Source organism: Mycobacterium sp. NGS63 (assembly GCF_059812295.1).
The window spans coordinates 221,010-276,171 of the sequence record NZ_JCALCJ010000004.1 but is presented as its reverse complement, the minus strand read 5'-3'; the positions used below and the strand labels follow the sequence as shown (position 1 = coordinate 276,171).

Annotated in this window: 63 protein-coding genes (2 of these 63 only partly in view); 17 read left to right on the top strand and 46 right to left on the bottom strand. The window is 63.5% G+C overall.

The annotated features are described in order from the left end of the window. From AC5Y4Z_RS11860 to AC5Y4Z_RS11840, 5 genes are all read right to left on the bottom strand, one after another. Positions 1-286, bottom strand: the 5' portion of a protein-coding gene (locus AC5Y4Z_RS11860; RefSeq protein ID WP_499964776.1) for an MlaE family ABC transporter permease. Its footprint begins 524 nt before the window's first position; only the first 286 of its 810 coding nucleotides appear in the window; it begins with the start codon at positions 284-286; the stop codon falls past the left edge of the window. A 375-nt stretch (positions 287-661) separates the two neighbouring features. Continuing rightward, entirely contained in the window at positions 662-1,519 is an 858-nt protein-coding gene (locus tag AC5Y4Z_RS11855; RefSeq protein ID WP_499963868.1) for a TIGR03619 family F420-dependent LLM class oxidoreductase, read from the bottom strand. Then, entirely contained in the window at positions 1,516-2,346 is an 831-nt protein-coding gene (locus tag AC5Y4Z_RS11850) for a TauD/TfdA dioxygenase family protein (RefSeq protein WP_499963866.1), read from the bottom strand. The genes AC5Y4Z_RS11855 and AC5Y4Z_RS11850 overlap by 4 nt, the downstream gene beginning before the upstream one ends. Before the next feature lie 5 nt (positions 2,347-2,351). Next, positions 2,352-2,675, bottom strand: coding sequence for a hypothetical protein (locus AC5Y4Z_RS11845; RefSeq protein WP_499963864.1), 324 nt, complete (start codon positions 2,673-2,675; stop codon positions 2,352-2,354). Next, a complete protein-coding gene (locus AC5Y4Z_RS11840; RefSeq protein WP_499963863.1) occupies positions 2,672-3,955 on the bottom strand; it encodes an aromatic ring-hydroxylating oxygenase subunit alpha in 1,284 nt (427 codons plus the stop codon). Before AC5Y4Z_RS11840 ends, AC5Y4Z_RS11845 begins: the two co-directional genes overlap by 4 nt. A gap of 123 nt (positions 3,956-4,078) precedes the next feature. Here AC5Y4Z_RS11840 and AC5Y4Z_RS11835 point away from each other — a divergent pair, with 123 nt between their 5' ends. After that, positions 4,079-4,999, top strand: a complete 921-nt coding sequence (locus AC5Y4Z_RS11835; protein WP_499963862.1) for a LysR family transcriptional regulator — start codon at positions 4,079-4,081, stop codon at positions 4,997-4,999. Positions 5,000-5,281: 282 nt separating this feature from the next. Here the strand turns inward: AC5Y4Z_RS11835 and AC5Y4Z_RS11830 are convergent, their stop codons facing one another. The 5 genes from AC5Y4Z_RS11830 to AC5Y4Z_RS11810 all read right to left on the bottom strand — a co-directional run bounded on the left by AC5Y4Z_RS11830 (position 5,282) and on the right by AC5Y4Z_RS11810 (position 10,350). Next, entirely contained in the window at positions 5,282-6,463 is a 1,182-nt protein-coding gene (locus AC5Y4Z_RS11830; RefSeq protein WP_499963860.1) for a cytochrome P450, read from the bottom strand. Positions 6,464-6,575: 112 nt separating this feature from the next. Next, complete coding sequence (locus tag AC5Y4Z_RS11825; RefSeq protein ID WP_499963858.1) at positions 6,576-6,809, bottom strand: ferredoxin; 234 nt, start codon at positions 6,807-6,809, stop codon at positions 6,576-6,578. Positions 6,810-6,950: 141 nt separating this feature from the next. Further along, positions 6,951-7,769 (bottom strand): fumarylacetoacetate hydrolase family protein, encoded by an 819-nt coding sequence (locus AC5Y4Z_RS11820; protein WP_499963857.1) that lies wholly within the window; start codon positions 7,767-7,769, stop codon positions 6,951-6,953. Between the two features lie 3 nt (positions 7,770-7,772). Then, complete coding sequence (locus AC5Y4Z_RS11815) at positions 7,773-8,702, bottom strand: VOC family protein (protein ID WP_499963855.1); 930 nt, start codon at positions 8,700-8,702, stop codon at positions 7,773-7,775. Between the two features lie 19 nt (positions 8,703-8,721). Next, the gene (locus AC5Y4Z_RS11810; RefSeq protein WP_499963853.1) at positions 8,722-10,350 is read right to left on the bottom strand and encodes a bifunctional 3-(3-hydroxy-phenyl)propionate/3-hydroxycinnamic acid hydroxylase; all 1,629 of its coding nucleotides are present in this window, start codon (positions 10,348-10,350) and stop codon (positions 8,722-8,724) included. A gap of 121 nt (positions 10,351-10,471) precedes the next feature. Between AC5Y4Z_RS11810 and AC5Y4Z_RS11805 the strand changes: the two genes are divergently transcribed. Together AC5Y4Z_RS11805 and AC5Y4Z_RS11800 are read left to right on the top strand one after the other, a co-directional pair. Next, complete coding sequence (locus tag AC5Y4Z_RS11805; RefSeq protein WP_499963851.1) at positions 10,472-11,263, top strand: IclR family transcriptional regulator; 792 nt, start codon at positions 10,472-10,474, stop codon at positions 11,261-11,263. 1 nt (position 11,264) lies between these two features. Next, the gene (locus AC5Y4Z_RS11800; protein WP_499963849.1) at positions 11,265-11,957 is read left to right on the top strand and encodes a class II aldolase/adducin family protein; all 693 of its coding nucleotides are present in this window, start codon (positions 11,265-11,267) and stop codon (positions 11,955-11,957) included. 27 nt (positions 11,958-11,984) lie between these two features. Here the strand turns inward: AC5Y4Z_RS11800 and AC5Y4Z_RS11795 are convergent, their stop codons facing one another. From AC5Y4Z_RS11795 to AC5Y4Z_RS11740, 12 genes are read right to left on the bottom strand one after another with little or no spacing between them, the layout of a single operon-like run. Further along, entirely contained in the window at positions 11,985-12,368 is a 384-nt protein-coding gene (locus tag AC5Y4Z_RS11795; protein ID WP_499963847.1) for a DUF732 domain-containing protein, read from the bottom strand. A gap of 21 nt (positions 12,369-12,389) precedes the next feature. Further along, positions 12,390-13,043 (bottom strand): CAP domain-containing protein, encoded by a 654-nt coding sequence (locus AC5Y4Z_RS11790; RefSeq protein WP_499963845.1) that lies wholly within the window; start codon positions 13,041-13,043, stop codon positions 12,390-12,392. A gap of 58 nt (positions 13,044-13,101) precedes the next feature. Beyond that, positions 13,102-13,716: an Rv1363c family protein gene (locus tag AC5Y4Z_RS11785; RefSeq protein WP_499963843.1), complete on the bottom strand. Its 615-nt coding sequence runs from the start codon at positions 13,714-13,716 to the stop codon at positions 13,102-13,104. After that, complete coding sequence (locus AC5Y4Z_RS11780; protein ID WP_499963841.1) at positions 13,713-14,300, bottom strand: Rv1363c family protein; 588 nt, start codon at positions 14,298-14,300, stop codon at positions 13,713-13,715. Before AC5Y4Z_RS11780 ends, AC5Y4Z_RS11785 begins: the two co-directional genes overlap by 4 nt. After that, on the bottom strand, positions 14,264-15,727 hold the full coding sequence (locus AC5Y4Z_RS11775; RefSeq protein ID WP_499963839.1) for an MCE family protein: 1,464 nt from the start codon (positions 15,725-15,727) through the stop codon (positions 14,264-14,266). The genes AC5Y4Z_RS11780 and AC5Y4Z_RS11775 overlap by 37 nt, the downstream gene beginning before the upstream one ends. Before the next feature lies 1 nt (position 15,728). Further along, positions 15,729-16,865, bottom strand: a complete 1,137-nt coding sequence (locus tag AC5Y4Z_RS11770) for an MCE family protein (RefSeq protein WP_499963837.1) — start codon at positions 16,863-16,865, stop codon at positions 15,729-15,731. Beyond that, positions 16,862-18,142 (bottom strand): MCE family protein, encoded by a 1,281-nt coding sequence (locus AC5Y4Z_RS11765; RefSeq protein ID WP_499963835.1) that lies wholly within the window; start codon positions 18,140-18,142, stop codon positions 16,862-16,864. The genes AC5Y4Z_RS11770 and AC5Y4Z_RS11765 overlap by 4 nt, the downstream gene beginning before the upstream one ends. Continuing rightward, positions 18,139-19,488, bottom strand: a complete 1,350-nt coding sequence (locus AC5Y4Z_RS11760; RefSeq protein ID WP_499963833.1) for an MCE family protein — start codon at positions 19,486-19,488, stop codon at positions 18,139-18,141. The genes AC5Y4Z_RS11765 and AC5Y4Z_RS11760 overlap by 4 nt, the downstream gene beginning before the upstream one ends. Further along, positions 19,485-20,513, bottom strand: a complete 1,029-nt coding sequence (locus tag AC5Y4Z_RS11755) for a virulence factor Mce family protein (protein WP_499963831.1) — start codon at positions 20,511-20,513, stop codon at positions 19,485-19,487. The genes AC5Y4Z_RS11760 and AC5Y4Z_RS11755 overlap by 4 nt, the downstream gene beginning before the upstream one ends. Positions 20,514-20,540: 27 nt before the next feature. Beyond that, positions 20,541-21,881 (bottom strand): MCE family protein, encoded by a 1,341-nt coding sequence (locus AC5Y4Z_RS11750; protein ID WP_499963829.1) that lies wholly within the window; start codon positions 21,879-21,881, stop codon positions 20,541-20,543. 2 nt (positions 21,882-21,883) lie between these two features. Further along, the gene (locus AC5Y4Z_RS11745; protein ID WP_499963827.1) at positions 21,884-22,732 is read right to left on the bottom strand and encodes an ABC transporter permease; all 849 of its coding nucleotides are present in this window, start codon (positions 22,730-22,732) and stop codon (positions 21,884-21,886) included. Then, the gene (locus tag AC5Y4Z_RS11740; RefSeq protein ID WP_067161330.1) at positions 22,729-23,496 is read right to left on the bottom strand and encodes an MlaE family ABC transporter permease; all 768 of its coding nucleotides are present in this window, start codon (positions 23,494-23,496) and stop codon (positions 22,729-22,731) included. Before AC5Y4Z_RS11740 ends, AC5Y4Z_RS11745 begins: the two co-directional genes overlap by 4 nt. A 291-nt stretch (positions 23,497-23,787) precedes the next feature. Here AC5Y4Z_RS11740 and AC5Y4Z_RS11735 point away from each other — a divergent pair, with 291 nt between their 5' ends. From AC5Y4Z_RS11735 to AC5Y4Z_RS11725, 3 genes are all read left to right on the top strand, one after another. Then, positions 23,788-24,558: a FadR/GntR family transcriptional regulator gene (locus tag AC5Y4Z_RS11735; protein ID WP_499964774.1), complete on the top strand. Its 771-nt coding sequence runs from the start codon at positions 23,788-23,790 to the stop codon at positions 24,556-24,558. A gap of 241 nt (positions 24,559-24,799) precedes the next feature. Then, entirely contained in the window at positions 24,800-26,005 is a 1,206-nt protein-coding gene (locus AC5Y4Z_RS11730; protein ID WP_499963825.1) for a cytochrome P450, read from the top strand. Beyond that, on the top strand, positions 26,002-26,208 hold the full coding sequence (locus AC5Y4Z_RS11725) for a ferredoxin (RefSeq protein ID WP_499963824.1): 207 nt from the start codon (positions 26,002-26,004) through the stop codon (positions 26,206-26,208). Before AC5Y4Z_RS11730 ends, AC5Y4Z_RS11725 begins: the two co-directional genes overlap by 4 nt. Positions 26,209-26,233: 25 nt before the next feature. On the opposite strand, the gene AC5Y4Z_RS11720 is transcribed toward AC5Y4Z_RS11725, so the two are convergent. From AC5Y4Z_RS11720 to AC5Y4Z_RS11615, 22 genes are all read right to left on the bottom strand, one after another. Further along, complete coding sequence (locus AC5Y4Z_RS11720) at positions 26,234-26,581, bottom strand: Dabb family protein (protein ID WP_499963822.1); 348 nt, start codon at positions 26,579-26,581, stop codon at positions 26,234-26,236. A gap of 23 nt (positions 26,582-26,604) precedes the next feature. Beyond that, on the bottom strand, positions 26,605-27,525 hold the full coding sequence (locus AC5Y4Z_RS11715; RefSeq protein ID WP_499963820.1) for a VOC family protein: 921 nt from the start codon (positions 27,523-27,525) through the stop codon (positions 26,605-26,607). Positions 27,526-27,563: 38 nt separating this feature from the next. Continuing rightward, positions 27,564-28,424 carry a fumarylacetoacetate hydrolase family protein gene (locus AC5Y4Z_RS11710; protein WP_499963818.1) on the bottom strand — a complete coding sequence of 287 codons (861 nt, stop codon included), beginning with the start codon at positions 28,422-28,424 and terminating at the stop codon, positions 27,564-27,566. Positions 28,425-28,457: 33 nt separating this feature from the next. Continuing rightward, a complete protein-coding gene (locus AC5Y4Z_RS11705; RefSeq protein ID WP_499963816.1) occupies positions 28,458-29,672 on the bottom strand; it encodes an acyl-CoA dehydrogenase family protein in 1,215 nt (404 codons plus the stop codon). A 32-nt stretch (positions 29,673-29,704) separates the two neighbouring features. Beyond that, positions 29,705-30,454 (bottom strand): flavin reductase family protein, encoded by a 750-nt coding sequence (locus tag AC5Y4Z_RS11700; protein WP_499963814.1) that lies wholly within the window; start codon positions 30,452-30,454, stop codon positions 29,705-29,707. 2 nt (positions 30,455-30,456) lie between these two features. Further along, positions 30,457-30,939 (bottom strand): hypothetical protein, encoded by a 483-nt coding sequence (locus tag AC5Y4Z_RS11695; RefSeq protein WP_499963812.1) that lies wholly within the window; start codon positions 30,937-30,939, stop codon positions 30,457-30,459. Positions 30,940-30,968: 29 nt separating this feature from the next. Then, positions 30,969-31,352: a hypothetical protein gene (locus AC5Y4Z_RS11690; protein ID WP_499963810.1), complete on the bottom strand. Its 384-nt coding sequence runs from the start codon at positions 31,350-31,352 to the stop codon at positions 30,969-30,971. Positions 31,353-31,394: 42 nt separating this feature from the next. Next, on the bottom strand, positions 31,395-31,817 hold the full coding sequence (locus AC5Y4Z_RS11685; RefSeq protein WP_499963808.1) for a hypothetical protein: 423 nt from the start codon (positions 31,815-31,817) through the stop codon (positions 31,395-31,397). Positions 31,818-31,904: 87 nt separating this feature from the next. After that, on the bottom strand, positions 31,905-32,501 hold the full coding sequence (locus tag AC5Y4Z_RS11680; protein ID WP_499963806.1) for a hypothetical protein: 597 nt from the start codon (positions 32,499-32,501) through the stop codon (positions 31,905-31,907). 66 nt (positions 32,502-32,567) lie between these two features. Further along, a complete protein-coding gene (locus tag AC5Y4Z_RS11675) occupies positions 32,568-33,329 on the bottom strand; it encodes a hypothetical protein (RefSeq protein ID WP_499963804.1) in 762 nt (253 codons plus the stop codon). A 48-nt stretch (positions 33,330-33,377) separates the two neighbouring features. After that, the gene (locus AC5Y4Z_RS11670) at positions 33,378-34,406 is read right to left on the bottom strand and encodes an MlaD family protein (protein ID WP_499963802.1); all 1,029 of its coding nucleotides are present in this window, start codon (positions 34,404-34,406) and stop codon (positions 33,378-33,380) included. Continuing rightward, a complete protein-coding gene (locus AC5Y4Z_RS11665; protein WP_499964772.1) occupies positions 34,403-35,395 on the bottom strand; it encodes an MlaD family protein in 993 nt (330 codons plus the stop codon). Before AC5Y4Z_RS11665 ends, AC5Y4Z_RS11670 begins: the two co-directional genes overlap by 4 nt. Continuing rightward, positions 35,395-36,465: an MlaD family protein gene (locus tag AC5Y4Z_RS11660; protein WP_499963800.1), complete on the bottom strand. Its 1,071-nt coding sequence runs from the start codon at positions 36,463-36,465 to the stop codon at positions 35,395-35,397. Before AC5Y4Z_RS11660 ends, AC5Y4Z_RS11665 begins: the two co-directional genes overlap by 1 nt. 23 nt (positions 36,466-36,488) lie before the next feature. Then, positions 36,489-37,457, bottom strand: coding sequence for an MlaD family protein (locus AC5Y4Z_RS11655; RefSeq protein ID WP_499963798.1), 969 nt, complete (start codon positions 37,455-37,457; stop codon positions 36,489-36,491). After that, positions 37,445-38,446 (bottom strand): MlaD family protein, encoded by a 1,002-nt coding sequence (locus AC5Y4Z_RS11650; protein WP_499963796.1) that lies wholly within the window; start codon positions 38,444-38,446, stop codon positions 37,445-37,447. The genes AC5Y4Z_RS11655 and AC5Y4Z_RS11650 overlap by 13 nt, the downstream gene beginning before the upstream one ends. Further along, complete coding sequence (locus AC5Y4Z_RS11645) at positions 38,443-39,423, bottom strand: MlaD family protein (protein WP_499963794.1); 981 nt, start codon at positions 39,421-39,423, stop codon at positions 38,443-38,445. Before AC5Y4Z_RS11645 ends, AC5Y4Z_RS11650 begins: the two co-directional genes overlap by 4 nt. A 47-nt stretch (positions 39,424-39,470) precedes the next feature. Further along, positions 39,471-40,277: an ABC transporter permease gene (locus AC5Y4Z_RS11640; protein WP_499963792.1), complete on the bottom strand. Its 807-nt coding sequence runs from the start codon at positions 40,275-40,277 to the stop codon at positions 39,471-39,473. A gap of 41 nt (positions 40,278-40,318) precedes the next feature. Further along, positions 40,319-41,236: an ABC transporter permease gene (locus AC5Y4Z_RS11635; RefSeq protein WP_499963790.1), complete on the bottom strand. Its 918-nt coding sequence runs from the start codon at positions 41,234-41,236 to the stop codon at positions 40,319-40,321. Between the two features lie 155 nt (positions 41,237-41,391). Further along, the gene (locus AC5Y4Z_RS11630) at positions 41,392-41,832 is read right to left on the bottom strand and encodes an anthrone oxygenase family protein (RefSeq protein ID WP_499964770.1); all 441 of its coding nucleotides are present in this window, start codon (positions 41,830-41,832) and stop codon (positions 41,392-41,394) included. 5 nt (positions 41,833-41,837) lie between these two features. Beyond that, positions 41,838-42,425, bottom strand: coding sequence for a pyridoxamine 5'-phosphate oxidase family protein (locus AC5Y4Z_RS11625; RefSeq protein WP_499963788.1), 588 nt, complete (start codon positions 42,423-42,425; stop codon positions 41,838-41,840). Further along, on the bottom strand, positions 42,412-43,041 hold the full coding sequence (locus AC5Y4Z_RS11620; protein WP_499963786.1) for a TetR/AcrR family transcriptional regulator: 630 nt from the start codon (positions 43,039-43,041) through the stop codon (positions 42,412-42,414). Before AC5Y4Z_RS11620 ends, AC5Y4Z_RS11625 begins: the two co-directional genes overlap by 14 nt. A gap of 108 nt (positions 43,042-43,149) precedes the next feature. Continuing rightward, positions 43,150-43,908 carry a FadR/GntR family transcriptional regulator gene (locus AC5Y4Z_RS11615; protein WP_499963784.1) on the bottom strand — a complete coding sequence of 253 codons (759 nt, stop codon included), beginning with the start codon at positions 43,906-43,908 and terminating at the stop codon, positions 43,150-43,152. 79 nt (positions 43,909-43,987) lie between these two features. Between AC5Y4Z_RS11615 and AC5Y4Z_RS11610 the strand changes: the two genes are divergently transcribed. Genes AC5Y4Z_RS11610 through AC5Y4Z_RS11560 form a run of 11 tightly spaced genes read left to right on the top strand, consistent with a single transcriptional unit; the run spans position 43,988 to position 52,496 of the window. Next, a complete protein-coding gene (locus AC5Y4Z_RS11610) occupies positions 43,988-45,031 on the top strand; it encodes an ornithine cyclodeaminase family protein (protein WP_499963782.1) in 1,044 nt (347 codons plus the stop codon). Further along, positions 45,031-46,116 (top strand): cupin domain-containing protein, encoded by a 1,086-nt coding sequence (locus AC5Y4Z_RS11605; RefSeq protein ID WP_499963780.1) that lies wholly within the window; start codon positions 45,031-45,033, stop codon positions 46,114-46,116. Before AC5Y4Z_RS11610 ends, AC5Y4Z_RS11605 begins: the two co-directional genes overlap by 1 nt. Continuing rightward, positions 46,113-47,012 carry a 4-hydroxy-tetrahydrodipicolinate synthase gene (dapA, locus tag AC5Y4Z_RS11600; protein WP_499963778.1) on the top strand — a complete coding sequence of 300 codons (900 nt, stop codon included), beginning with the start codon at positions 46,113-46,115 and terminating at the stop codon, positions 47,010-47,012. Before AC5Y4Z_RS11605 ends, dapA begins: the two co-directional genes overlap by 4 nt. Positions 47,013-47,042: 30 nt before the next feature. Further along, a complete protein-coding gene (locus AC5Y4Z_RS11595; protein WP_499963776.1) occupies positions 47,043-47,795 on the top strand; it encodes a hypothetical protein in 753 nt (250 codons plus the stop codon). Positions 47,796-47,797: 2 nt separating this feature from the next. Continuing rightward, the gene (locus AC5Y4Z_RS11590; RefSeq protein ID WP_499963774.1) at positions 47,798-48,361 is read left to right on the top strand and encodes a cupin domain-containing protein; all 564 of its coding nucleotides are present in this window, start codon (positions 47,798-47,800) and stop codon (positions 48,359-48,361) included. 37 nt (positions 48,362-48,398) lie between these two features. Next, entirely contained in the window at positions 48,399-48,680 is a 282-nt protein-coding gene (locus AC5Y4Z_RS11585) for a hypothetical protein (RefSeq protein WP_499963772.1), read from the top strand. A 59-nt stretch (positions 48,681-48,739) separates the two neighbouring features. Then, the gene (locus tag AC5Y4Z_RS11580; protein WP_499963770.1) at positions 48,740-49,699 is read left to right on the top strand and encodes a TAXI family TRAP transporter solute-binding subunit; all 960 of its coding nucleotides are present in this window, start codon (positions 48,740-48,742) and stop codon (positions 49,697-49,699) included. 43 nt (positions 49,700-49,742) lie between these two features. Further along, entirely contained in the window at positions 49,743-50,492 is a 750-nt protein-coding gene (locus AC5Y4Z_RS11575) for a dienelactone hydrolase family protein (RefSeq protein WP_499963768.1), read from the top strand. Positions 50,493-50,524: 32 nt separating this feature from the next. Beyond that, positions 50,525-51,529, top strand: a complete 1,005-nt coding sequence (locus AC5Y4Z_RS11570) for an NAD(P)/FAD-dependent oxidoreductase (protein ID WP_499963766.1) — start codon at positions 50,525-50,527, stop codon at positions 51,527-51,529. 4 nt (positions 51,530-51,533) lie between these two features. Continuing rightward, on the top strand, positions 51,534-51,875 hold the full coding sequence (locus tag AC5Y4Z_RS11565; protein WP_499963764.1) for a ferredoxin family protein: 342 nt from the start codon (positions 51,534-51,536) through the stop codon (positions 51,873-51,875). A 12-nt stretch (positions 51,876-51,887) separates the two neighbouring features. After that, positions 51,888-52,496, top strand: coding sequence for a carboxymuconolactone decarboxylase family protein (locus tag AC5Y4Z_RS11560; RefSeq protein WP_499963762.1), 609 nt, complete (start codon positions 51,888-51,890; stop codon positions 52,494-52,496). 640 nt (positions 52,497-53,136) lie between these two features. Here AC5Y4Z_RS11560 and AC5Y4Z_RS11555 read toward each other — a convergent pair. After that, positions 53,137-53,568, bottom strand: coding sequence for a hypothetical protein (locus AC5Y4Z_RS11555; protein WP_499963760.1), 432 nt, complete (start codon positions 53,566-53,568; stop codon positions 53,137-53,139). Between the two features lie 2 nt (positions 53,569-53,570). Further along, positions 53,571-55,162, bottom strand: partial view of a WXG100 family type VII secretion target gene (locus AC5Y4Z_RS11550; protein ID WP_499963758.1) — the 3' portion only. Its footprint extends 262 nt past the window's final position; only the last 1,592 of its 1,854 coding nucleotides appear in the window; its start codon lies off the right edge, out of view — the gene reads right to left on this strand; it ends in the stop codon at positions 53,571-53,573.

The window sequence follows — 55,162 nt, the reverse complement described above, 5'->3', positions numbered from 1 at the left end:
CGCCGGCCGCACCCGAGATCGACGAGGCTCCGACCTGCTGGATGAAGTTGCCGACCTGCACCGCCACGATGACCCCGAACGGGATGGACACCAGCAGCGCGGGAATGGCCGTGACGCTGATGATGAACCAGGCCTGGTTGATGGTGTCCCGCCACGGATGGCGCAGCCGGATCAGATCGGTGATCAGGTAGACGAAGGACTGCACGGCCAGCTCGAAGAAGCGGCCCAGGGTCTTCAGCGAGGAATCCGTTTGGTTGGCGAGGTAGCGGAAGGGTTTGCCCAGGATCGTGGCGACCCGACGCCCGAGCGATGCGTCCGTGGGCCGGTGATCGTCGCCCTCGTCGGGGGTCACCACGGGGTCCGGCGGGTGCTCGACGGGCGCGGGGGTGCTCACCTCGATCGCGACATCGGACTCGATGGCAACGACATCGACCGCGGTCAGTTCGTTGCCGTCTGTCTCAATCGCCGGTTCAGCCGCTGTCGCGTCGTGTACACCTGCGGTCAACGGCGGGTTCCTCCTTAACCGCTGTCACGGCGCCCCACCGAAGCCCATGCGCGTTGGTTGACACGCGTTCAACAGCACCGAGTACGTGCGTTCTACCAGCGTGAAGGCCCATTTGTCCGGGAAAGCAGGCGAGTGTGATCTACGCCACATTCCGTATTAGAACGTCGTGGTGTGCAACTCGGCGAGGGCGTGGATTTGCTCGAGGTAGTGCTCGAGCGAGTGATGGACGAACCTCGCCGACACCGTGGTGGTACCGGCCGCCGCGAGGCTGTGCAGCGTGTCCTCGGCCAGCGCGGGCTGGCCCACGGGGTCCAGCGGTTGTTCGGCGGGCAGGACGACCTCGAACCCGGCGGGCAGCTCCCATGCCCGCAACCACTCGGCGGCGGTGGCGATGGACACGTTGAAGGGACACCACCCGTCGGCGAGCGTGACGGCACGGCGCAACGATCGCCTGGTGCGGCCACCGACCCAAATCGGCAGGCGGGGTTGCAGCGCACAGGGGTCGACGGTGAGCCCGCCGAACGAGTAGTACTCGCCCTGGTAGCTCGGCTCGTTGCTGGACAGTGCCGCCCGCAGCGCCTTCAGGGCGTCGTCGCCGCGCGCGCCACGGTCGTCGAACGGGGCGCCCAGCAGGTCGAACTCCTCCTTCAGGCTGCCGACGCCGACGCCGAGGATCACCCTGCCACCGCTGACGTGATCCAAAGTGCCGTAACGCTTTACGATCTCGAGTGGATGGTGATAGCCGAGCACCAGGGTCATCGTGACGAGCCGGATCTGTTGGGTGCGCGCCGAGACGTAGCCGAACGTGGCAAGCGGGTCCCAGTAGCGGGAGCCGCGCCGCGCGGCCTCGCCCGAGGGGATGCCGATGTGCTCGCTGCAGGTCAGATGGTGATAGCCCAGCCTGTCCGCGGTCTCGGCGGCGCGGCCGATGTCTTCGATCGTGGCGGTCTTCTCCCACGTCAATGCCGCGCCGGCGACGTTGGTGACGACCGGCGTCGCGATGCCCAGTTTCAATTCAGCGGCTCTTCTCCGGCGAGCACCGTGCGGTGCATGAGACGGCCGCTGTCGGCGGCATACGGCAGCGCCCGGTGCATGGTGCCGGTGTTGTCCCAGATGAGCAGGTCGCCGAGCTGCCACTCGTGCCGGTAGACATAGTGCGGCTGGGTGGCCCAGTCCCGAAGGCGCGCCAGCAGCGCCCGGCTTTCCTCGACCGGTAGGCCGATCACGTAGTCCGCGGTGGCGCCGAGAAGCAGCGACTTGCGCCCGGACTGGTGCGTCCACACCATCGGGCACGACTTGGTCGGCGACTTCTGCCAGAACGCGATCTCGTCGTAGCTCATCTCCGGTCGCACGTAGTACTGGGAGCGCTCGGCGCTGTGCACCACGCGGAGCTCGGCGATGGCTTCCTTGTCGGCATTCGGCAGATCGTCGTAGGCCGCGTAGGTGTTGCAGAACTCGGTCTGGCCGCCGGAGTCCGACAGCTTCATGGCACGCAGCAGGGTCGCGAGATTGGGGTAGGGCTGCAGCGAGCCGTCGAAATGCCAGAACATCGAGCCTTTCAGGTACTCGGCTCGCTGGTTCACGCTCGTGTCGAGCGAGATCTTGTAGATGCCGCCCTCCCCCTCGTTCTGCACAATGCTGCCAAGGGTTTTCGCGATGGCGACCTGCTGCTCGTCGGTGATCTGCAGGCCGCGGAAGAAGACCACCCCGCGCTGCTCCAGCGTGGCGCGGATGGTCTCGGCTTCGCGACCGCTGAGCAGGGTGTCCAGGTCGGTTCTGATTTCGCTGCCGATTGCTGGTGTGCAGTCGACGATTTCGAGTTGTCGCGATCGAGTTCCCATGCGTGTCAGCTCATCCGGGTCAGAATGGTGTGCGCCGAGTGCTTGACCCGCGGCTGCCGCCACAGTTCGACCGCCAGCGAGACCGTGATCAACGAGTACAGCAGGTTGCGCAGGTTCGCGACATCGTCGGGCAACGGTTCGGCATAGTCGAACTTGTCGATGTAGGCGACCGCTTCCTCGGCGTGGGGGAACACCTCGTCGTAGAAGGCCTGTATCTCGGCCATGGAGCTGTTAACTCGCTTCACGTAGCGTTCGTGGCCGTCCTCGATCGCCCACTCGTCCACCAGGTGCTCGAGCTGCGAAAACTCCGCCGGCAGAAGCGCGTTCATTTCCGCGCCTTCGCTTGCTCGCCCGCCTCGACGTAGTCGCCCACCACCTTGTGCAGGTGACGCAGCAGGATCTCCTCGTCGTTCATCGTGAAATGCGTCAGTGCCCCGCTGTTGAGCATCGCCTGCAAGCCTTCGGACGGACTGGCGTCCTCCAGGATGATGTCATTGAGGAAGGTCACCGTGAGCTCTTGCCCCAGGCGTTCTTTGTGCGTTTTGGGTGGCTGATAGAACATCTCGACTTCGAAGATGTGCGAGTGCGGGCCCGTGGGCCAATGCGTGTGCGTGCTGAAACCGGACGAACCGAAGATCAGCACGAAGTTGGGAAAGAACTGGAACGAGTCGAAGCCGTATTTCTCCGACCGGGTGGGGTTGAGCCCCGGCGGCATCGGCCCGCGATCGGTGCGCTTATTCCACGGGCCGGCCGCGCTCGCCTCCATCACGCATTCGATGGGCTTGGAATACGGCGTCTTTTGCGAGGGCTCGCCGGAGAAGGAGAACATCCGGTGCGGGCCCGCAAGCTGGTAGGACAGCGCGTCGGTATACGGGTTCGGCTGGTTGAACGCGTCGCGAGCCTCGGCCGTGACCGCGCCGAACGAGGACGCGTGCAGGTAGGGGCCGTGATAGCTCTCGGCGAAACTGTCGACGAAAATCTTCCAGTTGCACTGCAATTCGGTCTTGAACCGGTAAACCTGGTGCGGTCCCGCGAAGGGGTAGCCCTCGATGCCGTGCGCCAGCGTACCCAGGAACGAGCGCAACGGCTCGGTGTTGTCCGGGTTGAGGTTGATGAAGATGAAGCCTTCCCAGACGTCACATTGGATGGCCGGCACGCGGCAGCTGTCGGCGTCGAAGTCGAGCAGCAGGTCGGTGCGCGTCGCGGAGTGCAGCGAGCCGTCCAGCTTGTAACGCCAACCGTGGAAGCGGCAGTACAGCAGCGGCGCTCGGCCCTGCACCTCCTCGAAAGGGTCGTCTTCCCACAACATCTTGTTTCCGCGGTGCGGGCAGATGTTGTGGAAGGCGCGGATCACGTCGTCCTTGCCGCGCACGATGATGACCGAAGTGTTCAGGAACCTCAGCTCGCGGGTGAAGTAGCTGCCGGACTTCGGCACTCGCTCGACGCGCCCCATATAGAGCCAGGTCTTGCCGAAGACGTGCTCGCGTTCCTTTTCGTAGAACTCCGGTGAGACGCAGTCCTCGAGGGACACCGGGCCGCGCCCGAGTTCGGGATAGGCGTCGGTCCAATGGCCGCTTGCCGGCTTGGTCACCAGGACGTCCTGACTCATGAGGCCCTCCTCCGCTGTGCTCCTGGTAGGCCCCGGTCCCCCTACCGGCAGAAACGTAGCACTTGACCGAAGAGCCGAAATAGGCCTTCAATTGCAACACCCTGTTGCATTTTTGGAACACCGATGGAACAAAACCTGCCGTTCGACCTCGACGCCCTGCTGGTATTCGGCAAGGTGGTCGAGTGCCGCAGTCTGTCCAAAGCGGCCACGCTGCTCGGCATGCCCAAGTCGACGGTCAGCCGCAAGCTCAGCAAGCTGGAATCGGACCTGGGCATCAAGCTGCTGCGCAAGAACACGCATCAGCTCACCGTCACCGATCTGGGCGAGAAGATCTACAGCCACGGCGTCAACATCCTGGCCGAGGCCAACGGCGTGCGGGCGCTGGTCGAGGACAGCAGGCAAGAGCCGCAGGGCGAGCTGCGCGTGGCCATCCCCGTTTTTGTCGGCATCGACTACGCCTCCCGAGTCGGCGCCAGGTTCCTGCAGCGCTATCCGAATTCGCGGCTGGATATCCGCTTGGTGGACAACGTCGTTCACCCCGTGCACGACGGGTTCGACGTGGTTTTCGGGACCGGCCCGCTGCAGGATTCGACGCTGATCGCGCGCAAGGTGTTCAGCCTGGAGCTGTTCCTGTGCGCGTCGCCGGAGTTCCTGCGCGGGCTCGATGAGCCGATTACCGCCCCGGGGCAGTTGAATGCGCTGCCGTTCATCGACTTCGGGTTCGGCGACGCGCCGCGGCGGCTGACGGTGGCGAAAAGCAAGCGGCGCCAGGAGCTTTCACCGATGATACGAGCGCGCGCCAACAACTTTCAGGTCTGCAAGCAGTACATCCTGCAGGGTCTCGGCGTCGGGGCGATGCCCAACCAGATCATCGTCACGAACGAATTGCGCGACGGCAGCATCGTGCCCGTGCTGCCGGACTGGACCCTGGAGGGGATCGACGTGTACATGATCCATCCCTTCGCGCTGTCGTTCTCCACGTTGATCAGCGCGTTCTACGAGACCGCCTGCGACATCATCATCGAGAACTCGGCGCGCAGCTGAGGGCTTATAGCGCTTCGCCGATGTCGGGAAGCAGCGCAATGTCTTCTGGCTGGCCGTTGCGGAGAATCAAACGCCTCCGGCATCGAACCGCCACCACGAGCGGATCTTGCCGGTAGCTCGCTGACGGCATTTGGCGGACTGATGACGAGACCATCACGACACGACGTGGCGGGGTGGCGGCGGCCTGGTCCAGGCCGGCGGACAGCTGGTGCGCGTAGTGAGCGAAGGGGCGCACGATCCCCCAGGACACCATACTGCGGACTTATTGGTCCAACACAGCGATCAGGCCCTGGTGACTTTGACGGATAGCGACTCCAGGCCGCGCAGAACGTTGTTGTAGTGACGCACCGGCTCGTCGCCTTCGATGTCGCTGACGGTGTCGATAAGGGCTCGAAGGATCGCTTCTCCCTCGATCCTTGCGAGTGCTTGACCGGCGCACGCGTGCAGACCGTAGCCGAAGGCCAGTTGGTCGATGTTGTCCCGACGGATGTCGAACTGATCGGCGTCTTTCCACTTGCGCTCATCACGGTTGGCGCAGCCAAACAAGACCGCAAGCCGCGAGCCGGCCGGCACAGTGGTGCCGTTGACGATCCACTCATCGGTTGCTGTGCGACCGAATACCTGGACCGGCGACTCATAGCGCAAAACCTCCCGGAACGCCCCCGGAACCAGTGCAGGGTCGGCCCGCAACTCCTCCCACTGGTCGCGGTGCTTCGAGAACAGCCAGAAGACGTGCCCGATGGCGTGCACAGTCGTGTCGATTCCTGCGGTCACGTAGGCCATGACCAGCCAAGGTGCAGCCTCGGCCGGCACTCGCCCCGCCTCGACCGCTTCATAGACCGCCGCGCCCATGCTGTCTTTGGCTATTGTCTCCTTGGTGGCGTTGGCCATCACGTACTGTGCCAATTCGGCCAGCTTCGGACCGGATTCGCGGGTGCGATCGTTGTCGGGACCAAAGCAGTTGAAGTTCGCGTCCACCAACTCGAGTAGACGCTCACGGCCCTGGCGCGGCAGCCCGATGAGGTCGGCGACGATCTCGAGAGGAAATGTCCTCGCGAGGTCCGCAACCGCGTCGAAGGAACCGGCCTCGGCCAACCCGGAAACGATTTCCTTTGCCCGCCTTTCGATTTTCGGCTGAAGTTCACGGACAGCGCGTGGGGATAGCCGCGACGCCAGGACGGCGCGCTGTTGATCGTGCAGGGGCGGGGCGGAGCGGATGATTCCGTCGCCGATGTAGGCGTTGAACTGCTCGTTGAGAGCGAGGTCGGCCGACGAAAAGAACTGCCAGTCACCGAGAACCCGGCGCGCCTCCGTATAGCGCGTTATTGCCCACACATCGACCCGGTCCAGATAGACAACCGGCCCTGCGTCACGCAGCTCGCGAAACACGGGATACGGGTCGTCCATCACCTCGTTGCAGAACAGATCCACGTCGGATCGCGGGATTGTGTTGGTTTGAGTCATTAGAGCGTCCTTCGGTCTATTGGAACTTGCGACGGTGCACGTGGTCGAATCCGGTTATTGAGGGGACTTCGTGCGAGGAGGCGCGCGGCTGATGGAGTCGCCGTACCTGACGTCATCTGTGGGCAAGCGGCGCGTCGTCGCGCGCCGTTTCACCTTTCTCAACCTCGTAAATGCTCAGTGCGGCGACTGGGCAGCAGTGCACCGCCGCGTCGGCCATCGGTCTGTCCGCCGACGAAAGGTCGCCTTGTTCGAACACCGGCTCGGCATCCTCGTTCAGCCGAATTAAGTTGGGCGCCGCCTGCTCACACATGCCGTGGCCCTCGCACTTGGACCGGTCGATGCTCAACCGAAGTGGTCCGTGGACACTCATGCGTCTCCTTCTGTGGCCCAAGCCGGCTTAGCGCCTATGCGATCTAGCTGAAACTGCCGTCAACGCTAAAGCGACTAACCTGCATGTCAAGCGCCTTGTCCTGTATAACAGGACTACTTATCCCCGCACCAGGTTCGAGACGGCACCGATTCCGTCGATCTCAACCGAGATCCGGTCACCTTCTTTGAGGAAAACCTGAGGGTCGCGCCGATAACCGACACCGCCGGGGGTTCCGGTCAGAATGACATCGCCAGGCCGCAAGGCACAGAAGGTGGAGATCGTGGCGATGAGTTCGGGCACGTCAAAAATCAGTTGCGACAGCTCGGATTCCTGCATTTTCTCGCCGTTGAGAATGGTGCGGATACCCGCTTGCTCGATGTCAATCTCAGCGGGAGTGACGAGGTAGGGCCCGATCGGCGTGGAGGCGTCCCACACCTTGCCTTGCATCCACTGGTGCGTCTTGTACTGAAAGTCGCGCACCGTGACATCGTTGGCGATCGTGTATCCGAGAACATGGGCCAATGCGTTCGATCGCTGGATACGTCTCCCAGCTCGGCCTATCACGATCGCCATCTCGCCTTCGTAGTCAATCTGGGTGGATTCCGCAGGCAGGGCGATGTCGTCATGAGCCCCGATCAAGCTCGACGCATATTTCGGGAATAGCACTGGATAGCTGGGCAGTTCGCGTTTGGTTTCCAAGACGTGGTCGCGGTAGTTCAGGCCGACGCAGAAAACTTTAGAGGGGTTCGGAACGACGGGTCGAAACACAGCGTCACTGATCGCCACGATCGAGGATTCGTCCCTCGCCGCATCGGCTAGAACCTCGGGCGTGGTCGTTGCTCCCAGCTCTGCTACGCCGGTCAGCGGGACCAGGTCCGTGCCACGAACCTCCCCGACCCGGCTCTGGCCATCGTGTAGGTATGTCGCGTAAGCCATGACTCACTTCTCCTGACTGGTTTTGCGCCACGTGGGCAGTTGACCGCCCCAAAGGTTGACGGAGTGGGGTATTGGTTTCCATTGCCGCGGAACGTAAGTGACGCGGTCGTCATGGAATTTCTCCATCTCCGCCGATAGTTCGACGTGAGTGCCGGCGGGGTCATCAAAGAAAATGAAGAGGTTGTTTCCGGGTCCGTGTCGGCCGGGTCCCCAGGTCACGTCGACGCCAGCATCGGTGAGGCGGTCACACCACGCCTTGAAGTCCTCCCATTCGGCAAGGTCATAAGAGTAGTGATCGAGCACTCCGCTGTGACCGACGTTGACCGCGGCCAGAGTGTGGTGGTCTCGGTTGCTTCGCAGCCACACGAATCTGCCGTCCTCAAGCTGGTCCGATATCCGAAATCCGACGCAGCCGACGAAGAAGGCCACCATTGCGCCGATATCGGCGGTACCCAGGGTCGTGTGCTGATACTTGATTGGCCGTCGCCCGGTATCGGCGGCGTTCTCGCCTTGGCGTTCAACGGCGCTGTGGAAGTGGACCGGCGTGCCGTCCGGATCGGCCACCACGATGCCGATTGGCGATCCGGTCGAGCTGTCGATGTAGGACTCAGGCAGATCCTTGACCTGGTGACCTGCCGCGTTAAGCCTCTTGGCGATTCCCCCTACCCCATGGTCGTCTCGGACCTCGAACCCGTAGTGCCTGAGGGCGGGTTCGCCCGCGATCAACTCGATGACATGGTGTCCACAGCCCCAGCCCAGTCTTAGCCCGCCATCCGGCAGATCCTGGTGCACGACCAGCCCGAGGACCCGGCCGTAGAAGTCAGCGGCGGCCGCAACGTCGGGAACGCTGAAACCTATGTGCGACACCGCAGTATGGCGCAGCAGTCCAGCGGCGTCACGTTCCTGTAGAACGGCCCGTTCTGGCTTATCCATCGAGGAAGCCCTTCTTGTCCTAGATCGCGGCGGGTACCGCAACGTTGTGAGCGCTCCACCGCAGAAGCTGAGCGCTGATCTCCGGTGAGGCAGGTGGAAGCCAAGCGGCCGCGACGAATCTGTCGGGTCGCAAGAGCACGAAGCGTCCCGTGTAATCACTCAGTTCGCGTTGCAGGCCGCCGTCGACGTCAATAAGCACCCGATGGGTGCTGTGCGGCAATGTATCTCGGGTAGTTACGGCCGCAGTAGTGACGCCGAAGGCGCGGATGACATCGTCTAGTCCACCCCAGTTGTCGTCGAGTAAGTCGACTGCCAGGATGGCCCACCCATCGCCGAGAATGTCGTCGAGGCGTCCCAAACGGTGGGTGGCCGAGTCGAATACCAACGGCTGGCCAATGGGGACACCGGCAAGGTTAGCGCGATCGGCGCTGATAACCAGGCCTTCGGTGTAGTGCTGCGGTGGCCGATAGCGCATGTGCTCGAGATAATTACGGCCCTCGGAGGTACCCACGGCCATTCTGACGAGTGAATCGCGGCGTTGCGCCATGCGCTTCGACGTCGTCATAACAATCCGACCCAGCTGCTCGGATAGCCGGACCGTCGCAGCCGCATGCGGACGCCGCTCACGTTCGTAGCTGTCCAGCACACCCTCGGCCAACCGCCCGTCGATCACATCGGCGACCTTCCAGGCGAGGTTGGCGGCGTCGCGGATGCCGGAGTTCAGGCCCTGGCCCGCGAACGGCGGCATCATGTGCGCGGCGTCTCCGAGCAGGAAAGAGCGACCGACCATCCACTGGTTTGCGACGAGGGCATTGAACCGGTAGTTGACTGCGCGCTCGACATGCTCTGGCTCAAGTGGCCGATAGCGCGAGACCAGGTGGCGGATGAGTTCGAACGGCGGGTCGACCCCGGTGTCCCCTTCCCCTTCGAAGAGCCGGAATTCATAGCGGCATCGTCCATTTAGGCCCGGGACAATGACGTGTGGACGGTGAGGATCGCCATGGTGCATCGCGTAACGCTCCGTATGCGTGTCCCCGACGGTGTCGACAACCAACCACACTTCACTGTGAGAGCGTCCGCTCATCGTCACGCCGTGCATCTGGCGTATCGCAGATCTGCCACCGTCACAACCGAATACGTAGGCGGTATCGACATAGTGCCGTTGCGCCCCACGCGAGGCGCATACCCGCGCTCCGTTCGCCGTCTGCTCGACGGCGGTCACTTCCGTGCCAAAGCGCACGCTCACGTTCGGTAAGGCAGCCAGAGTGCTGACAAGAACCTTCTCCAGATCTGGTTGGGCGAACGGGTTTTTGAACGGATAGCCAAATCGGAGGGGCCAGGCGGTGCGGGCGTGGAACAAAGGCGAGCCGGCGCTGTCGTAATACCTGGTTCCGGTGCCGGGAACAACGATGTCCAGCACGGCGTCGACGATCCCGGCCTGCTGGAATACCCGCAAGGCCTCATCATCGATGCTGATGGCCTTTGGTTCGTCGCTGGTCGCTTCGTTCCTCTCAAGCACCGCCACCTTCAGTCCGCGCCGTGCCAGCAGTGCCGCGGCGGTCAGCCCTACCGGACCGGCACCGCACACCACAACATCGAGGGCTCCGGGCCCCGGGCTCGGCGCGACGATCCCTTTTCCATCGGGCACGCATGCAGCTTAGTAGCGGACCGCTCGTAAATCGAAATGTTAATCCTGTATAGCAGGACACGATGCTCAGACCCGTTTGCGTTGCATTCGTGTTTCCTCTTTATCAGGTACTGTGTCCTGTATGCCAGGATCTCCAGCGCCTACGACGTCTCGCTACCGAGATCGAAATTCCACGGCCGATCGGGCGCTGGACATCTTGCTTTTGTTCAACGAAAAGAAGCTGGTGTGGACCGGGGCAGAAATTGCCGACCGAATCGGTGTGGCACGCTCGACGGGCTACCGGTACATGCAAAGTCTTGTCAACGCCGGTTTCGTGGAGGAGGCCGCGGGTGGCTTTCGGTTGGGCCCACGCATTTTCGAGCTTGCCCGGCTTGCGCGCGCCGGGACCAGCCTGGGCGACATCGCGGTGCCGGCGATGCGGTCATTGGTGTCCGCCGTCGGCGAAACAGCGCTGCTTACCCGGCGTTCGGGTCGCTACGTCGTCTGTCTAGAACTTGTCGAAGCCCCGCGTCCCGTGCGGTTGTCCTACGAACGCGGTCACGTCCTGCCGATCAACGCTGGCGCCGCCGCAGAGGTACTGCTCGCGTGGGCCCCCCCGGACGAGGTGGCCAGCGTGCTTAGCGCCGCGCCCCTGGAACGATTTACCGCCAAGACCCTTACCGACCCGGGGCAGTTACAAGCGCGCTTGGCGCAGATCCGCAAGGACGGAGCGGCGATTTCCCAAGGCGAGCTCGACGAGGAAATCCTCGGCGTGGCAGCTCCCATATACAGTGCCCGGGGCGGCGTCATCGCGGCGGTCAGCGTCGCAGCGCTGGCCTCACGGATACCGCGCACCGCGATCAAATCTGTGAAACTGGCAGTAAAAGCCACTGCCGCAACCATCACGGAACAACTATCCGTCGCCGATATCTGAGATGGACGATCCAATCGAAACCGTCGTGGCTGCCAGTGCCGCCTTGGCAGTCGCCGGGCTGAGTGACATGGTATGGGGGCACGCATCGATTCGTGACCCCGAGGGCCGTGGCGTCTGGATGAAGGCCTCCGGCTGGGCCTTCGAGGAGATCGACTCCGCGAAAGTCGTTCTCGTGGATCCCATCGGCAGCGTGTTGTCCGGCGAGGGCCGGCGACATCTCGAATTCCATATCCATACCCAGATCATGGATGCGCGAGGCGACGTGGGCTGCGTCGTGCACACCCATTCCCCCGCGGTGAACGCCTTCTCGTCATTGGGGCGCGACCTGCATCCGATTTCGCATGACGGGGTCCCGTTCGCCTACCCCCAGATCCCACGGTTCACCGAAACCGGTGCCCTCATCGCTACTCCCGAGTTAGGACGATCCCTGGCCAAAACGTTGGGCGACGCCTGTGCTATATTGATTCCGAATCATGGTTCAGTCACGGTAGGCCCCGACGCAGCGACAGCGGTGATGCTGTCCATCCTGCTGGAAAGCGCATGTCGCACGGAGCTGCTGGCCGCGGCAGCCGGCGGGCCCCGGCAGTGGTCAGACGAGAAGGAAACCCACTTCAAACGCGATCAGGCATGGAATCACACGCAATTCGACGCCGGGTGGCAATACCTCGTGCGCCGTTCGGGTCGCGCGACATGATGTCAAGTTGTGGACGGCGATCCGCGACTACCCCGCGGGCGGCTGATAGTGGGCCGCCGAGTTACGCAGCTGCCAGATTTCGGCAGGGCAAAGCAGATTCACTGCATACGACACCAAATAGTTGGCCGCGAACTCGTCGTTAGGCGTCACGTCGCGCTTCACTTCGGCCATTACTCCACCGTAGCTCTCGCCCCGAGCCACGTTGGCGCAGATTCCATGGCCATAACCGAGCGCGTCGTTGTCGGGGAAACTGTAGTGCCGGCGTGCCGTCACGTTGTACAGATACTCCACCTCGGGTGCCGGGGCGGCATACGCCCGCGGCGCCGGCATCACCGCAGCGCCGGCGGCGGCCACCGAGGCGAGCAGCGAGACGGCAGCCGAGCAGTGTCTGGTGATCGGTAGGTCTCTCATGATGAGTCGGCCAGGTTCTGACTAGTTGGGCGGATAACCGGGCGGGGGGTAGACACCCCGCAGGATCCAGGCAAACCAGTTGGTACCGAATTCCAGTTCGTCACTGGCGTCGTAGTCGGGACTGGGGTCGAGCGGGATATCGGGTGAGCCGGTAGGCGGGCCGGCCAGCACCGTTGTATTTGCCGGGATCCCTGGCGCTTTCGGCGGTTGCTGCGGCTGGCCGTACACGGCCACGAGCACGGTGCGGTCGGGGCTGTTCTCGGACCACACGCCGATTTGGCTGTTGTCGCAATTGGCCATAATGGCCTTATAGGCAGGGTTGTAGTACCACTGGTTGATCACCTCCATGCCGCTGATTGCCAACGCCGGGTTGGTGGCCACCGTCTCCGCCACGTGTCCGCGGAATCCTGCTGCCTCGGCGCGCTTTTCAGGTGTGGATCCGTCGGAGCCGATGTCGCCGTCGAGGCGGCGGTTTGTCATCAGATCGTGGGTGTGCCATTGGGCGGCAAGCTGAAGTTGCGGGTTGATCGTCACGTCGTTCGTGCAACCCGCCTGGTGCTGGACGGTGTACACGTTGGCGACAACACCGTCGTTGAGCCGCTTATTGTTCAATACCAGTGTGTTGTTGTCGCCGTCAGCGTGCGCGGCCGGGACACCGACCAGGGCGGCGGCCACACCAATCGCCGCGAGCGGCTTCGGGATTCGGATACACGGAAGGTTCAACATGCTGGGCTCAGATCGGATCGAACGAGGAGATCAACCACCGGCCATTCACCTTGTCAAGTGCCGCTCGTACCCGGGAAGCCGTGTTGGAGGGCGGATCGCTGCCCATCACGATGGTCTGATCGACAAACATCAGCACTACGGCGTGACTGGGTGAAGCCGAGACTGACGCGGCCGCCGGCACACTGGCCGTTGCCGAGATCTTCTTTTGCTTGCTGCCAGGAATGACCACGTCGTGAGTCAGCGAGCTGTAGGAGTCCTTGAGCGCTCCGGTCAGCCGGTCCCGCGCCGAACCCAGGTCTTTCTCAACGGTGTCCGGTCGATAGGACAGCATCGCGACGGCGCCTTCGCTGGCGGCCCGCACCGATTCGACGGCGGCAAGACGCGAGTCGCGAGCCGACGAGTCATACCATTTCAGGTAAGCCGCGGCCATGGCCAAGATCAGCGCCAAGCTGGGCATGATCCCGATCGGGAGCACGCGGCGCCATTGAATGCCCGCGCGCCGGACACCGTGGCGCCCAGGCGCATTGGCGTCGTCTTCTGGATCAGGTGGGACTTCCATGTCGTCGGCGGGTTCTGGCTCGGCGATCTTCTCGACCAGGTCGGTCACGTCGGTCGGTGTCATGCCACGAACTCCACGTTGGACACCTTGGCGCCGTCGCCGACCTTTTGAACGGCGATTCTCATCCGCCAAGCACGCGGCTGCGGCTCGGCGACCCCGGCGATCGAGGTGTTCACGTTCACCGCCACGAGAACCTGCGCAGAATTGCTATCGGCCGATTCCACCGCAGCTTCGGTGATTACGCCCTGTGACTTGGACTGCGCTTGTTTGACGACGTCGATGAACGGCTGCGATCTTCTGGTGAAGTCGTCACGGAATGTTCCGGTCGCCGAATCGACGATGCGCTGGACATCGGCCTCGGCCTGCGTGTAGTTGATCGTCGTCAGGTTTAATGCACCTTGTCGAGCAATCTGCAGAAAGAGATTGCGCTGTGACTGGTCCTGGTGTGCTTGATAAGCGCGGTAGCTCAGCCAGCCGATCAACCCGACGAACGCGACGACCATCGCCAGCGAGGCGCACAGCGCTGTCCTGACCACCCGATGCGCCCTGCCGACGCCGACGTCACCGCCGATGTCCTGTGCCTCAGGGCCATCGGCGTCGGCCGGTCCTTCTAGTTCTTTGTCGGCGGTAACAACATTGACTGCCATGTTCGCTCCTTCGGGGCAGTTTGGGAAAGGTCCGACTGCGTATAGAGATGTCCGTCCGGCCCCACGTACGTGCCGGTCGCCGGGTCATATTCGGCCGCCGCGATCGGCGGCGGCGGTGCGGCGGCAGGCGGGGCGTTCTGCGCAGGAGGTGGCGATCCGGGCGGCAACTGGGGAACGTCTTGACCGGACAGGGTGGCGTTGGGGTCGCCCTTCCAGTTGTAGCCATCGTTGAGCGGCACGTACTGCTCGTTGCTCTCACACATCTTGACGGTGGGAGCCCGCTTGCCCGGAACCGTCAGGCATGGATAGTTGCGCGCCCCACGGACATTGAACGGTGAATCCTGCGGGACCCGGCAGTACAGGTCACCGGGAGCCCGGTTCGGGTGGTCCTCGAACGAGGGGATCCGTTGCTGCTGAGGTGGCAGGAAACCGGTGTTGCACACCGGCGGAAGGTTGAGGTTGAGCTTGAAGTCCAAAAACAAGCCCTTGTAATCCTGTTTGGTGTTGCGGTTGGCGACCATCATGCCCTGGACGTTGGCAACAGCTTGGGGAAACAGCACCAGCAATTGCTCGAGCGCCGGCTGGTAGGTGACGGCAACGTCACCGACGCTGACCAGATTGGCGAGCAGCACCGGCAGGGTGGGCTGCAGCCGCTGAAACAGTTGGCGCGCTTGATCGGCGGCCGCCCCGCCGTTATGGAGGACTCCGGCCAGCGAGGCGTCGCTGGAACGGAGTTGGCCCGTAATCGTGGCCAGGTGTGCGGCCCACGCACGGATCGCGTCGCCGGTGTCGGCCTGCGAATCGAGGACCGGCGCCGACCGATCGATCAGGGTCGTCAACCGGTCAAGGTTCTTGTCGGCGTCGATCGCCAGCTGGGTGGAGCCACCGACCAGTCGTGCGAGTTCAGGACCCAAGCCTCCTACGGCGGTGTAACTTTCGTCGATGGCGGTCTTGAGGTTGTCTCGCGGTATGGCCGCCAATCCCCGGTTGGTGGCATCCAACAGCGAATCGATATCAGGTGGGACGGAAGCCGCCGTCGCCGGTATCACATCGCCGTCTCTCAGCGACGGGCCACCGCCGCGCGGCAGCAAACTGACATACTGTTCGCCCAGAGCGCTCTGGCTGTGCACCTCCGCGCGCAGGTTTGCGGGGACCTTGATGTCCGATCTGAGCGATAGCACCGCCCGTACGCCGCCGTCGGTCAGCTCCACCTTCTCGACATGCCCGACTTCCGTCCCGCGATAGGACACGTTGGCGCTGGGATACAGGCCGGCGGCGCGGGGAAGTTCCAGGGTGACGGTGTAGCGTCCGACTCCGAAAATCATTGCCGGAGCGTTGATGTAGCGAAAGATCATCACCGCACCCGCAGTAACGGCGATGACCGCGAACAGGGCGAGCTGAAGCTTGATGCGCCGATTCAGATTCATCTCACGGCCCCTGATCCCGGTGGTAAGGAACCACCAACGGGTTGCCGGCGGTGACCGGACTGGGTAGTTGACCGATCGTGCGGCCCCATTGCATTTCGAGTTGGGTGAGGTTCCCTTCCCAGCGGGTACCGGTGAAAAGTGCCGTGTCGAGCCGGCTCAACGTCAAATCGATGATCATGGTGATGTTGGCCGCGTCTCCCCGGAAGACCTTGTCGATGTCCTCCTTTGGCCACGGGAAGGTGGGCAGCAGGCTGAGCGATCTGGTCAATGCGGGCCCGGCGTTGGCCAACGACTCCAACACGGGACCGAGATCACGCAGTTCCTGCACGAAGGCGGCTTTTGTCTTGTTCGCCGAATCGGCGGCCAGTGCGCTGAACTTGCCGAGCCGGTCGAAGGCCTCGACAAGGTTTTCCCTTTGATCCTTGAGCACAGCCAGCGCATCTGGGATCGTCCGTAATCCATTGTCGAGGACCGGCTGCTGTGCGGCGAACTGGCTCGCCAGGTTGTTGATCCGGTCGGTCGCCGTGAGGATGTCGTCCTTTTGTTGATTCAACTGGCCGACGAACTGGTCGACGCGCCGAATCAGGATGCGCAGGTCTTCTTCTCGGCCGCCGAATGCGGTGCTGAACGCCTTGGTGATGTCTTGGACTTGGCCCAGGCCTCCCCCATTGAGGAACATCGCGGCCACCGACAGCGTTTGCTCAGTGGTTGGGTAGGCGCCGGCGCGCGCCAGTGTGATCAGCGAGCCGTTCCGCAATTTTCCTTGCGGCGGGGCGTCGGTGGGCGAGGCCAGCTCGACGTGAACGGTGCCGAGAACGCTGGTCTGCCCGAGTTTCACGGTGGCATTGGCGGGCAGGTCGACGTCGCCGTTGATCCTCATCGTGATCAGGGCGTGCCAACCCTGTCGTTCGATTTTGGTGACGGTGCCGACGGTGACATCGCCGACCCGGACCCGTGAATTGGGCTGGATGTTGGCAACATTCGGCATCTGGGCCTGCACCTGGTAAGACCCCGGCCCGTGCCCTTGAGTGCCCGGGAGGGGTAGCGAGTTCACCCCGCGCCACCCGCATCCCGGCATCGCGGCGGTCACGGTAATCAACAGCAGCAATGCGCTTACGCGCACGAAGCGCTTCGTCATTGATTGCCCCCTGGTGGAACCATGAGGCCGGGCAGGCCGTCAGCGGGATTGGTGGGTGTCGGTGCCTCAGCCGCCGGCGCCGGCGTGGGCGAGGCGGGCGGCGGGTCAGGCCGGTGGTCCGGCCGCAGCCAGTCCTCGCTGTAGGTGATCTCGTTGGGTCGGGCTTGCGCGGTGACGAACGGGTTCAATCCCAATGGGAGGAAGTTGTATTGCCGATTCTTGATGATCGGTGCCAGGTATTGCACGCAGAGCTTGGCCGACTGCTCGTTGTTGAGCCGCGATGCGGCTTGAATTGCGCCGCACAGGAACGAGATCGGATTGGCGAAGTTGTTGATGGCCAGGATACCGGTGATGGATCCCTGCGCCGGGTCATAGATGTTGACGAAGTTGCCCACCACGTTCGGAAGAGCATGCAGTGTCTGCTTGACGTCGTCGAGGCTGTCGGTGAGGGCCTGTGAGATGCTCGCCAACTTGTCGGATGTGGCTCCCAGTGCATCGCGGTTGTCCGCCAGGAATCCCTTGACGTCATCGACCGCAGTGTTGAAGTCGGTGACCGCCCTGGCCACCTCATCGGGATCATTGGCGAAAAGCGCCGTTACCGCAGCCAGATTGGTGTTGAGCTGACGCATCAGGTCAGCGCTGTCGTGGAGTGCGGACACGAGCGTCGAGAGGTTCTTGACGGTCGAAAATGTGTCGTTGCTGTGGTCACCGAATGCCGAAACCGATTGTGACAGTTTGACGATGGTGTCGCGAATCCGGGAGCCCTGTCCCCGAAGGTTGTCGGCCGTCGTGTCTATGAAGGCGCCCAGTGGGCTGACCCCGCCGGGTTGTGTCGGCTGCAGGCTTTCCGTCAGCTTCTCCAACTGTTGGCGCAAGTCGTCGAACTCCACCGGCACCGCCGTATGGCTTTGGGATATGACGGCGCCATCGGCGAGTCGGGGACCGCCGGTATAGGCCGGCGTCAGCTGGATCGCCCGGGAGGTGATCAGTTTCGGCGAGAGGATGACCGCGTTGACGTCGGCGGGAACCGGGTATTTGCTGTCCAGCCAAAAGCTGATCTTGGCGCGTTCGGGCAGCGGTTCGATGTTCGCGATTTGGCCGACCTTGACGCCGAGGATCACGACGTCGTCGCCGACGAATATGCCGTTGCTGTTGTCGAAGTAGGCGACCACGTGGGTTCGGTTGAACCCCGGCAGCGACCAGACGAGGACGAGTCCCGCCGCCAGAGTCGCCGACAGGACCACGGCCAGCGCGATTCGGGCGCCACGTGATCTCACCGTTGTCCCCTCGGCGGCGTCTGACCGGGCAGCGGCACCTCACCGGGCGCCGGCGCGTAGACCGGTGACGGAGTGGGTTCGGGGACGGAGGCCAGATCCGGTGGCGCGATCTCCGGGGGCCCGGGTGGCGGCCCCCCGGGCGGCGGCGCCGGCGGCGGCTCACGATAGGGATAACAGCCCGGCCCGGGCAACGGGCACGGGTGATCCCCGGGATTACCCGTGATCGCGTCGGGCAACCGGAGATTGGGCTCTCCGCCCTGGCCGGTGCGGGGAAACGGCACCGGCAACGGGGGTGTGCCCGGCTGCCCAATCTGCGGATCGGTGCGCTGCGAAGGCAACAACGTGTTCGGGTCCAAGCCCAGGTCCTTGAACGCCACGTCGACAAACGGCTGCAGGAACTGACCCGGCAGCAAGTTGACGACGTAGGCCTTGAAGAATGGTCCGGAGGAAACCGTCTCGCCAAGCGACAACGAGTATGCGTTGAGTAGTTTCAGCGACTTCTGTAGTCGATCTTTGCGATTGTCGACGATAGCTAGCACTCCGTTGAGCTTGTCCAGGGCTGATCGCAGTTGCGAGCGGTTGTCGTTGACGAATCCCGACAGCTGCCTGGCGAGGGCAGAGATGCTGCCCGAGACTTGGTCCAGCGCAGCACTTTGCGTCCGCAGCTCAATCAGCAACGCGTTGGTGTTGGCGACCAGCTCCACGACTTGGTCACTACGCTTGGCCAACACCCCCGTCACCTTGTTGGCGTTGGCGAGCAGCTTCCGAAGTTGGTTGTCCCGTTCGTCGAGGGTCTGGGCAAACCGGGCGACGCCGTCGAGCGCCGCCTTGAGGTTGGGGGGTGTGTCCTTGAATGTTTGGGCCAGGGTGTTCAGCGACTGGTCCAGCCGATCGGTGTCCAGTCCCCGGATGGTCTGGGTCAGATCGCCGAGCGCGTCCGGTAGCTGGTAAGCGGGGGTCGTGCGGTTCAACGGGATAGGGCCCGATAACTGGCCGTCGCCGCGTGGCGTAACTTCGAGCACTTTCGCGCCCAACAGGCTCTTGGCTTTGATGGCCGCCTCGGTGCGATCACCGAGGCGAACGTTCTTCTCCACATTGAACTTGATCAGGACACGTGGACCGTCTAGTTCGACGCTCGTGATGGCGCCGACCTGGAAGCCTGAAACCTGTACGTGCGCGCCCGGGCCGATGCCGCTCGATTCGGCGAAATAGGCGGAGTAGTCCGCCTTTTGTGCGGTAAAGATGGGTAACTTGTCATACTCCAGTGCGGCCAGGACGATCGCGGCCGTGGCGGTGATACCCACCACGCCAATGACGGTTTGGTTCCGCTCGGAGAACGACTTCATTTTGGCGTGCACCGCCCCGATGGCTGGTTGGCGAGTCTGACGTAGACCGGTTGACCGCCTTTGCCATTGACTTTGAGAACGGCTTCGCAAAGGTAGAAGGTGAAGAAGTCGCCGTACATGCCTTGTCGCGCCAACGCTTGGTAGGCGTCCGGCAGCGTGTTGAGCAAATTGTCGAAGTAGTCGTGATCGGCAAGCACGATGTCGTTGGCCCGCTGCGATTGTGCGACAACTTCTTTGAACGGAGGGCGCGCCTGTGACAGCAGATCGGCGATCGAGCCGGTGGCGGCATTGCTGTAAGCCAGCGAATTGGCGATGTCCGTCTTGCCCGCGGCCAGTCGCTTGACGAGCTCGTCCAGCGACCTGACGGCTTTGTCGAACTGCTGGCTCTGGTCGCCGAGTGATCCAAGGATCGTGTTCAGGTTGAGTATGACCTTTCCGATTAGTTCGTCCCGGTTGGCCAAAGTGCTGGTCACCTCGGCGGTCTGGGCGAGAAAGGAGCTGATGGCGTCGCTTTGGCCCTGGAACGCCTGAATCAGCTGCCCGGACAACGCATTGACTTGGAGCGGATCAAGTGCCCGAAACAAGGGGCGGAACCCGCCGATCAGGGCATCGAGATCCAGTGCCGGCTCGGTGCGATCGATCGGGATGGTCTGACCGCGACTCAACCGTTTGACCCCGCCAACTCCTTCCAAGAGTTCCAGGTAGCGATTGCCGATGACGTTGTCGTAGCGGATGACCGCCCTGGTTCCCTCGGTGAGGGTCACGGTGTTGTCGGCCGAAAACTCCACCGCGACGACGGTGTCCGGGCGTATCGCAATGTGTTTGACCTTGCCGACCTCCACGCCGGCGATGCGCACGAAGTCGCCCTGCTTCAGACCGCTCACATTGGTGAATTCGGCCTTGTACGTGATCTCTGATTGAAACCGCAACTGCGCAAAAATCATGAACAAGCCGAACGTGGCGAGCCCGCACACCATGACGAAAATGGCGAAACGCCATGTCGCCGCAGCCAGGTTATCTCTCACGGATCGGTTCCTTCGTCGCGCGCATCGTCACGGTGACGGCGCAGGTGGTGGTCCGGGCGGCGGCGGGTAGAGGGGTGTGCCGTCGGGTGCGTACTGCGGCGCGCCATAGGGGGGCGCGCCGGGGTAGGGCACCGGCCCAGGCGCGGGGGGCCCGAAATACCGGATGCTTGGGGGCTCGGGCGTGCCGCGTGTGACGGGGAAGAAGTTGGCCCACCCCGGAAAGCCGATACCGGGATTAGGCCGGATGTCGAGGCCGGTACCCCAACCGGTGTTGGTAACAAGCTGCCGCACAGGGTAATTCGCTGCAACGTCGGGCAGCGACCCACAGCCCGGTTTGCCGCCGGGACCGCCCTTGGCCGCCACGATCGGCAGGTTGTCGGGGTACCGGTACGGGTCACTACCCAAAAGAAATGCGTCGTCGAGCAGGATGCTGCGACCGTTCTGCGCTCCGGCGACGTTGTAGCCGCCGTTGTCAAGCCATGACTTCGCACCCACCAGCAGGCAGGTGTACTCGGGGTTGTATTTGAGCAGCAAATCGGTCGTGGGTTGCAGCACGTTGACCGCCCGAACCAGGTGGTCCCGGTTGGGCGCGAGCAGGTCAATTCCGGCTTGGGAAACGCCAATGACATTGAGGAGCAGGTCATCCAGGTCGGACGCCCGAGCCGTGAGGGTGGCACTGGTCGTGGTGAACGACCTGACGATCTCGAGGAGGTTCTGGGCTGCGCCGCCGTACGCGCCGGCGGCCTCCCCGAGCGCTCGCCAGTCTCGCTCCAGCGTTGGCATCCGCGGATTGACCTCGCCGAGCACGTGATTGCTGGCCGTGATGGCCTCGCCGATGCGCTCGCCCCGGCCGCGCACCCCCTCGGCCAGGGCGGTCAGGACCGCGTTCAGCTTCGGCGGGTCGATCTGATGAAGAACCTTGACCAAGTTCTCGAAAACGGTATTGACCTCGGTCGTGACGTTGCGCGACCACAGCACTGCTCCGGCTGAAAGATGTTGCCGGCTCGGATTATCGGGATAGACCAGGTCGACATATTTCGCGCCGAACAGGGTGGTCGCGCGGATCTGGGCTTCGACGTTGGCGGGGATGTGCTTGATCTGATCGGGGAAGAGGTCGAGCTTGAGGCGAATGGGGTTTCCGGCTTCGATGCCGGAGACGCGACCCACTTGCACGCCGCGCAGCTTGACTTTGGCGCCCGACTCCATGACCAGACCGGCGCGGTCCGATGCGACAGTCACCGGTACGTAAGTGTTCAGTGCGCCGGCGAACATGGCCGAGCAGAGCCAGACAAATGCCAGTACAACCACGATGAGAACCGCCGTCCACAAGGCCGGGTGGACATGACGGTGTTTCGCTTTGGCTGGCATGGCTAACCCGACAGGTTGAATCCGCCGGACTGCCCGTAAATGGCCAGTGAGATGAAGACCGTCAAGACTCCCGACGCCACCAGCGACGTTCGTACCGCACGGCCCACTGCTTCACCGACTCCGGCGGGTCCCCCCGAGGCGGTGTAGCCGTAGTAGGTGTGGACCAGCATGATGACGACGGCCATCGACACGGCCAGCAGGAACGACCACACCAAACTCATCGGATACAGGAAGGTGTTGAAATAGTGGTCGTACACGCCCGTGGATTGCCCGTAGATGACCGTGGTGCTGATCTTTGCCGACGCGAACGCCGCCAACACCGCGACGCAATACAACGGGATCACCACGATCACTCCGGCCACCAGTCGCGTCGATGCCAGATAAGCGATCGAACGGATGCCCATGACCTCCAGCGCGTCGATCTCTTCGTTGATCCGCATCGCGCCGAGTTGCGCCGTCGCGCCGGCCCCGATGGTGGCGGCCAGGGCGATGCCCGACGTCAAGGGCGCGGCCAACCGCACGTTGAAATAGGCCGACGCGAATCCGGTCAGCGCCTCCACCCCGATGTCGGAAAACTGGTTGTAGCCGATCACCGCCGCCAGGGCCCCGGTCGTGATCGTGAGAAACGCAACGATCACCGTCGTGCCACCGACCACCGCCAATGCCCCGGTCCCCAGGCCCATCTGCGCGATCAACCGCAGCAGTTCGGGCTTGTAGCGCAGGAACACATCACCGACGGAGCCGACGGTCCTTCCGTAGAACTGGGTCTGGATGCCGATTCTGGTCCATCCGCCCGCCCACCGGCGCAGGCCGCGCTGCAGGTAGGGAAACGGCATCTGCGAGACGGTCATAGCGTGACCTTCACGCCGATGGCCGTGGTGAGTATGTTGATCGCGAACAACGCCATGAAGGCGTACACGACGGTTTCGTTGACCGCGTTGCCCACGCCGGCGGGCCCGCCGCCGACCGAAATTCCCTTGTAGCAGGCGATGAGTCCGGCCGCCAGGCCGAAGAGCCCGGCCTTGATGACGGCCAGCACGACATCGGGAAACCTGGTGAGCACCGTCATCCCGGCCGCGTATGCGCCCGGGGTCACGTGCTGGATGAACACCGAAAAGAAGAACCCGCCCACCAGACCGACGGTGATCACCACCGACGACAGCAGCACGGCCACCAGCGTTGCCGCCAATACTCGCGGCACCACCAGCTTCTGTATCGGGTTGATTCCCATCACCCGCAGCGCGTCCAGTTCCTCACGGATGGTGCGCGCGCCCAGGTCGGCGCACATCGCGGTGGCGCCGGCGCCGGCCACGACCAGCACCGTGACGATTGGGCCCACCTGCGTGACGGTGGCAAACGCGGCCGTCGTCCCGCAGAAGTCAGCGGCGCCGAATTCCAAGAGCAGGATGTTGAACGTGAAGACCACCAAAACGGTGTAGGGAATCGCCAACATCAGCGTCGGGAGCAACGACACCCGCGCCACGAACCAGGACTGAAGCAGGAACTCGCGCCAGGCCCATGGCTTTCGCGGGATGAGCATCAGGGTATCCAGCGCCATCGCAAAGAAGCCCCCGACCGCCGAGGCGGGCCTGGCTGCGCGGGCCCACGCGATCATTCCCGGTGGCCTTGGGACGACCCGGCGGTGCCCGCCGCTGCCAACATGGGCCCGCAGAGGCGACGCGCCGCGGGGGCCAGCGCGGCTCTTGTCGCTGGTGGTCAGGCCCGGACTTGTCAGCTGAACCACCCCCTCACACCGCCTCAGGAATTCACCATGCTCAATTGATCTGGGTGAGAGTTTGGGGTGATATCAGTCACTTGTCAATAGATTGAGCGTAATCCAATATGATGAATCCTGGCGGGGCGTCCTAACGCGTCAAGCCGGTTGCTAGTGGGAAGATGAGCGGTGATGACAGTCGATCCTCCCGCCTTACGCAGGGCCGATTGGGAACGTCGGCCAGCCCGCGGTCTGACGAGGCCCGAACAGGCGGCCGAGCAGTTGGCGGCCATGGCGTTGTCGGCCAAACCGGGCGAACGGCTCGGCACCAAAGACGAACTGCGCGCCGCCTGCGGCGTGTCTGTCGGCACGTTCAACGAGGCTTTGCGAATGGTCCAAGCGCGCGAACTCGTCACCGTCCGCTCGGGTCCCGGCGGTGGCCTGTTTGCCAGCCAGCAATCACCCATGGTGCGCTTCGGTAACGCCATGCTCTCCCTCGGCGACGAGGCGGCGTCGCTGGCCGACGCCTTCCGGCTGCGCCACGCGCTCGACCCGCTGCTGGTGCAGGATGCGTTGGAACACGCATCCGCTCACGACATCGCCGGACTGCGGGCCGAGCTGGATCAGATGAAGGTTGCCGCGGCCGCGGCCGATCGCACCGCCTTCATTCGTGCCAACTGGCAGCTACATATCAGGCTCGCCGAAATCAGTCCGAGCGCCCTGCTGCGCTCCTTCTATCTGCACCTGCTGGAAATCACCGATTCCCACCTGCTGACGGCGGAACCGGTCGAAGACGAGTCCCTGTCCGAATACCTGCATAACCGTTACGACCTGCACAGGTCCCTGGTCGACGCCATCAGCGAACACGATCCACACGCGCTGGAATTGATCCTCGAGCACAACGCCACCGGACCCTGGATCGGCGAGGCCGCCACCACCCATTCCGTCGCCGTCAATCAGTAGGGCCGCCGGCCTGTCTTAGCCGAGCCGCGCCGCCCCGACGAGCGAGCAATTCACCATAATGAATACTGCGGATTCCCTTGACAATGTCATCGACGCGACTCAAGACTCGACACATGCCGATGCACCACTGTGAACGCGCAATGGTCTGTGATTTGCGACGAGCATGTTGGCCACCGCACGACGACTCGCACTGGTCACCTCGGCCCTGGCGTGCGATAACCGCGGTCGAGGGGGGACTGGCGTGACAACCCCCGCAGAACCAGGTCAATTCTTCGATCCGCTCAACGCGGAGCATATTGCTGAGCCCGACGAATTGATGCACGCCTCCCGCTTGGGCTGCCGCGTCGGGCAGGTCAGCGACATCCTCTACTGCGTCAACAGCGATGTCGGTGTCCGGCAGGTCTTCGATGACACCGAGAACTTCTCAAACAAGGGCAATTTCTCCGTCGGAGCCGAGGACGTCCAGTGGCCCTTCACCGTCGCCACCCAAGCGGACCCTCCTGCACACACCGCGTTGCGTGCGCGGCTGCTGAAGGACTTTGCGCCCGTGCGGTTACGGAAGCTGACACCGCAAGTGGAGTCGATCGTCACGGATTGCCTGAACGCTCTTCCCAAATCCGGGCGCGTTGATCTCTACGCGGATTACGCGCACTTCATCCCCGCCAAGGTTCTGTACGCGCTCATCGGCATCCCCCAGGACGCCTGGAGCGAGGTCCAACGGTGGTCTGACGTGATCGTCGCAACGGTTCCGGCGCCCACCCACCAGCTGCCCGAATTCGTCTCCCTCACAACGTATTTAGCCGAGTTGACAGAAGAGCGGCGCACGCGTCCCGATGACCATCGAGAAGACGTTCTGGACAACTTATGCTTCTCCGGGCCGGGCGAGGCCGATATGTCCACACCGGAGGTGATGACGCACATCCTCCAACTGGTGGTGGCCTCGACCGATACGACCCGGGCACTCATCGCGAACTGCCTATACAGATTGCTGGAGAACAGGAATAATTTCGAGGCCGTGCAGGCCGACCGCTCGCAATTGCCGAACGCCATCGAAGAGTCATTGCGCATGGACTCACCGGCTCAGTTCATGGTGCGCTCGGTGATGCGGGACGTGACGATCGATTCGTATGCCGTCCCTGCCGGCAAGAAGGTCTACCTCAACATCCAGTCGGCGAACCACGACGAAAACAGGTGGGGCCATGACTCCCGGAGATACCGCCTCGATCGGCCGAATCCTGCGGCCCACTTGGCGTTCGGACGCGGAATCCATACCTGCATCGGCGCACCGCTGGCCCGCATCGAGGCCCAAGTCGCCATCAGCGCCCTACTAGATCGCTATCCCCACATGACGCTGGACCCAGACGCGAAATGGGTGAAATGTCCAGGGGCGCTGACCAGACGAGTCCGATCTGTCCCAGTCCGCCTGACCGAGGAGCGCACGCGGTGAGAATCGAAATCGACCGAAATCGATGTGAAGGCCACGGGATGTGTGAAGTCGTCGCGCCGGAGTACTTCTCACTCGATGGTGACGGAAATCTGACCATTCTCGCGGAGAATGTTTCGGACCGCGACGAGGCGCACGTCCGCGATGCCGCCATGGTCTGCCCAGTGGCCGCGCTCCGGCTCGCTGACCGGTTGCTGGCCGAATAGCGCTGATAACAGTCGACTTCGTGCTCTAGCCCGTTGATCCCAAGACGGTGGAATCGCGCGAGCCGTTAAATCCTTCAGACGGGACCTCGAACTGCACAGCCGATCGCGACCGCAGGTGAGGCGCAATCTTATCCTGGATGATCTGCAGATGTTCTGGGTGAGCGATATAGTTCTGGAACGCATGGGGATCATCGAAAACCGCCACTACGGCGTAGTGAGCGTTCCCGTCTCGCACGCCGATGTCGGGTCCGTGGTAATAGCGGATGGCCTTCGTGCGTGGCACGAAATTATCGAGTGCCGCACCAAGTTCCGACATCACCGCGTCAGCCACGTCAGACGCGAAGGTGAATGTGACCACATGCATCACGGGCATGCTGAGCTCCTATTGTGGGATGCTCATGACGCGTGCGCACCGATCATGAGGGCGCCCAGGTCTTCGGGGGACAGGAACGACGGCGGTGGCGGCGGCCCCCAATTGAACAAACCTCGTGCGCCCTCAAATGTCTCCGGCGTCCATAGCTGGTCGTCGACGATGGAGTCCATGTCCGCGTAGTACTCACTGAAGTTCCCGGCCGGATCTTTGAGGTACCAGAAGAAATTCGAGCCCGCGTGATGGCGCCCGAGCCCCCAGACGTGGCGTGCGGGATCGGCCTGCAGCATCGCCGACGCGCCTCGCCCCACCTCGTCGATGTCGTCAACCTGCCAGGAGGTGTGGTGTAGGAAGCTCACCGGTGCGCGCAGGATAAGCACGTTGTGGTGGTCGGTCGAGCAGCGCAGGAATGCCCCCACATCCTTGATGCGATCGCTGACCTTGAACCCGAGGCCGTCGAGGAAGAAGCGTTGCGTCGCTTCGAGGTTAGTAGTCCCCAGGACGACATGGCCGAGCTTGCGCGGTCGGACCCGACCGCTGCGCAGCACACCCGGTGCGCGTTGGCCTATCCGTCCGGCTCGGCCCGGTGTGTTGGGCATGGGGACCGGCGTGGGCAGTTGGACGATTCGGCCGGTGACAGCCGTCGTCACACGGACACCGGTGACGGATTCGACTGCGCTGACCTGACGTGGTTGTCGCTCCGGCTGCGCGCCGATACGCTTCAGATTGCTTGCGATGCGCTCGATGTCGTCGTCGTCCTCGGCGCCGAGCTCCATTTCGATCAGCCTGCGCGTCGGCGCGTGGACGATGCGTAACTGCCTACCTCCGTCACGCGTGGCGAAACAGCCGTCCCCATAAACCTCCAAGCCGAACTCGGCATAGTAGGCCTGTGTTTCGGGGACGTTGGGCACCCCGATCGTCACAGCGGTCAGCCGGTGTAGGGCCATAGCGACCTCCTGCTATTGCGAAGGGTTATGTGGACGATTCAAACGGCTTCGCCGGCGACGAATCGCTGTCGCAGCTCCCCGATTCCCCTGACGTAACTGACCAGTTCCTCACCCGGAACCAGATAACGCGGGGGCGTCCGGCCCAGCCCCACTCCGGCGGGTGTGCCGGTGAACAGCAGGTCGCCGGGCAGCAGCGGCAGCTTGTGCGACAGGCGCGAAATCAGGGCGGGCACCGAAAATACCAGATCCCGCGTGCGACCCTTTTGCATCTGTTCTCCGTCGATGGTGCAACCCAATTCGAGATCATCGGGGTTGTCGAATTCATCGGGTGTGACCAGCCACGGTCCGGTGGGTCCGAAACCGGGCAGGGATTTTCCCAAGCTGAATTGCGGTGAGGGGCCACTGGTTTGGGTGATCCTCTCCGAAAGGTCCTGCCCGACCGTCAACCCCGCCACGTGGTCCCACGCCTGGTTCTGCGCGACCCGATGCGCCGAGCGGCCGATGACGGCGACAAGCTCTACCTCCCAGTCGGTATGGCCGCTCGGCGGCAGCTCGACTGTGGTGACCGGGCCGGTAATGCACGACGGCCACTTGGTGAACATCACCGTCGGCTCGTCGGGAACGTCGAAGTGCGATTCCGCGGCGTGGGCGCGATAGTTCAGGCCGATCGCGAACACTTGCCTGGGAGCCGGCGCCGGCGCTCCGAGTTCACTCGGAGAGAACGGCTCGGCGGAGGCCAGGTCGACCCGGTCGGCCCACGACACGAACTCCGCCCACTCGTCGTAGATCCGCTGCGGCGAGGAGTCGAAACGGCCACCGCTGGCGCCCTGCACATCCAGCGCTCGCGCTCCGTCGGCGGTCACCAGCGCAAGTCGGCCACAAAGATTCGCCACGCGCACGTGAAAGTCCTTTCGTTATGGGGTCTGCTGCGTTCAGACCAGCGGGGTGATGGTTTCCTCGACGCCCAGCAGCGCCTTGCCGTACACCTCATAGGCAACCATTGGCGACACCACCGCGTGCCGCGCCGCGGTCGACGAGTCGCGCCAAATCCGCTGCAGTGGATTGACATCCGCGAATGATCCCGCGCCATGCGCCGACAACAGAATCTCGATGGCACGCGTGATCGACTCCGCGACGTAGCCGGTGTCGGATCGCACTCGGGCGCGAGTCAGGAAGTCCGGGTATTCGCCCCGGGCGGCTGCCTCGTCGATATCGCTGGCAGCGCGATACGCATGCAGCTGGGCGGTGTCGATCAGCCGCGCCGCTTCGGCGATCTGCAACTGGAAGGCCACCGAATCCTGTTGGGTTTCATAAAAGGTGTAGGAAATGGGCTTTTTCGCCGCCTTGCTGGTCACATATTGCAGCGCGGCTCTGCCCATGCCCAGCTGGGGACCCACGAGCACCAACGCGACAACGGGGACGAACGCCGACCGGTACAAGGGCTCAGTGCCGGTGTGCTCCGATGGATAGTCGCCGCGAATCGCATTGGGCACCCGCAGGATGCGGTGCTCGGGCACGAATACATCCTCGGCGCTGACGGCGTTGCTGCCGGTGGATTTCATGCCTGCGACGAACCACACGTCCTCCAGCTGCAGCTCCGAGCGAGGGATCAGCGCGAGCCCCTGGTCAACGACCTCGCCGGCCTCGTCGGTGATCGGGATGCCCAGCACCGACCAGTCCGAATGCCACGATCCCGAGTTGTAATACCACTTTCCGCTAACCCTCCATCCCCCGTCGGTCTTTTGGGATTCCGACGTCGGCGCCAGCACTCCAGAGACCTTCGCATTGGGATTGGCGCCGAAGACTTCGTCCTGCGCCTGGGCGCTGAACAGGCTGGTCATCCAGTTACACACGTTGATCAAAGTGACGATCCACGCGGTTCCGCCATCGGCTTCGGCGACGGCGGCACAAACGTCGAGCATGGTACGCATCGAGGTCTCATATCCGCCGTAGCGCTTCGGTATGGTCAGCCGGAACAACCCGGCCTGGGCCAGGGCCTCGATGCTTTCTTCTGCGACCCGTCGGTCCTGCTCGCCGGCCACCGCGTTCTTCGACAGCAGCGGTTGAAGTTCCTTGACGCGCGCCACTAGCTCGGCGGCGTGGGGCGTCGCGGTACCGCCATCAAGCGAAGGCTGAACGGTTGTCATCGCGTTTACTCCTCGGTGTAGGGATGCCCTATTCAGCGGGCACAAGCGGCGATGTGATCGGTGATCGGCGTGCGGGGCCGTTGTTTGAATTGCGAATGTGTGCCAAATGTGCGGTGGCCGTAGATCAATGGCGGTTCGGCGGACGATGCGGCGTGGTGCACCATGCCGATGAGCAGTACGTGATCGCCAGCCTCGACCGATTGATGGAGGTCGCAAGCCGCCCATCCGACTGCGCCGTCCAACCGCGGCAACCCATCCGCCATCGACCAGCGCACCTGGTTGAATCGGTCCACTCCCCTTTTGGCGAAGACGACGGCGAGGTCGTCCTGGGCGCGCCCGAGTACGTTGACCCCGAAGCGACGGCTTCCGAGGATCCGCGCCAACAACGCGGAGCCGCAATCCAGTGCGATCGATACCAGCGGCGGCCGGAGCGACACCGATGCCAGCGAACTCACCGTTGCGCCATGCGCCCCGTCGTGGTCGGCGGTCGTCACGATCGCAACCGGGGCGCAGACCCCCGCCATCAAGTCGCGAAAGTGCCGATCGAGTACCACTGCGGCCTTCCCACCAAATTCACCATGCTGAATTGCTTCCTTGCAGTCTGCGAGCCCGCCCATGCGCCTGTCAATAGATTCGCCGTTATTCATCATGCTGATTTCGCGCTGCGCGGCGGAAGGTCCTGCTTGTGCCGTCACAGGTACCACGGGCAAGGGCGCTCCATCGCGGAACGGACCCGACGCAGCAACGGGGCGAAGGCTGTGGCCAAGATGCGCATCGGACATGATCAGCCGTTGAGGTATGTGCCGTTCGGGGTGATGAGAAATCGGAACACGCCGCGGTAGCAGTAGGTGCTGGTGTCCGCCATTGTGGCGCAGGTCGTCTCGTTCCAGTTGAGAAAGCTGCGGGGCGGTAGGACCTGCTGCGCTTGCGCACGGGGAAACCCGATCGCGATCGCCGGATCGTGATGGACCCTCGTGTCCCCGTTGAACCAGCCGATGTGGTCAGTTCCAGGCGGGGTGTCGGGAAGAGGACCGGCGCAGCCAAAGCTTCCCCGCAGCCAGATCCCGCAGTTGAGCCCGGTAGGGGTCAGGAAATACACCCCGTAGAGGCCGGGCAGGAAATACTGAGCGGGGTCAAGGCGGGTGTAGGCCGCCAGGACGAGGCTGTCCTTTGGATAGGGATTGGGCGCGATCGTCGCGTCAACCGGATCGGCATGTGATCGGGGCGCGCTCAGCAGCGCCAGCGCGATGGTCGACAGGGTGGCCAACCACCGAGACGAAACTTCCTTACGCACAATCACTCCCCACCGGTTTGCGGGAAATTTCTGTGCGGCGTGCTGCCGTAGCAGGTGGCATCGCCGACATCGAGGGTGCTTTCGCATAGCAGCTTGTCTCCGAGGTAGATGCGCACCGTGACGTACTTGTACGGCCAGCGATAGGGCCGCCAGTCGGCGCGAATTTCAGCGCCATCTTTTGTCGGACTGACCGCGTTTGGCACATCGGCCGTGCGGCGCCAGGGCAGTGAAACGTGCTGTAATGATTTGCGTTCGGACCGGTCGTTGTACTCGACATTTGCGGCAGGCACGTTGTCCTGGTCCGAGACAATCTCGTAGGTAACGGTGTCCTCGGCGTGAGCGACCGGGACAGCCAGCACGGCGACGATTCCGGTGGTCAGCGCCATTGCCACCACCCAACTCCGGTTCAGGCATCGCGACGACCGCATCTAGGGCCCCACCAATACCACTGCGGACAGGAACCAACTGCCGAGGTTGGTGTTCGGTAACGTGCTCGTCCCGTATGCCGTGTAGGAGCAGTCGGGGAGTTCTTTGTAGCCGGTGATCAAGATGGCCTTGATCGCGTCGGCCTCGGTTTGGCCGGCACCCTGCAACAACTTTGCCTTGCCGGCGTTGAGGCCGAGGTCTTTCAGGATCGGAAGTGGGTCCGACACCGGAATGACCCGCGCGTTGTGATCGAGATAGGTGTCCGTTGAGCGGGCGGCGATCGCGGCCGTTTGGTCGGCAAGCGCCTCGGGCCGCAACACTCCACATGGCGAGCCCTGACGTGCCTGCACCACCGCATCCCTGAGACTGCCCGCGAAGTCGGCGGCGGCCGAGGGCAATTCAACGGCGCTGGCAGCGAGCGTCATTGCGGCGACTATCACCGCGGCGGTGCAGCGGTGATAGTCGCGGCACACGCGGGTTCGGGGTGGGACGTTACGCATCGCGGTGATCCTTCAATCGCACACGCGCGAACGGTGGATCTCGCTGGCCAACCTCTTCACCCGTAGGTAGGAAGGTCCGGTGAACCAATCGGGTTGATGGGCTTTGATGCCGTTGCTCACGTTGGAGAGCTCCTGCCATAAGCCGTAGAAGGCCTCGCCCTGATAGAGGGGAAAATAGTTGTCGCCGGCGAAGTCTTGACGTTGGGTGAGCGCCTGGGCGCGGGGGCCGAGAAAGTTCACCGACTGGTCTATGTTGCCGGTGACGATGTCGACCTGTTGCTGAACGCCATTCGCGGTGTAGTCCCAGTCCGTCCCATTGGGGCTGATTCGATTGAATTGAACCCGCTCGATTTGGTCATTGATGATCTGGTACTGAGCGGTGTACCACTGGCACATTTCAGCTTCCGCCCGGGTGTCTGCCGGGGTGACCTGGTTCCTGGTCTGGTCGTACGGGAAGGGAAACTTCGGCGCCCAGTTCGTCGGGTGCACGACGATCGGGGGCAGCGGGCGGATCAGTTGATCGTTACTGGGCGGGTCCGATGGCTCGGCACTCGCCTCGGGCGCGACGGTAGTGGCCGCCGTGAGGGACCCGATCAGTGCGGCCGCCAAACCGAGTTCACGCCAACGCGAATGGCAATGACGCATGGTGCACCTCGTTCCCCAAATGTTCCCGAGCTATCTTTGGCCGGTCAGCGCGCCGATTCCGCCGACGTCGGTGATCTGCCAGTTCTTATTGCTGTCCAGAGTGAGGCTGTATGTTGCCGTGGACATCAGCGGATCCGGGGCCTGCACCGTCTTGGTTTGAACGCTCACGAAACAGTCGACGACGTAGATACCCGCAGTGTTCGAACGGACCTTGGCGATCAGTGGTCGTGTGTTCGAGGCCCACTGCAACGGGACCAGGATCTGTTGCATGGAGTCGGCTGCCTTGCTTAATTTTTCGTTCAACTCGGGGGTGGTTCCGGCCACCAATTTGGCTTTCCACCCGTTGAGGTCCTGGAAGTTCATCGACGCTGCGTTGACGGCATAGTCGAGGGCCACCTTCTCGGCGTGCGCGTAGTTGTCCGCTTTGCGGGCGTGCGCGTCGAGTTCGCGCCGCGCGTCGATGTAGAGCCAGACGAACGTGGCGAGGGCGCCCACCAGGGCGGTGATCAGCGCGCCGGATAGCAGGCCGCGCGCGCTGACCGAGATCGACAGGCGCCGTTGTGCGCGTTCGCCACGCTGTTTGCCTTTATCGGCGGCCGGCTCATCGGCCGGATCAGCACCGTTTTCATCGTCGGTGTCGTCGGTGGCATCGGTCGTCTCAGCGGCGGGAGCATCGGGTTCTATCTTGTGCGGGTCGCCCTCATGGCCGGGATCCGGTTTCGCCACAGCATGATCCGTTGGCTCGGTGGTGGCCGACTTCAGTTTCACGCTGTTGTTGTTGTTATCGTTCATGGGTTGCCCCTTTCTTGTTCGCCCTGCACATGTCGCGCCCCGCTCCCATCAGCGCGCGCCCGGGGCCGTGGGACCGGGGGGATCGCCGCTCGGAGGTACACCGCCCGGGGAATTTGCGGGTGCGCGGGCATCGGGGATGGTGACATGGAGCGTGACGGCGCCTTCTTCGGGCACCGAGGCCAATGCGTTGCGAAGTATCTGGGCGGTATCGAGATTCATCAAGGCCCCGGATATGTCGTTCAGGTAAGGCAGCATCGACTGCATGAGCACCTTGACATCTCCCCCGGAATGATCGAGGAAGTGCTCGAGCCGGCCGACCAGGTGCGAGAGGTTGTGCAACGTCTGCGGTGCACCGCGGTCGTGCAGTACCACCGCCGCGTCGTTGAGCGCGGCGAAGTCGTGTCCCATCTTCGTGAGCCACGGTGTGTTGAAGGCGATTACGGGCCCGACCCAATGCGCGTTGCGCAATAGCACCTGGAAGTTATCAAGCAGGTCGCGTCCCTTGCCATGCATGCTTGCCGCGGTGTTTCTGAGCAGCGTGGCCGTGCGCGACAGATTGGGCAGCACCGCGGTGGGGCTCGGCAGGGCGGCATCGGTTTCGTCGACGATGCGTTTCAGCGCCGGGGGGTCGAACTGGTTGAGTACCCGCACCACCGTCGTCGCCAGGTCGGAGATCGACGGGGGTTGAGTTATCGCCTCGGTGGCAAGCCGCTGGCCGTCCTGCAGCATCGGCCCGCCTTCGCTGCGCGGGACGAACTCGACATAGGCTTCACCAAGAGCGGATAGGTTTTCCAGGCGAATATCGCTGTCCACCGGAATTTTGTAGTGGCTGTCGATGTAGAAATTGACCGTGGCACCCGCGAGCGACGTGGTGATGCCGGTGACCGCGCCGATCGGGACGCCCCGCAATTGCACACTCGACCCGACCACCAGGCCGCTGATGTCGTGCACCGCCATGGATACGCTGGTGCGCTGGGGCGGCGGCGTCAAACTCACGCCCATCGACCTGAAGTAGCCGAGAGCGAACACGATCATGACGGCGAACGCGGCAAACGACAGGGCGCCTTTGACTTTCATGGCATCGCACCAAGGATCCGCAGGACGTCGTGCACGTTGCCGGACAGCTCTCGGCCGTCGGGCCCGACGATGGACGTGATGTTGATGGCGGGATACTTATCCTGCGGCAGGTAGTAATCCGTGAAGAGCTTTCGCCATTCGTGAACCTCGCTTTCGAACGCCCACTTGGATTTCTGGACCGCTCCGGCGGCGTCGGCCATCGAGTTCAGCAGCGGGACGATCCAAAATCCGCCCGAGTAGATGGTGCCCACGCTCGGGTATGCGGTGCCCGTGTATTGGTAGAGGTCATACGCGTGCTTCCACCCGCTCATGCCTTGCGGGCTGAACCAGGTCTGCAGCATGGGCATCCGGTTATGCAGGACTTGGGCCGTCTGCGCCGTTCCGTTCAGCAAGAGGTCGACGTTGTCGATGTTGTTCGATAGGTCGGAGATGTCGGCGGCAAACTGCGAAGCGATCTTGCGGATGTCTGCTGGGGGTGGGGTTACCCGGTTGATGCCGATGATCGTGTTCTGGATGCGTTGCAGGGATCCGCTGCCCGCGAAATCGGCCAGATGAGCGATGGTGTCTTCGAGCTGTGGTGGAGATGCGGTGTGTGCTAAGGGGATCCGTGAGCCCGGCGCCAACGCGGGCGCGGCGGGGCCGCCGTCGGGCGGGCGGCTCAGCGCCACGTAGATGTCGCCCAGGACGGTGGCCTGCTGCAAGCCGGCACGGATATTGGACGGCACCGACACGGCGGGGTCGATGCGCGTCGTGACGTCCACGTGGTTGGCTGCCACGGCGACGCCGGTGACGATGCCCACGGTGATGCCGTCCAGCGTCACCTTCGCGCGGGCCGGCAGGTTCAGGACGTTGTCGAACTCCATCACCAGGGCGTAGCCGTCTCCGAATGAATTTCCCGGCGCCGGCAGGGCATTCACATCGATCGACGCGCACGACGAGACCACGGCGGCGCTGGCGATCGTGATCGCAAGGGATCTAGCGCGGCGCATCATCGCTTGGCCGCCTGAGTCAACACGTACTGCAGCAGCGCCACGTCCACCGCGTACGGCTTTCCGCCCACGTCCGTGCAACTGCCGGGAGTCGCGGCGTTCAGCGTTGCGCACGTGATCAGCCCGTCGACGGGGGTCGCGATGCGATACAGCGGCGGCCGGTACCTGATCGTGAAGAACTGCTTGTCGTTGGCATGGCGTTCCAGCCAGTTGAGCAGGACGGGGTACGGCTTCATCAGACTGGCAAACAACGTGGCGTGCGCGCTGATTTTGCGAAGCGCCCATTCGGCGTCGTTGAGCACGGTCTGGATCTCGTCACCGAGTTCGACTTCGATGTCCGACGCCGCACCGACCAGCGGTATCACGCCTTGAAAGACTGGGGTTGCCAACGCCTTTTCGACGTCTTCGGTGGTCTTGTAGGTCGTGAGCATGCTGTACTTCAGCGGCCCGCTGATTTCCCTGAGCGTCGACGTCAGCGTGGCGAGGTTGGTGATGATGGACCGGATATCGGCGACCGCACGATCGGGAGCGTCCAGGACTGCCGACGAGGTGGTCAGCAGCTGACTTAACCCTGGCCCGTTGCCGCGCAGCGCCTTGTCGAGGCCGCCGACGACGTCGCCGATGTTCGTCGAGCCCTCGGGGTTGATCGCGTTCAGGAAACTGGTCGCCGAACCGATGATGTCGGAAAGGCTTTTGGGCGTCACAGATCTCGACAGCGGAATGCACTCTTTGCCCGACAATTGACGACCGGACGTGTAGTTGCCGACGAGTTCCAATGCGCGATCCGCCAGCAGCGAGGGGGATCGGGTTACCGCTCTGACTTCGGCCGGCAGCGGACGGCTTTTGTCGACTTTGAAATCGACACGGACGTCACGAAGGGCCGGGGTGATGGCGCTGACTTCCCCGATCTTGTAGCCCATTTGGGTGACGGGGTTGCCGACATAGAGGCCGATGCTGTCGGGCATGATAGCGCAGTAGCCGACGTATTGCTCCTGCCGAAACGGCGTCCACGAGCCGCACACCAGGGCCACCGCGGCGGCGCAGATCAGCACCGCGGCGGTCCGGAGCAAGCGATGCGCGCGTGCCTTCCTCGCTAACATGACGCCCCCGGCATCGGTATGCACAGGTCGGTGGCCAACAGTTCCGGCCGGTCCTGCTGCACGTCGAGGATCCGCTCGAAGTGGTGCTGCAGATCCCGCAGTCCCCGCACGATCACGCCGTTGTGGTCGATCCAAATCCGGCCCTTGGCCAAGAAGTTGCGCACCTTCTCGAGGAACTGCGCTCGATGCTTGTCATAAAAGAGGCCGATCGGCTTGAGCGCGTCGATCGCGACGCCGATCCCCCACAGGGCGCCACCGAATCCCTTGCTGTAGAGCTCCAAAATGGACTGAATGATGGCGACCTTCTCGACCAGCGTTTTGAATTCTTGGCGGAACTCGCTCAGCCGCTGGATGTATTCGTCGCTGAGGTTCAGGATGGAGGTGATCTGACCGCGCTGCCGGTCGATCGTCGACATGACGGAATTACCGGCGTCAATTATTGCGGTCAACGCATCCAAGTTGTCGCCACGCAGGCCCGTTTGTAATTCATTGAGCGATTCGTTGAGGGGCTTGGCGCTCAGGTTGTCGGTCACCTTTGTCACGTCGTTGAGCGTGCGAATCAGGCTGTAAGGCATGGTCACCCGTTCCAGCGGAATGGCGTCGGCGCCCAGCGGACGATCACCCAGGGAAATGAGGTTGACGTAGTAGCCACCGACGACGGTGAGCATACGGACCTCGATCGCGGACTTGTTCCCGACAAACGCGCTGTCATCGACGCGTGCCCGCACCCGCACGCGGTCGGGCTCCAGCGAGACATCTTTGACCTTGCCCACGGAGATGCCCGCGATCCGGACCTGGTCTCCCGGCACGACCGAAGCCGCGTCGTCGGTGTAGAAGGTAATGGTCTTCTGACCGGGCGGGCTGACATAGAGCAGGCCGGCCACGACCGCCACCACCGTCACCAGCGCCAGTGCGCCGGCGCCCCAAACCATCGGGCTGCGGAGCAGTTTCACCGGTTGCATAAGACCACCCGTTGCCCGTTGAGCAGGACATCCATCGTCGTGGGCAGCTGCGCGCGCCCGCGAGCGCACGGCTGGGGCTCCCCCGCTTCGGCCGGCGGGGGAATGTTTTCCCACATGACCGGAACCAGTTTGAACGCGTCGAGGGTTCTGTCGACGTTGTTGAATGCCGTGTCCAGCGCCCTGTCGATGTCGTCGTCCGGCTTGAATCCGACATTGGTCAGCAGGCGCAGCAGCGGCTCGACGAAATCCGGTCCGTAGAGCTGGGATTTGCGGAATTCGTCCAACACCGTCAGCGCGCTGTCGATGGGGGTGTTCAGTCCGTTGATTATCTTGGTGAAGTCTTCCGCGTGCCTCGACATGACCTCGGAAACCTCGGAGAGGTTGCGCATCAATGTGGCAACGACCTGCTGGCGGTCCGCGAGAAACTGGGTGAGCTTGTGGATACTGTCCAGCACCGGGGCGAAGCCACTTCCATCGCCGGACAAGAAGTTGGCGGCGTTCGCGGCGAACGCGTTGAGTTGCTCCGGATTCAGCGTGGCCAGCACGGGCTGCAGGCCGTTGAAGAGTCGCGTGACGTCAAACGACGGCTGCGTCATCGCGGTCGGCACGGACGTCACCAGGCTGGCCGGTAGGTAGTCCTCGGAGGGGTTGAGCACATCGAGGTAGCGCGAACCGGTGAGCGTCTGGTACTTGACCGCGATCCGGGTGTTGGACACGACACCGTATTTCTTGTCGAGCGTGAAGTCCACGGACGCAATGCTTTGTCCTTGCTGTCGCTGCAGCGCCGTGGCAACCACCCGCCCTGCGAGGACTCCACGAACACGCACGTCGGCTCCCTCGTGCAGGCCGGATATGTCGGTGAATTTTGCGTTGTACGAACGGGTTTGCATCTTGAGGGGTTGCGAGATGCCGCTTAGCAGCAGGACGAGGAGAACGACTGCGGCGGCGGCGCTGATTGTCAGTCGCAGCAATGCCGCCCTGGAGCTCATTGCGGGCCTCCCATCGCGGCGAGTGGAGCGGCCACCCCGGGCAGGTTATCCAGGACAATCTTGACCTGAAGTGCGCGCTGGTCGCCGTTGCCGGCGAACAACTTCTGCAGCCGGGTACGCAGTTGCACAAGCGTGTTCGCGAAGTCGTCCGGTCTGACCAGGGCGGGTACCGGGTCGGTGAGGGCTTTGACGCCGTCGATCGCCGGCAGCAGGTCGTCGACGTAGTTGGACTCGAGCCGCCCGAAGCCGCCGAAGAGTTCGGTCGATCCGACGCGGTATGCCTCCTGCACGCCGTTGCGCCACTGTTCGTCGTTGTATCGACGGGGTACGGCCGTGAAGTCCTCGCCGGAACCGAGGAGTGCGTCGGTGAATGTGGGAAATGCGACGCTGACCCCGGTCGTGGTTGCCAGCAGGCGTTCGGTGGAGACGGTCTGGATGTCGGCGACGGCGTGCGTGGCGATGAGCACCGTTTCGAGGAGCGGGGTTAGCCCGTCGGTGTATTGGACGATGCGATCGATGACCGAGATCAGCCTGGGGGTCAATGCGCTCACCGACACCTGGCCGAGTCGGGACAAGACCGCCTGCAGCGTCGAGTTCTGGGGCACCGTAGTGATCTGCATGCCGTTGCGCAGTTGTTGTCCACCCGAACCGGCGGCGAGGGTAATGCCGGTGACACCGAAGTAATTGATGGGCCGAAACTCGATTTTCATGGTGTCGGTCAGTCCGGCAACTGGGGCCTTCTGCAGGTCGCTCTGCAGCCGGACACCACCGCCGGGCAAGCTCGATATGGTCTTGACGACGCCCACCTGGACGCCATGCATGACTATCGCGGTGCCGTCACGCACGCCTTGGCCGACATAGGGAGTGTCGATAGCGACCGAGATCCTTGCGGGCGTTTCGGACGCGGATGGGTGCCAGACGACGACGAAACCGGCGGCGATGGCGGATAATACGACCATGGCACCGGCGATCGTCAACTTCCGATCCTGCGACTCCTGCGAGCCTCTGAGCAACATAAGCGCACCTAGCCCCGGAAGACGAACTGTGGTTGAAGGCCCCAGAGGGCGACGGTGAGCGTGAAATCCAGCACCATGATCGTGACCAGGCTTGCGCGTACCGCGCGGCCCGACGCCTTGCCGACACCGACCGGCCCGCCCGAGGTGAAATATCCGTAATAGCAATGGATCAACGTCACCGCAATGCAGAAGACAGCTGCCTTGATAAGTGAATACGCAAGGTCGGTGGGCGTGAGGAACATCGCCAGATAGTGGCTGTACGTACCGGCGGGTTGGTTATACAGCGCCGTGATGAACACGTTCTGCACGAGGAACGCGGCGACCAGGGTCAGCAGGTACCCCGGGATCACCACCAACAGGCCGCCGATGAGGCGGGTTCCGACCACGAATGGGATCGGCCGCAGGCCAAGCGCTTCCACGGCGTCGATCTCTTCGGAAATTCGCATTGCGCCGATTTCGGCGGTCATCCGACAGCCGGCCTGCGAGGTGAAGGCGATACCGGCGACGAGCGGACCGATCTCGCGAACGGTGCCGACGCCGCCGATGATGCCCGCCAACGCGCCGAAGCCGATGAGGTCCAGAATTGCGAAGCCCTCGATCGCCACCGAGGCGCCGACGGCGATGCCGAGCAGGATCAACACGCTGATGGTGCCGCCGTCGACGATGATGGAGCCGCGGCCCCAGGCGAGACTGTTCATCGCCTGCAACGTTTGGCGGTGGTAACGGCGGACCGTCAGCGGCAGGTACCACAGCGTCAGGCAGATGAAAAGCAACCACTGCCCGGCTTCCATGAGGGGGCGCTGGATGGGCCGCATCGATAGCAATCGTGCGGGGAGCAAGGCTGATGGGGTGGCCATCAGGCGACCACCGTCGGGAAGAACATCACTTCGAGCTGGGTGATGGCGAGGTTCGCGATAACGATGCAGATGACGTTGAGCACGACCGAGGAACTCACCGCGTCGGCGACACCGCGCGGTCCACGCGTCGCCTCCATGCCGCGGAGCGACGAAACTATGGCGACGATCGCGGCGAACACGACGGTCTTGGCCATGGCAAACCAGACATCCGTCTTTTGCGCGAATAGACCAAATGACTGCCAAAAGCTCCCGGGCGTCACATCGCTGAGGGTGACCGCCAGGATGTAGGAGGCCGTCGTGCCTGATACCAGGATGACCACGATCAGGATCGGCGCGATTGCCACCAAGGCCAAGAAACGCGGGACCACCAGTCGGCGGACGGGGTTGATTCCCATCACACGGAGTGCGTCGAGCTCCTCGCGAATCGCGCGCGCACCGAAGTCGGAGGCGATGGCAGAAGCCGCCGCGCCGCCCATCAACAATCCGGCGGTGATCGGTGCGCCCTGGCGAACGACGCCGGCGCCGCTTGCCGCGCCAAGAAGTGAGCTTGCGCCGACCTGATTGACCAGCCCCGAGGAGACGACCGACACCATCGCGCCGAACGGGATGGCCATGAGGACTGCCGGTATCGCCGTGACGGTGAGCAGCAACCATGCCTGCACCAAGAATTCGCCGGCAGGCAGCCTCAGGGTGATGGTGTCGAGGACCGAGTAGCGCAGCACGGCCACGCCCAGTGCCGCTCCGCGACCAATCGTGGCGAGCGACCGGGCGGGAATAGAGCGGACCCGGGATGTCGCTTTGCCGACCGAGGCAAAGCGCGCGGCGGTCGATCTTTGCGCCCTGCCTGCTGTGACCGCGTCCAAGACGTCGGCAGCCGACTGTTCCCGCGCCGGCCTGTCGCTGATGTCGGTCGCCATCACCGGTCCCCGACCGGGAAACATTTCCAGCGCCCGTCCGGCCCTGGTGACCACCCGTCGGAAACACCGAAAACCGTTGCCGCAAGACATGTTTCATCTTGCCTTCCGGCAGGTGTGGTGGCCGCGTTGCCATCCCGGGTGAGCATTTGCATGATCTAGGCGACTGCGCCGGCAAGACATGCGAGCGCGGCCAACGCCACAGTCGTGCGCGCCAAATGAAAGCGGCGCCAAGTGACCCGCAACTGGTCGACCCCATCGGGGGCTTCGCCCTCGGAAAGGCGGCGAAATTTCGAATTGATCGGCTCTGCGATAAGGATGGAGGCCACCATGATGACGCCGATGAGCCCCGTGCCGACCCAGGCGAGCGCCGCCGCACGTCCACTGCTGTTGAGTGCGAAAACCACCGCGCTCACCCCCGCGAGCGCGCCGAGGATCGGCATCAAGGGATCGAGCCGATACAACGATCGGCGAAAGTCGACAACGTATTGATCCACGGGCATCCGCCGCCATAGGTTGAGTCGCTCGACGGCGACCATCAGGATCCCGCCGCCGAACAGCCCGGCGAACAAGGCCATCAGCCACGCGCTGGCATGCATGATCGTCACGACGTTGCGCCCCCCTCACCATCGGCAGGGGTCATCGCCCGTAGCTTGGTTTCATATGGCGAAAGCGCCGCAACGTGTTTGCCATCTGCCGTGAACGTGACGATCTTGCGCCACAGCAACCGCACGCGATTGTCGTTCCACAGCGCCTCGACCGGGTCGATCCGAATGAAGGTCTGGTGGTGGGCGGTGCCCTTGTCGAAGGTGTCGTAAAGCGACAAGTCCTTCATCCATTCGAATTGCTCGCGGCTGACCTCGACCGCGCGTTGGATCTCCGCGGGATCGGTTACGAAGGTGGCGCGCCCCTCGACCTGAATGGCGCGCAGCTGTCCTCGGCCGTAAAACCCGTCGGGTGGCATCGCCGCGATCGTGTAGCTGACCCTGGGGTCGCGGGCGATCGCCTCGTGTTTGCGCGAATAGGTGAAGGTGTGCAAGTACACAATGAGGCCGTCGGACGCGAAGTGCATCATCGACACCGCGGGCCCGCCGCTCGGGCCGACGACTGCGAGCGACCCGAGTTCTTCGGTCCGCAGCAGCTCGGCTATGTCGTTTTCGACCTGCTCCAGGTCAGGTTCAGCGATCGGCATCCCGGCCGGCCTCCTTGTCGTGTGCTTTGAGCGTGGGAATCAAGGTGTTGTCGACGAAGTCGACCTGCAGCGCCTCATCGAAGCCGTCTGATTGCAGCAAGAAACGCACCATCATCTGGCCGATCGAGATCTCGAACAACACGGTGGCCAGCCGCGGATCATGTAATTCGCCCCGGCCAATGGCGCGCTGAATGACATCGCGGCAGTCACGACGACGAGGTTCGACCGCCGTGGCGCGGACCGCGGTCGCGATCGCCGGGTCCTTTTGCGCGGCAGCGAGCAGGCTGGCGAAGGCGCCGGGGTCCTCGATGCTCGCAACCTTCGCGAACAGCGCAGTAAGTGCCAGCAGATCCTCTCGCAGGCTGGTGGCGCCCGCGGGCAGTTCCGGATGCCGCACGGACGCCGAGACCAGGGCCGCGCACACCAGCGCGGACTTGTCCGGCCAGCGCCGGTAGATCGTCGTCTTACTCGATCGAGCCAGCGCGGCGACCGCATCGATGGTCAGCTGGTCGTATCCAACTTCCCCCAGCAACTGCAGCGTGGCGTCCAATATCGCCGCCGCTCGGTTGGCGCCTCGACCGTTTGCGGTCCGGTCGGAACCTGTGTCCTGGATCATAGCGTACGGTATCGTATCGATGAGTGGTCGTAAGCACAACCACTTTTCGAGTCGGTATAACCAGAAAGAGTACGGATCCGTATTGCAGCAAGGGTTCGAAGAACGCCCTCAATCGAGGGTGGCATTGTGCTGAGCAAGCGCCCTCAACGCACCCTCCGGATCTTGAACGGCGATGGCGTCGATCAGGCGGACGTGCAGCCGGTAACGCTCGTGGAGCGACTCGGGCAACGGCTGTTCGACGGCCGGCACGACGGCCAATGTGTGGGCCTCGATGACATCGAGAAGACCGACGTAGATCGAGCTCAGCATTGCGTTGGGGCTCATTGCGGCAATGCGAGCATGCAGCGTGCAATTCGCATGCAGGAAAGCGATGCCGTCGCCGCGTTGCGCGGCTGCGGCCATGTCAGCGAGTCGTTCGTGAAGCACCGCGATATCCGCGGCATCGGCGTGCCATACCGCGTCCTCGATCAGCAGGGCATCGAGCGCATTGCGGATACGCACGGCGTCGGCGACCGATGCGTCGTCGGCGTCCAGCGCCAACATGACGTTGCCCAGCCGCACCATGGGCGCCGGCTCGCACGCGAACAGTCCTCCCCCGGGCCCCGGGCGAATAGCGACCAGACCTCGGGCTTGCAGCAGCCGGATCGCTTCATTGAGCGTCCCGACCGACACGCCGCACTGGACGCGCAGCTCCTCTTTGGTACCGAGGCGCCCGCCGGGCCCCACGGTTTTGATGCTCGCCGCGATTTTCTGCGCGGCGAGTTCCGAGCGGCTGGTGACCCGTTTTTTGCCGGTCACCTCGCGCCACTCGCTGCGTCGAAGCGCGGGCGCCTCGGCTTGGGCTTGCTCGCGCTCGCCAGCGCTCATGACCACCTCCGGAATTCAGCATGACGATTATGCCGAATTGTCTTGACATCGGATGTGACCGTCCGCACACTAATTCATCATGATGAATACGGATTCTGCGCTGCGCGAGGTCGGCGTGAGGGGTGCCGCCCGGTCGCAGGCACGGTCCGAAGGCGGTCCGCCTCGATGGATCGATGAAGACGACGTCGTCGGACTGGTCTCGCTGCACGAGGTCATCGGCGCCATCAAGGGTGCGTACTTGCGCGCCGCGGCCGGCGAAGTGGTGGCCATGCCCAAAACGTTTGCCTCCTGGACCGGCGGGAGCATGCACGCCATCGGGGCGATCGCGGTAGCAAGCGGGCTGGCAGTTTCGAAGACCTGGGCACACACCCCGGGTGGGGCTACTCCCCTGCTCGCCGCCTGGGACGCGGGCACCGGCGAGTTGCAAGCGGTGATCCAGGCGTTCGCGTTGGGTCAATTGCGCACCAGCGCGATCACCGGGACGGCCACGTCGATCTTGGCCGCCGACCGCTGCGAGCGGCTCGCAGTAATCGGCTCGGGCAAGCAGGCCGAGGGACAGATCGCGGCCGTCGCCGCGGTCCGCGAAATCCAGGACATCGCCGTCTACAGCCCCACGGCCGAACACCGAACCGCTTTCGCGGCCAGGATCGCCGAGCGCTCCGGCATCGCCGCGCGCGCAGCGGCATCGGTCGCCGAAGCGGTGGATCAGGCCGATGTCATCGTGACGGTGACGCGCGCGACGGAGCCATTCATCAGCCCGTCGATGCTCGCCGAGCGCGTCCACATCAATGCCGTCGGCGCCATCACGCCGGAACGCGCCGAGCTGGAGGCGGCGGTTGTGGCGCGGGCTCGACGGATCGTCGCCGACGACGTGGCGGCCGCACGCCAACTCTCGCCACGCGAGCTATCGGCAACGAACGCGGCCCATGTGGTGTCGCTCGGATCGGCGCTCGCCGCGGACGAGCGACTCGATGGCGACGGCGTGACGATCTTCAAAGCACTCGGCACCGGCGTCTCCGACCTCGCGGTGGCCGAGATGGTGCTCGAGCGGGCGCTCGCGGCCGGTGTCGGGCGGCCACTGACTGTTTCATCCCGGACCAAGCCCAAGTTGTGGAGTAACTAATGTCATTGTTCGTCGATGTAACCGATCGTGCCGCTCCGGCCTCGCTGGACTTCTGGGACCCCGTGCTCATCACGAGGGCTGAGATCGACGCGGAGGTTGACCGGCTCAGCCAGGCCCCGCGCCCGAAGAACGGGCGACGCGAGTCGCTGATCGTTCACCCGAAGGCGTCGGCGCCGGGCAACGGTCTCGCGCCCGGGATCCGGGTGACGTTGTCGGTGCTGCTGCCCGGGGAAAGCACCGAGCCGATCCGGCACAACGCGACGCAGGTGTCGTTCTGCATCGCCGGCGGCGGAACCGCCGTCGTGGGCGACAAGAAGTTCAGCTTCGGGCAATTCGACGTGTGGAATCACCCGTCGTGGACCACGTATCGCCACATCAATGACACCGACGCCGCCCAGGTGCGGTTGAGCTACTCCAACGCCGCGCTGCTGGACCAACTCGGCGTGTACTTGGTGGAGGAGAATCCGTCGGATGAGCCCGCCGCCACGGCGCAGGAAGCTGAGGAGTCCAGCGAGGGCAAAGAGAACCCGTTCGGCGTTTTCCAGCTGACCGACGAGGGCGCGTGGCTGATGCCCTACGAAAAACTGATCGACCCGCCCAACATCGAAAGCCCCGCGCTGTACTGGCCGTGGCACCGCGTCAAAGACAACCTCGACAAGCTCACCGCCCTGGGACCCGAGTATCGAGGTCGCCGACTCTACTTGCTGTACAACCCCGCAACCGGGCGCACCAACGGCACCACGCCCAATTTTTTCGCGACGATCACCGTGCGCCCGCCGAAGATCGTCGACCGTCCGCACCGCCACGTTTCGGCCGCCATCAACTATTACTTCCACGGCCGCGGCCACAGCCTCGTCGCCGGCAAGCGCTATGACTGGGAAGCCGGTGACCTGATGTTGTCGGCGCCCGGCTGGGCTGTGCATCATCACGCCAGCGGTCCCGACGAACATGTGCACGAGCTCACGATCCAGGACCAGCCCTTCCATATCGCTCTCGAATCGCTTTTGTGGCAAGAGGATCTGAAGCGCCCCGCCCGAGTGCTGGGAGTCGAGTCGGGTTTCGTGACGAATCGGTCCGAGAAATGATCGCGCTGGCGCCCGACGAGTTACGCGGTTCCTATCCGCCGCTTGTCACCCCGTTCGCCGATGGTCGCGTGGATCTCGAAACCTACGAGAAGTTGGTGGAGTTCCAGATTCAGTCAGGCAGTCATGGGATCGTCGTGGCCGGCACCAGCGGTGAACCGGCGTTGCTGACGGTGGCCGAGCGAAAGGAATTGGCGGCCACGGCGATCGGAGCCGCGGCCGGACGCCTCCCGGTGATGGTTGCCACCGGGGCCCCGTCGTTGGCGGAGACCGTCGAGCTGACCCGACACGCCGAGGACATCGACGCCGCCGCGGTGTTAGTGGTGACGCCGGCATTCACGCGTCCCCCGCAACGGGGTCTGATCGACTTCTATGAGGTCGTCTGCCGTAACACCAGCAAGCCTGTACTGCTGTATCACATACCGGTGCGTTCGGCCGTGTCGGTGACCGTCGACACCATAGAGGCGATCGCTGAGCGGTGCGACAACTTCGTCGGCGCAAAACACGCCTCGACCGATCTGGCTTGGGTCACCGACGTTTTGCTGCGCGTAGGCCCGCAGTTCCGCATCTTTGTCGGGCTCGAGGAGGTCAGCCTCCCGATGCTCGCCGTCGGCGCCGCCGGCATGGTGAACGCGGTTGCCAACGTCTTCCCGGCGCCGATCGCCGCCCTCTATCAAGCCGTCCAAGACGAGAAGCTCGCCGAGGCACAGCGATTACATCAAGCGCTCTGGCAGCTCAACCAATCGGTGTTCTTTGACACCAACCCGATTCCGGTGAAGTACATGATGCGCCAGTGCGGACTGATTCCCAGCAACGAAGAGCGCCTGCCCATGGCGCCCGCTACGCCCGAAGTCGAACGGCGCTGCGATGCCGTCCTGGCCGCCGCGGCCAACCTCTAGCACGGAAACGCCCAACGAAGGGAGATCGACATGACGCAGACCGTGACAGGAGCGGCATCCGCACCCGAAAGGACGCGGCGAATTCCCCCTCCGTCGGGCAAACGGGAACCCTTGAAGGTAAACATCTTTGACTTCATGACCGGGGCGGCATCCCAACTGCTGCCCCTGTTCCCCTACCACGACGCCGGCGCGATAGTGCCCACCGGCTCAATCATGAGAGGCGATCCGAACGACAGCGCGTTCGGCCACTTCTTCCACTACAACACCGTCGAGGAAGTTGCGATCACGTTCGGATCCAACCAGGCCATGCTGCAGACCGGTCAGATCTTCGTCACCCAGCAACTGCACGGCGTGAACTCGTTCCTGCGCAATTCGGCTGACCCCGAAGCCTTCATCTTGATCACCGTTACCCAGCACCAGGCTGAAGACGGAGATCAAGCCGAGGCAATCCTGTTCCGCTGCCAGAAATGCTCCGAGCAACTGGTCCGTTTCGACTACAACGCAAGCCCCAAAGGGGTCGAGGGGCATGACCCCACCCAGTGGGACGGCAGCCCGGATGACGAGGTGCAAATGTTTCCCACCATCTGGGGCAGCAATCGCGCGGCGCTCGCCTACGAGCCGGAACAGGCGCGCACCTGTCCCAAATGCGGGCATGTCAGTCCACCCCATCCACACCACAAGTGGGGCTGGAATCGCTATGTCGCACAGGTCCGCACGGCGGACTCGGCCAAGCGGGCCTTGCGAGCGGCGGCGGCGTCCGCGCAGGAAACCAAGGCGGTGTGATCATGGATCGGCGACGAATGCTGCACGCGTTCAAAGCGGCTCAAGAAATCGGCAACTACGAGGAAGTCCCGGTGCTGCCGGCGAAAGTGGACCCACAGCTATTCATGTCCCGCAACACCGTCCCCCAGCCGTTCCACCTGATCTGCGAGAAAGACACCGTCGTTGTGCAGTTGGCCGGCACGGCTGAAATGTACTTGAAGGACTCCTCGGTCAACCGATTCGCGATGGACGTCGGAGACCACGTTTACGTGCCCGCCGGCACGCCGCACAGAATTGTGCCGTCAGAGGAGAGCGTTCAGCTTCGTTACAAGGCGCGCTCCGCTGGGCTCGAAGGCATCGCATGGTATTGCCCCGGCTGTGACCGCGAACTGCACCGTTGCGAATGGGACACCGCCGAAACCATCTCGCAGGACGTCTATTTCGATGGCTGTCTGGCATTCAACAACGATGAAGCGCTCCGACGCTGCGGCGGTTGTGGCGCCCAGCATCCGCGCATCGACATGGAGCCCTTCGCAGGCTGGAAACCGCTCGCGGAGCAGTTACGCACCGAACTGCAGACCCAATAACTCGACGGTCGTAAACCATCTAACGAAAGGCCCAGTCATGCCCACTTACCTGACCACTCACCTGGCCCCCGGCCTCTCCGCGGACGAAATCGCCGGCAATGCGCCGGATGTCGCCGGGTCGAAGTACGCCACATTTCAAAATCTGTACGTCGACATGTACAGCGGCTTCCTAGTGACGATCTACCAAGCCGACAGCCGGGAAGACCTCGAACGGGAATTCGAGCGAGTGGGTTTCCCGTTCGACGAGATCCGGGAGATCCAGTTCGCCCTCGACGCAGCAGGCCTGCAGGCAATGGTCGGAGGCATTCCGACTTCATGACACCTGCTCGGCCATCTAACCAGCGCTCAAACGAACCCGCGCTCGACCGCCGAATCACCTTGACGCTGCAGGGTGATTGGGGCCAAGCCAACCTGCACCGCATCTGCGGGTGGCTGGCCCAGGAAGTCGGCGACCGCTGCGAGCGGGGTTCAGAATTTTTCATCCGTTCCGGACGTGGGGGTGCCGACGCGATTGACGCCGTCCTGTCCGGCCAAGTCGACGTGGCGCTCATGACCCCGACGGCCGCGATGGGGATGGTCGTCTCCGGCGCGGGGCCGCTAGCCGTCGAACGCTGCGAGCGGCTGCGAGCGCTGGGCACCTTGCCCCAGCGAGACCGCCTGGTCACCTGTGTGGACGCCGAGCTCGGCGTGTCATCGATGGAAGAGCTGGCCGCGCGCATGCCGCAGTTGCGCATCGCGACCAGTCCCGACGATGGCGTCAACCTGGTGGGTCTGGCAGCGCACCACCAACTGCGTGCGGTCGGTATCGAACCTGCAGCGCTGGACGCCGCCGGCGGTTCGTTCGTGTATGACGAAAGGCCGTTTCCCGCGATCGCCGCATTTCGCGATGGCGATGCCAATGTGCTTATCCACGAAGCGATCATGATGCCCGCCTGGCAGCGCATCACCGATCGCAGATCGGTGGTCTACCTCGACGCGGCCCCATCGGTCATACAGGTCTTCGATGCCTGGCGCTGGCCGACGGCGATCGTCCCAGAGGGCTACCTGCCGGGCCTCCAGCGCGACCTGACCGCACTGGAGTTTTCCGACTTTCTGCTGCTGTGCACGGACGCACTGCCCGACGACATCGCGGCATTGATCGCCTGGTGCATGGTCGCTACCCGCGACGCGCTCGAGGTGCAATATCGCCACATTCCACCGGAACGCAGCCCGCTGAGCTACCCGCTGGAGCCGCAGGCGATGGCCGCCGCGCCGATCGCGCTCCATCCGGCGGCCGCAAAGGCCCACGCGGCCTTCACCGAAGATCAACGCGCGACCCGGGCGCTGATCTGGGACTAGACCCACCCACCCAATACAGTTGGAGAAAGGAACGTTTCGCCTCATGACTGCCGCCGCCGGAGAATGGACCGCCGACTGGTTGACGGTGAGCACCGCCGACGGCCCTATGCGGCTTTACCGCGTGCGGCCCCGTCCCGATGAAGCCGTGGAACCTGTCGCGGCCGTCGTCGTGCTGCAGGAGGCCTTTGGCGTCAACGATCACATCCAGGACGTCACCCGTCGGCTCGCGGCGCAGGGATACCTGGCGGTGGCGCCCGACCTGTTCCACCGTTCGGGAATCGACACCGTGGAATACAGCGACCGCGAGACAGCTATGCGGCTTATCGGCGAGCTAGGAGCCGAACCGATCGCGACCGACGTCGCCGCCGTGCTTACTCATCTCGCAGAGACGGAGGGAATCCCGGCCGACAGGACGGCAGTTGTCGGCTTCTGCTTCGGCGGTCGGGCGGCGTTCACAACGGCTATCGCGCTACCCGTGGCTGCGACGGTCGTGTTCTATGGGCCGGGCATCGCCAGCGGCCCGCATGCCTTGCTGGACAAAGCCGCCAACATCGAGTCACCGGTGCTGATGTTCGCCGGAGATGCCGACCCGACGATTCCGGCAGAGGACCTGTCGGCGATCCAAGCCGCAGCCCAGCGCCACGATCTGGACCTTCGGCTGGTCGTTTTCACCGGGGCGGGGCACGCCTTTCATTGCGACGCGCGACCGGCCCAGTATGTGGCCGACGCGGCCCACAAGGCCTGGGTCAACACCACTGAATTCCTGGCCGAGACCCTCAGAGCGCAGCCGTGAGGAGCTCGGCCCCTGCCGCCATCGATGCTGACGTGCTGATCATCGGCGCCGGTCCCAGCGGCCTGTTCGCCTCGTACTACGCAGGGCTGCGCGGGCTCAGCGTGGTGTTGCTGGATTCGCTGGAACAGCCCGGCGGACAGCTCATGGCGCTCTACCCGGACAAACCCATCTATGACGTCGCCGGCCTTCCCGAGGTGATGGGGTCCGCGTTGGCGGCGTCGCTGACGACGCAGGCCGAGCTTGCGGAGCCCACCTGGCTCCTGGGTGAACAATCGGTGGAACTCGTTGCGGCGCCGCAGGATTGCGGCGGGCCCGGGGCCGCCGCGCGCCAATTCACCGTTGTCACTGACAAGGGACGCCGGATCAGCGTCGGCGGGATCATCATCGCCGCCGGCATCGGCAGCTTCCAAACCCGCCGGCTGAACTGCGCCGACGACTACCTGGACCGCGGTGTGCAGTACGCCCTGCGCAACGTCGCCTCCTATGTCGATGTCGACGTCGTGATCGTCGGCGGCGGTGACAGCGCGGTCGACTGGGCCAACATGCTGTGCCCTGTCGCCAGGTCCGTGACGATGATCCATCGCCGACGCACACTGACCGCACATCCCAGGTCGGTCAACCAACTTCAAGAAAGCGGCGCCAGGGTGATCTTGGACAGCGAGGTCGTTGCCGCCCATGGCGAACACTGGCTCGAAGCCATCACCATTCGCACGGGCGACGGTAGAGAAACGATTAAGACCCAAGCGGTGATTGCGGCATTGGGCCACATCGCCAATCTGGGACCGCTGCTCAAATGGGGCCTCAGGATCGAAAGCCGCCAGATCGTCGTCGATTCCACCATGGCCACGAACATCCCGGGGGTATTCGCGGTTGGCGACGTCACCGCCTACCCGGGCAAGGTCCGCATCATGGCCGTGGGATTCGGCGAAGCTGCGACCGCAGTGAACAACCTTGCCGCTCAGCTTGATCCGGGGCAACCGATCTTTCCTGGCCACTCGACGGAGTTGATGGCTCCCGCCACGGCGAGGAAGGGGTGATCCAATGACATATGTAATCGGTCCCACCTGTATCGAAGAGCTCAACGGCTCGTGCGTTGACGCATGCCCGGTGGACTGCATCTATGAAGGTGAACGGCGCCGGTACATCCAACCAGAGGAGTGCATCGAGTGCGGGGCGTGCCTACCTGTCTGCCCGGTTGATGCGATCACGAGCGGCCCGAACTCGGCGCCGGAGTGGATGGAAGACAATGCGCGATTCTTCGATACGGTCCTTCCCGGCCGCTCCGAGCCGCTAGGTTCGCCGGGCGGTTCGTCTTCGGTCGGCAAGATCGGCGTCGACACCGAACTGACCTCAAACACACCGGCACCAGCTGGCCCCGCCTAAGGAGGAAATTGCATGACAGACATTGATTCTGGGACAAAAGCGTCGGATACCGACGGAAACGAACGGCGACTTGCCGGAGTCCCCTTGATCGGATTCGAAGAGTTGGATCCCGCCGTGAGACAACGACTTCAATCGAAGTTCGATCGCCTCGGCTATCTCGGCGACTTTTTCCAGGTGACCGCCCACCAGCCGGAATCACTGGCCGCGTTCATCGATTACACCGACGCCACCAAGCGCGCCCTGCCCGACAATCTCGCCGAGCTCGTTGCGCTGACGGTCGCCACCGCGACTGGAAACGACTACGAACGCCACCAACACGAGCGGCTGTCGGTAAAGCTTGGCCTCGGCAAGGAGTGGGTCGCCGCCGTGGAGCTGCTCGATCCCGACCACGCCGATCTCGCGCCGGCGCAACGGGATACGCAACGATGGGTACTGGCGGTGCTCAAGGACCATGGGCGTGGCAGCCACGCCGAGTTGGACGCGCTGGTACGAGGACTGGGCCCCAAGGACGCCGTCGCGGTGGCGTTGATGTGCGGTCGCTACGTTGCACACGCAACCATCGCCAACAGCTTCGGCATTCAACCACCGGTTCTCTCGATCTTCACGCCAGGTCAAGGTTGATCGCTGGTCCGCGGAGAAGCACGGCGGCGACCGCCGCGCCGATGGTAACCCGGTGGATGCGCGCCAGCCGCCACAAGCGGCGGGCCTCAAGTGGTTCTGTCTTCCTGTCCAAACCTGACGCCCCGCGGCGTGTGCGACTCCAACCTGTGCCACAGAACCCGGCGGTTATTCCACATCGCTGGCGCTCATCGACTGTTATCGACCTTCGCATACTCAGGCGTTCCCGACCTGCTACGTCCGAATTACGGTCGGCAATGTTAACCATGCGATCCGTCACGGCTTGGAGCTTCACCGCATCAGTAGGTGTTGTAGCTAGTGATTGCTTCCGGTGCTTTTGGCGTCAGTTCCGGGTGACGCTCACGTAGTACGGGATTTCACGTAGTCGCCGGCATCGTTTAGCGAGAGGCGATTCCAATCGGGCTCAACCTGTATGGCCTCATTGAGTAGGGAATGTACCTGTTCCTGTGCGTATCCCCGTGCTGAGCCATGGTATGAATCGAATTCTTCATCATTTTTTACCGGATAACCCGCTCGAGATACAGGGCAACGGCATTACTTTGAACTACGAGCCGATCTCATCGTTTACCGACCGATCGGTTGTACTCACGCCATCTACGGTGCTCCACCGACGTAGCAAGCTTCACGTTGCTTGGCCGGATACTATGGCATCATGAGCCGACTCGAAATACCGGGCTATGCGTTCCCGTTTGATCCATTCGAGCCACTTTGACGTGGTTTCAAAGTTACTGCGCTCGTCCCGAAGTTTCCGCACTAGTTCCTCAAGCGGAAGCTTGAGTTCATCGTCAAAGTCATTGAAGTAGCGCCACTTTCGCGATCGATCGTATAGACCGTGTTGATTCGGCGCATCCATTGGACCAATCATCGCGTTGATTTCGCCCTCGCGGGATGAGCGGTAGACCTGGATTTTACAATCGGCCGATCGGTAGACGACTACCGAGCCTTTTGGGCCGCCCTCATCAACATCGCCGTCAATGGCATCGAGCGTGAATCCCATGCCTGAAAGGAGCGGCCCAATAATTCTTTGAACTTCTTGCACAAATTCGTCTTCCATGATCAGTCCTTCACCCATACGTTTCCGACGCGGCGGTAACCATATTGCTCGGCGTTCTCTGTGAGAAATTCAATCTCCTTGGCGGAAAAAGAGCCTTGGCGTTTCAAAAGAACCTCCTCGAGAGAGGAGTACTCGTCGCCCAAGACGTACTCGATGCGGGGCACACCCTCCTCCATTTGGCTTCGAAGGAAGTGCTCGTTGGATTGCCACGCCACAGCCGTGGCATCCGTATCGCTGAGGCCATGGGTGAGGGCAGCCCAGGGTTCCGGGCCGGTGTCGTAGTAGATCCCTCCATGGCTCCTAGCCTCGCCGATGTAGCCACCATCCTGGCCGTCGTATGTGCCCAGCACTACTCGGTCTGGGTTGTCGCCGACGTAGTGGGTCGACATGTCGGCAAGTTGTCGGCTCAGGCCCGCTGTGGGCCCGCCGTGGACATACGATTGGTTGAGATCCATCGCCGCGCCCTCCGCCCACGAGTGGTAAGTGGGAGGGTGAGCGAAGCCAATAGGAACATGCGACGAAACCGCCGGGCCGGTGTCGAGCACGCCGGCGCCCATGTCGCCGAGTCCGGCAACGGCCGCTCCTTCACCACCGAACAACATCCCTGGCAGAGCGAAGGCGCCGTCCGCGGTTTTGCCCCCGAGGTAGTACGCCGGACTTGGTGAGTCCAGGAAGTTTTTGACTTCACCGACCGCCGCGCCGACCGGATTTGTGGCCGTCTCGACGGTGCCCTTGAGCATCTGCTGCCACGACTCGAGCACGCCGGGCGCTTTTGGTCCTCCTGCACCGAAGAGGTTCTGAATCCCCTGTTCGGTGGCAAACCAACGGTCACGGAACCCGTCGCCGAATCCCGGTGGCGGCGGGCCCACCGTCGGCTCGGGCGGTATGTAGTTAGGCATCCCGTGGTCGATCCATTGCTGAGTGTCGGCCACGATCTGATCCAGACGTGCCTCGATCTGATCCGGCGGCACACCGTCGCGGAGCATGATCGGGCGAAGCAGGGCCTTGGCACTCGCTATGTCCGCCGGAGTTGGCCGAATCGGCGGTGCTCCAGGACCCCCGGTCTGCGGAGCCGGGCCGAGCAGTCCCGGCAGGCCCCCGGGTTGGGGTCGCGGATCGGAACCGGGAGCCGCATCGGTCAACAGCTCTTGCAGCGAGCGTGGCTTGAGCACGGGAGCCCCGGCCGGATTCGGCGCGCCGGCCGGATCGGGAACGCCAGCAGGCGGGCCACCAGCGGGCGCACCGTCCGCCGGGCCGTCGGGCAGCAGCATGTCCTGCCACGTCTTCGGCTTGCCTCCGGGTTGGCGCGCGCCTTGCGGCGGCGGCCCACCGCCCGGCGGCGGTCCGCCGGCGCCCACCGGACCTTCGCCCACGGCAGCGCGGATGGCCGTGGCCAGCTCGTGGTCGGCGGCGTCGGCATGCACCTTCGCCATGATGAGCCGATCCTGCAACAGCTGCTGCTGCGCGGCGAACTCGATGGGGTCGCGCCCAATCCAGCTGTCCCCCACGTCAATTCGCCAATCCGGCGTGATGGTCCAGCCCTTGGCGTCGGCGGCCCGCTCGATGTCGGCCAGCTCGCGTTTGCACGCGCTCA

Bases quoted from the DNA above. Each gene is read 5' to 3' on its own strand.
- AC5Y4Z_RS11705 (WP_499963816.1), bottom strand. From the start codon at position 29,672: ATGACAACCGTTCAGCCTTCGCTTGATGGCGGTACCGCGACGCCCCAC.
- AC5Y4Z_RS11650 (WP_499963796.1), bottom strand. From the start codon at position 38,446: ATGAGCTCCAGGGCGGCATTGCTGCGACTGACAATCAGCGCCGCCGCC.
- AC5Y4Z_RS11575 (WP_499963768.1), top strand. From the start codon at position 49,743: ATGACTGCCGCCGCCGGAGAATGGACCGCCGACTGGTTGACGGTGAGC.
- dapA (WP_499963778.1), top strand. From the start codon at position 46,113: ATGATCGCGCTGGCGCCCGACGAGTTACGCGGTTCCTATCCGCCGCTT.
- AC5Y4Z_RS11640 (WP_499963792.1), bottom strand. From the start codon at position 40,277: ATGCGGCCCATCCAGCGCCCCCTCATGGAAGCCGGGCAGTGGTTGCTT.
- AC5Y4Z_RS11775 (WP_499963839.1), bottom strand. From the start codon at position 15,727: ATGAATCTGAATCGGCGCATCAAGCTTCAGCTCGCCCTGTTCGCGGTC.
- AC5Y4Z_RS11750 (WP_499963829.1), bottom strand. From the start codon at position 21,881: ATGCCAGCCAAAGCGAAACACCGTCATGTCCACCCGGCCTTGTGGACG.
- AC5Y4Z_RS11630 (WP_499964770.1), bottom strand. From the start codon at position 41,832: ATGCATGCCAGCGCGTGGCTGATGGCCTTGTTCGCCGGGCTGTTCGGC.
- AC5Y4Z_RS11715 (WP_499963820.1), bottom strand. From the start codon at position 27,525: ATGGCCCTACACCGGCTGACCGCTGTGACGATCGGGGTGCCCAACGTC.
- AC5Y4Z_RS11760 (WP_499963833.1), bottom strand. From the start codon at position 19,488: ATGAAGTCGTTCTCCGAGCGGAACCAAACCGTCATTGGCGTGGTGGGT.
- AC5Y4Z_RS11670 (WP_499963802.1), bottom strand. From the start codon at position 34,406: ATGAAAGTCAAAGGCGCCCTGTCGTTTGCCGCGTTCGCCGTCATGATC.
- AC5Y4Z_RS11690 (WP_499963810.1), bottom strand. From the start codon at position 31,352: ATGGCGCTGACCACCGGAATCGTCGCCGTGCTGGCTGTCCCGGTCGCT.
- AC5Y4Z_RS11820 (WP_499963857.1), bottom strand. From the start codon at position 7,769: ATGGCTTACGCGACATACCTACACGATGGCCAGAGCCGGGTCGGGGAG.
- AC5Y4Z_RS11700 (WP_499963814.1), bottom strand. From the start codon at position 30,454: ATGTCCGATGCGCATCTTGGCCACAGCCTTCGCCCCGTTGCTGCGTCG.
- AC5Y4Z_RS11635 (WP_499963790.1), bottom strand. From the start codon at position 41,236: ATGGCGACCGACATCAGCGACAGGCCGGCGCGGGAACAGTCGGCTGCC.
- AC5Y4Z_RS11830 (WP_499963860.1), bottom strand. From the start codon at position 6,463: ATGACTCAAACCAACACAATCCCGCGATCCGACGTGGATCTGTTCTGC.
- AC5Y4Z_RS11740 (WP_067161330.1), bottom strand. From the start codon at position 23,496: ATGATCGCGTGGGCCCGCGCAGCCAGGCCCGCCTCGGCGGTCGGGGGC.
- AC5Y4Z_RS11555 (WP_499963760.1), bottom strand. From the start codon at position 53,568: ATGGAAGACGAATTTGTGCAAGAAGTTCAAAGAATTATTGGGCCGCTC.
- AC5Y4Z_RS11835 (WP_499963862.1), top strand. From the start codon at position 4,079: ATGGAACAAAACCTGCCGTTCGACCTCGACGCCCTGCTGGTATTCGGC.
- AC5Y4Z_RS11620 (WP_499963786.1), bottom strand. From the start codon at position 43,041: ATGATCCAGGACACAGGTTCCGACCGGACCGCAAACGGTCGAGGCGCC.
- AC5Y4Z_RS11815 (WP_499963855.1), bottom strand. From the start codon at position 8,702: ATGGATAAGCCAGAACGGGCCGTTCTACAGGAACGTGACGCCGCTGGA.
- AC5Y4Z_RS11745 (WP_499963827.1), bottom strand. From the start codon at position 22,732: ATGACCGTCTCGCAGATGCCGTTTCCCTACCTGCAGCGCGGCCTGCGC.
- AC5Y4Z_RS11770 (WP_499963837.1), bottom strand. From the start codon at position 16,865: ATGACGAAGCGCTTCGTGCGCGTAAGCGCATTGCTGCTGTTGATTACC.
- AC5Y4Z_RS11625 (WP_499963788.1), bottom strand. From the start codon at position 42,425: ATGCCGATCGCTGAACCTGACCTGGAGCAGGTCGAAAACGACATAGCC.
- AC5Y4Z_RS11605 (WP_499963780.1), top strand. From the start codon at position 45,031: ATGTCATTGTTCGTCGATGTAACCGATCGTGCCGCTCCGGCCTCGCTG.
- AC5Y4Z_RS11565 (WP_499963764.1), top strand. From the start codon at position 51,534: ATGACATATGTAATCGGTCCCACCTGTATCGAAGAGCTCAACGGCTCG.
- AC5Y4Z_RS11675 (WP_499963804.1), bottom strand. From the start codon at position 33,329: ATGAACGATAACAACAACAACAGCGTGAAACTGAAGTCGGCCACCACC.
- AC5Y4Z_RS11735 (WP_499964774.1), top strand. From the start codon at position 23,788: ATGACAGTCGATCCTCCCGCCTTACGCAGGGCCGATTGGGAACGTCGG.
- AC5Y4Z_RS11720 (WP_499963822.1), bottom strand. From the start codon at position 26,581: ATGCCCGTGATGCATGTGGTCACATTCACCTTCGCGTCTGACGTGGCT.
- AC5Y4Z_RS11590 (WP_499963774.1), top strand. From the start codon at position 47,798: ATGGATCGGCGACGAATGCTGCACGCGTTCAAAGCGGCTCAAGAAATC.
- AC5Y4Z_RS11560 (WP_499963762.1), top strand. From the start codon at position 51,888: ATGACAGACATTGATTCTGGGACAAAAGCGTCGGATACCGACGGAAAC.
- AC5Y4Z_RS11850 (WP_499963866.1), bottom strand. From the start codon at position 2,346: ATGGGAACTCGATCGCGACAACTCGAAATCGTCGACTGCACACCAGCA.
- AC5Y4Z_RS11585 (WP_499963772.1), top strand. From the start codon at position 48,399: ATGCCCACTTACCTGACCACTCACCTGGCCCCCGGCCTCTCCGCGGAC.
- AC5Y4Z_RS11840 (WP_499963863.1), bottom strand. From the start codon at position 3,955: ATGAGTCAGGACGTCCTGGTGACCAAGCCGGCAAGCGGCCATTGGACC.
- AC5Y4Z_RS11780 (WP_499963841.1), bottom strand. From the start codon at position 14,300: ATGGCAGTCAATGTTGTTACCGCCGACAAAGAACTAGAAGGACCGGCC.
- AC5Y4Z_RS11845 (WP_499963864.1), bottom strand. From the start codon at position 2,675: ATGAACGCGCTTCTGCCGGCGGAGTTTTCGCAGCTCGAGCACCTGGTG.
- AC5Y4Z_RS11685 (WP_499963808.1), bottom strand. From the start codon at position 31,817: ATGACGCTCGCTGCCAGCGCCGTTGAATTGCCCTCGGCCGCCGCCGAC.
- AC5Y4Z_RS11655 (WP_499963798.1), bottom strand. From the start codon at position 37,457: ATGCAACCGGTGAAACTGCTCCGCAGCCCGATGGTTTGGGGCGCCGGC.
- AC5Y4Z_RS11795 (WP_499963847.1), bottom strand. From the start codon at position 12,368: ATGAGAGACCTACCGATCACCAGACACTGCTCGGCTGCCGTCTCGCTG.
- AC5Y4Z_RS11800 (WP_499963849.1), top strand. From the start codon at position 11,265: ATGGACGATCCAATCGAAACCGTCGTGGCTGCCAGTGCCGCCTTGGCA.
- AC5Y4Z_RS11615 (WP_499963784.1), bottom strand. From the start codon at position 43,908: ATGAGCGCTGGCGAGCGCGAGCAAGCCCAAGCCGAGGCGCCCGCGCTT.
- AC5Y4Z_RS11610 (WP_499963782.1), top strand. From the start codon at position 43,988: ATGATGAATACGGATTCTGCGCTGCGCGAGGTCGGCGTGAGGGGTGCC.
- AC5Y4Z_RS11805 (WP_499963851.1), top strand. From the start codon at position 10,472: ATGCCAGGATCTCCAGCGCCTACGACGTCTCGCTACCGAGATCGAAAT.
- AC5Y4Z_RS11665 (WP_499964772.1), bottom strand. From the start codon at position 35,395: ATGCGCCGCGCTAGATCCCTTGCGATCACGATCGCCAGCGCCGCCGTG.
- AC5Y4Z_RS11785 (WP_499963843.1), bottom strand. From the start codon at position 13,716: ATGACACCGACCGACGTGACCGACCTGGTCGAGAAGATCGCCGAGCCA.
- AC5Y4Z_RS11595 (WP_499963776.1), top strand. From the start codon at position 47,043: ATGACGCAGACCGTGACAGGAGCGGCATCCGCACCCGAAAGGACGCGG.